Raw genomic sequence first — 47,291 nt, 5'->3', positions numbered from 1 at the left:
TAAACAGGACTTAAAAGATCGATTCTAAAAAGCCTTTTTGCACAACAACTTCTGCTTTTTTCAAGCAACAACTCTGGGGGTCAATTTAAAATTGGCGAAAGGGGGTCAAATTTATTGGTATATGCAATAAATGCCTTTCATGGAGATTCCGCAGCCTGCATCTACAAAGATGATGTCATTATCGCCGCGTCTGAAGAAGAACGATTCAGACGTATCAAACACTGGGCAGGTTTTCCTTCAATGTCGATTCAATTTTGCCTGGATGAGGCCAGAATTCGTATTGAGGAAGTAGATCATATTGCCATTTCCAGAGATCCTAAAGCAAACTTTAGTAAAAAAGTTTTCACAGCATTAAAAAACAGACTCAGTATTAAAAACATAGCCGATCGGCTGCGAAATCTTCAAAAAGCAAAAGACATTAATGAAGAATTTATCACTCACTTTGGCTTAAAACCTAATGCATTAAAAGCGAAAATACATAATGTAGAACACCACCGATCGCACTTGGCTAGTGCTTTCTTTGCATCACCATTCGATGATTCGGCAATTTTGAGTATTGACGGTTTTGGAGATTTCTCCAGTACAATGACGGCTGTTGGAAAAGATAATAAAATTACAGTGCTTGATGCTGTTCGTTATCCGCATTCACTTGGATTATTTTATACTGCCTTAACACAATTTTTAGGTTTCCCCCATTATGGAGATGAATATAAAGTGATGGGACTCGCACCTTATGGGAAAGCAATTTATGAAAATGAAATTCAGCAATTAATACAATTAAAATCAAACGGTCTATTCGAACTCGACCTTAAATATTTCAACCATACTAAAAAAGGAGTTCGAATGGTTTGGGCAGGTGGAATACCAGAGATGGAATCTGTATTTTCGGAAGAAGTTATTCGCTTATTGGGGCCTCAAAGAAAAATCGATGAGCCACTTACACAGAAACATAAAGATATTGCAGCAAGCGTGCAAAGCGTAACGGAGAAAGTCATTTTTCATGTGCTTCAGCATCTGCAAAAAACAACCGGCTTAAAAAATATATGTATTGCTGGCGGTGTTGCACAAAATTCTGTAGCTAATGGTAAGATTTTACAAGAAACAAATTTTGAGCGTATTTATATTCCACCTGCCGGACATGATGCCGGAACTTGCATAGGTGCCGCATTATGGGTTTATAACCAAATCTTGCAAAAACCCAGAACTTTGCCCATGTTACATGGCTACTTCGGAAGTCGATTTGATAATCATTACATAGAAAATCTATTAACTGATAAAAAAATAGAATACTTTAAGCTTAATCAGCTTGATTTCTATGAAAAAATAACAAGTTGTTTAACAAATGATGGTGTTATCGGATGGTTTCAAGGCAGAGCTGAATTTGGTCCGAGAGCACTTGGTCATCGGTCAATCCTGGCAGACCCTAGAAATGTAAATGCAAAAGAAATCATTAACGCCAAGATTAAACGCCGGGAATCATTCAGACCTTTTGCACCATCTATTCTCTCTGAATATGTAAATGATTATTTTGAGCAAGTTGATGATGTGCCATTTATGGAAAAAGTTTTCAAAATTAAATTTGAAAAAAGAGCTCTTATTCTGGCAGTAACTCATTTCGATGGTACGGGCAGATTACAAACCGTTCATAAGCAAACTAACGAGCGATATTACGAACTCATCTATTCGTTTTATAAAGCAACATCAATACCAATCCTTCTAAATACCTCATTTAATGAAAACGAACCTATCGTAAACACGCCAGAAGAAGCAATAGATTGTTTTTTACGGACCAAAATGGATATGTTGGTTATGGAAGATATCATCATCATAAAATAAACCGATCGCTAAATCCAATATAAAGCCAATGATTAATCGTTGGCTTTTTCATTTTAATTGAATTTAAGATTAGCGCCTGGTTGAAATAACTTACTGTGGTGGCTAGTATGCCATTCCCAAAAAACTGAAATTCGAAAAATTCTCTAACGGATTAATTCTACAAAATCAAAAAAAACATCATATTTGTCTATCTCCCTATATTAAATTATTTATTAATTATTTAAGGCTCATGAACTATAAATTCAGAGGGGGTGGTTATTCGTTTTTTTTGACTACTATCTTAGCTTACTTAACCAAGCTTATTCATTTGATGTTTAAAACTTGGCTCCCATGGCTAATTTTCACTAAACCCTATGTGAAACTGATATATAATTACCCAAGATGTAATGGCTTACTGCTGACATCCGCTTAAGTTTGTCAATACTCATTTCATCCTTATCAGTTAGCATTATCCCGGAGTAAAGCCATGTCAATTTTAAACTTTTTAGTTAGTATTACCTGCTTTTTTCTTTTTTTATTCTCTGTGCATTTATTTTTTGCCGAAAGCAAAAATAAAATACAGAACAGATTACTGTCGGTATTATTATTTACTCGCTCGGGCCACATTCTAGTATCTCTGTTAATGGGCTCAAATCAGCAAAAGCTTTCATTCATACTTTTTCAAAGCTTTACACCGCTATATTTTGCAGCACCAGCATTTTTCTATCTTTACATTACCGGATTTTTAAGTTACGAAAGACCATTAACAAAAGCGAATTGGCTTCATTTTATACCTGCACTGTTGGCCATCATTCATGTCATACCTTGGCCAGGTATTGGAAATCTCGATTGGCAGTTGCTTATCAGTCAGTTTAATAAATATGGTTATTTGTCTCTGAAAGCAAAAAGCGGGTTATTCCCACCATATTTCCATTATCTTTTCAGACCCTTACTAACCATAATTTATTTGGTGCTATCGTGGAGGGCAGTTATTAAATCTAAAATCTTAAAGCAATCTGACAATGATCATCCAAGAACAAACTGGATGTTATTTATATTGCGGGTTGCAACTTTTTTCCAGCTAATGGGTTTAACGAGAATCATTTTAAGCCTTTTTGATATTCCGCTTTACAATCCCATTTTTATTTTCCTGAATTGTACAGTATTACTTGGCGTTCTGCTTTATGCTTTACATAAGCCTCACATTTTTTACGGTTCTCTCCTGATTGCTATTGATTGGAAAAAAAAAGAATCTCCGACCGCTCAACCTGTAAGAGTGCAGTCTGAATTCCTGGAAAAGGATAAAAATAATCAGGCTGGTAATGTACGAAAAGAATCAAGGATGCTACCAATTCCTTTTAAAAGGATCAAGATTACTGACGGACAGCTCGAAGCCTACATCCTTTTAATGAAAAATGCTATGGAAGTAGAATGCCTATTTTTGAATCCCGATTTACAAATTGTTGATTTGGCCGGTAAAATTAATGTACCTGTACACCACTGCTCCTTTGTAATCAATAACCATTTAGGCAAAAATTTTCGCGACTGGATTAACGGGTATCGAGTTGGTTATTTTCTGAAGCAATACCCTTTGCTAGGCGCTAAAATGACGATTCTTGCGATTGCACAAGAAGCGGGTTTTAAAAATCAGGCTACTTTTTATAATGCCTTCAAAAAGGAAAAAGGAATAATGCCTACCTCCTATATTGCTCAGGAACTTAGTCCATATAGCTAATTACAGCTATAATTTCTCAAACGGTTGAATCGTTAGAGATGATAGGGTGTACAAATTAATTGTTTTTTTCTAGTCCTGAATAACTTTGAAGAGGTTTTTCTGCAATTAAGTGAGGCAATTAAAACTGTAAATCTTCATCTCCCTAATTTTTAATAATTGATGATAAATGTACCCGAAAGTCAACGTTATCTGCAACCGCTCATTAATTACCTTGAGCAACTCTATCCACTTTCACAAGAGTTCATTCAGCATTACGAGAAAGATTGCAGCCTAATTACCATAAAAAAAAATAAGTTTGTTCTTTCGCCTTTTGATACCAACAATTCTATGTTTTTTCTGTTAAAGGGGATTGTCCGTGGTTTTATAAAAGAAGAAAAAAGAGACATCAGCACTTGGTTTGGTTTTGAAAATCAATTTATTGAAGCTGTAAGAAATCCTGAAGAGCAATCAAATTATTCTGTCGAATATATTCAGGCAATTGAAGATTGCGAAATGATTAGGATCCCATACAAACTTACCAATTTTCTTTATACTGTTTATCCTGAGGCAAGCATTATAGCAATAAAGCTTCTTGCGATTCAATATTATGCTTCCACAGAGCGGTCGGCTCTAGCCAGAATTCCAACTGCACTTGGCCGTTATCTAAAATTAGAGCGAAGCGGGATAGACATTAGTAGGATACCACAACGTTACCTAGCAAGTTACCTAGGCATTCGATTTGAAACTTTAAGCAGGCTTAGGAATAGATCTTTGGAAAATAAAGTTCTTAAAACAGCTTAATTTCAGGCTCAAATGTTAAACTTTTCGACATTTGACAAACTCGCTTTATTTTTCCGTATATTGCTTATAACCAATTATAAAGATATGAGCGCGTTAAAAAAAATGCAGAATTGGGGTGATAGAAATCATCCTGTCTGGTTGGATTATTTAAGAATACTTTTAGGCGGTGTTTTAGTCTGGAAAGGCATTGCATTTTACCTTAACATCGGTGCATTCAGTACATTAATGCACCATGCACATCTTGGAACTGCGGTTGGCATCAGTATAATTGCCCACCTTATTATTATCTTACATGTTATCGGAGGTATAGCGATTGTGCTAGGAACCCATACCAGGGTCTTTTGCCTGGTTAATCTACCAATCCTTATCGGTGCGGTTTTCTTTATAAATTTCTCGTCTGGAATTTTCAGGCCTTATGCTGAAATCTGGCTATCAGTTTCCGTACTCATCGGACTAATTTGTTTCATTGTGGAAGGCAACGGAAGGCTTTCTGTTGATAACAATACTGATAACACCAAACTGAGCAAACAACAACACACCGCTTAAATTAAAATCATGGCATAGCAAAACCTCCCGAATATCTGAGTGATATCCGAGAGGTTTTTAATTTTCTTTAAGAGCCAAAAGACAGTTTTTGAACTAGCTGCCTATTTTAAGATTTGCCAAATTCCTATCCGCTAATAAAGAATAGCCTTTCATTTACACTGCTTTCAGTTTCAGATTAAAACATATTATTAAAAGACCTGTAGCGCTTTTCCTTAATTATTCGTTTAGACAAATAACCAATAAACTTAGACATGTTTCGCTTTGATGCTCATTCATTCCTGTCTTTCAGCAATGCTGGGAAACGATCTTTAATAAAACCCCTTTTTGTGATCATTATTTTTCTGGTACTGACCCTTGCCCTGCAGCTGGCAAATGCGCAAACCAGGATCGGCATAAAAGCCGGGGTCAATCTTTCCACGCTTTCCATTAGTAACACAGGTGCTGGCAATGAAGATACTAATTATCTGCTTGGGGCACAGTTTGGTTTAACGCTGAACAAACCGGTATTCGATCACTGGAGCTTACAACTAGGACTAATTTATAGAGAGATGGGCTTTTCTTCTGAACGTGGGGCTAACGGTTTTAATGCACGGGGTTTCAAAGTTCGGGCAGATTATTTTTCTTTGCCCTTTCATTTGCTTTATCATGTTAACTTTAGAAGCGCAAAGTTTTTCATTGGTTTAGGGCCTTATGTGGTCTATGGTGTAGGAGGCCGCTGGCGTTCCGATGATCCGGTTGCGATTGGTGATATCATTGTCGGCAAAACAGGCAGTGTCGGGTTTACAAATGATTCTAGCGAGGGTATTTTTGAATCCTATACTTATGGTCGACCGCTGGATTACGGGTTGACTAGCCTGGTTGGACTAGAAATTAAGGAACGACTATCTCTGCAGTTTAATGGTGATTTTGGCATGGCCAACCTGATGCCTAGATTTGCTAATTATCAGCCTCAGGGAAAACTTAAAAACAGTAGTTTCGGGCTGGCCTTGGGGTTTAAGTTCTAATTGGGCTGAAGGGCGTAGTGAATATTTCGGAGAAACTGGTTCTTACACAATTTTGGCGGCAATTTTCATGAAACACAAAAGTAAAATTTTTTTTCGCGCTGGTCATGACTTTGTCTCAAAAGCATCAGCCGGAATGGTTTTCACATATAGTCTCAAATGAGATAGTAACCCACGAAAAAACGCTCAATTCAAATGTTATTCCAAAAGCTATACATTTTTAAGCCAAATAGCCCTAAATTTATTACATCATATAAAAAGTATCAGATGTCAAGACATTTGGGATTTGTTCTTCTCCCAAAAGCTGCTTAAGGTTTATTTCGATGGTGTTACAAATAGAATTCATTGCAGTATCTGTAGGAAGGTCACTAAAAGGATTTTCCATGTGGCTAGCCGTTTTTTCCAAAAGGAAAAAAGCCGCAGAAATTATTAGTAGCAACGGAATCTCGAAATAACTTTCTATGTCCCTAAGGGAGATGGATAGCGTGATTATGAAAAGGTAGATGGCCAAGTGAAGGAAATATCTGTAAGTAACCGGAAAGACAGTAGACTTGATGCGTTCGGCCATACCCATGGAATTTGAAAAATTAACCATTGTATTATTTAGCTGAACATGACTGAAAACATTAAGTTTATCTTGCTCCTTTAACTCGGCAATATGCCTGGTGTTTAGCTGCAGAATGGCGAGGTGTTTGTTGTTATGTTTTTGAATTCCCAGTATTTCCTGCTCACTTAAATATTCCTCCAGATGTGCCGCGCCGTCTTTTTCACGAAGTGCTCTGCTTAGGCTATGGCACCAGGCAATGTGCCTGAATGAAATCGTCCTGATTTCATCTTCATTACCCGGATAAATAAACGACTGCAGTTGTAGCACAAATGTTCTACTATCGTTTACAATACTTCCCCATATCTTTCTTGCTTCCCACCAGCGGTCATACGACTGGTTGAGCTTAAAGGAAAGAATTACCGATATTGCAGTTCCCAGAAAAGCTGGTATACCCAATGGCATTTCTGGAATAAGGTTTCTGAATACTGAAGTAAGGTAATAAACGGCAAGGCCGATAACGAGTACATATAGCAGCTCAACCCTTACCTTTTTAAAGATGTAACTGAAAGGAATTTTCTTTTTTAATAGCATAAGTAAAATCTCAACAAAGAAATAATTAATTGATTTTTAAAACAAATTAAAATATAAAATTTTAAAATATTATATTCTAATTTTTATTTCAGCATGGTAATACTTTGCCAGAAATAATTCTTAGTATTTTTTTACTTGATCCTGCTACTCAAATTCGTAAATCAAAAATGCGAAAGAATCTTTAAGACCTTTTTGTTAAAGGCAGGAAAAATCTTACTCAAATCTGTTTTTCCTGGCCTTATTAAATCAATTATTAAATTTTAGAATCTTAAATTGAAATTTCTTTACAAATAGTCATGATTCAGATTGAAATTATATTCAAAGTGCCTTTTAAAACACTGAATATAATGAGTTTTAATCAATGGTATTGTTAATTCCATCCACCGCCAAGCGCATGGTATATGTTTACCACAGCATTCAGCTGTTGTTTCTTAGTTTCAATTAGCTCTAGTTTAGATTGCAATGCATCGCGCTGTGTCATCAGGACTTCAAAATAATCGGCTCTTGCTGCTTTAAATAAATCGTTAGAAATATCTATGGATTGGGTAAGCGCCAATACTTGTTTCGATTTTAAATCATAGCTTTTTTGAAGATTAGTAATATTCGACAATTGATTTGCAACCTCGATATAACCATTCAAAACAGTTTTTTCATAATTAAATACGGCTTGCAACTGCTTTGAATTTGCAGTTAAATATTCTGCTTTTATGGCATTCCGATTAATAAGTGGCCCTGCCAAGTCCGCTGCCAATGAATAGGCTAATGATTCAGGCGTTCTTAATAAATACGAGGGGTTAAACGCCTGATAACCGATGGTTGCAGAAATACCTAAAGATGGATAAAATTGTGCTTTCGCTACTTTAACATCTAATTTCGCCGCAGCTAAATCTAATTCGGCCTGTTTAATATCAGGTCGGTTTGCCAATAACTGTGCTGGTAAACCAGCCTGAACCGTTGGTGGAACAAGGTCGGTAAAACTACCTTTATCTCTTGGGATAGCTTGTGGATAACGACCTAATAAGAAATTAATTTTGTTTTCACTTTCGGTAATGTTCTGTTGAATATCGAATTCTAAGCTTTTAGAACTTAAAACCTCAGCCTCAAATTTCCTTACTGCAAGTTCGGTTACCCGTGTTGCTTGTTTTTGAATTTTCATCAATTCCAAAGCATTGCTCTGCAAAGCGATATTCTGCTTTACAATAGCCAGTTGATTATCAAGCGCCAGTAATTCATAGTAAGAATTGGCAACTTCAGCAACAAGATTTGTGATTACGAAATTACGACCTTCAACTGTAGACAGGTAACGGCTTACTGCTGCTTTTTTAGAATTTCTCAACTTATGCCAGATATCAGCTTCCCAATTGGCCTGTAAACCAAAGGCATAATCGGGCAGTACATCGGGCACTTCCTTGCCAGGCGTAATATCTGTTGAGGCGTCGCCCGCACCAGAGCTGGTGTAGCGACCAACTTTCTCTAAGCCTGCACCTACCCTATAACCAACAGAAGGAAGCAGTTCTCCTTTTCTTGCTTTAATTTCGTTTTTAGCAATTTCTATTTCTTGCAGGGTTACGTTCAATTCCTGATTGTTCTTTAATGCAGTATCAATCAATCTAACCAGATTTGGATCAGTAAAAAACTGGCGCCATTGAATTTTGCCCGTATTTAGCGTATCCTGCGAATCATTGAAATTCACAGGCACATTTTTATTTTCATTACGCTGGGCAAACTCTGGCACTTTGCAAGCTGAATATGTAGCACATATTAATGCAATGCCAAAGTATTTATAAATATCTTTTTTAAACATTATCTTCTATTTCTTCAGTTAACGGATGTTCTTCTTCAATTTTAATCAGCTTATGTCTTGCTGCTATTGTTCCAAATACATAATACAATCCAGGGATGATTATTACCCCGAAAATGGTTCCGAAAAGCATACCACCTGCTGCAGCTGAACCAATCGTTCTGTTACCAATTTTCCCAGGGCCGCTGGCAATCATTAGCGGTATTAAACCAGCGATAAAAGCAAATGAAGTCATTAAAATCGGGCGGAAACGTACACTTGCTCCGTCCATTGCAGCTTTAAGTATGGTTGCGCCTTGTGCCTGCCTTTGTGTTGCAAATTCGACAATCAGCACGGCGTTTTTACCAAGTAAACCTATCAGCATTACCATCGCAACCTGTGCATAAATATTATTTTCTAAACCTAAAAGCTTTAAGAAAAGAAAAGCACCAAAAATACCCACAGGTAGTGAAAGAATTACTGATAGTGGAAGGATAAAACTTTCGTATTGTGCAGCAAGTACGAGGTAAACGAAGCCCAAACAGATAAGGAATATATAAATTGCCTCATTGCCCCTTGATACTTCATCTTTAGATATACCTGCCCAATCGATACCAAAACCTCTAGGCAATGTTTTTTTGGCAACCTCACTAATTGCAGCAATGGCTTCTCCTGAACTGTATCCTGTTGCGGATTGACCGCTAATTTCGGCCGCATTATACATATTGTGCCTGGTAATTTCTGAAAGTCCATACACTTTTTCCATCTTCATAAAGGCCGAAAAAGGAACCATTTCATCCTTATCATTTTTAACTGATAACTTTAAAATATCCTCAGGCAAAGCTCTGTATTGTGGCAAGGCCTGAACCATTACTTTGTACTGGCGATCGTATTTGATAAAGCTGGTTTCGTAATTACTCCCGACAAAAGTAGAAAGCGTGTTCATTGCGTTATCAATCGTTACACCTTTTTGCTGTGCAATATCATTGTCTATCTTCAACATATACTGAGGAAAACTAGCACTGTAGAAAGTAAATACAGACGATAACTCTTTACGTTTATTAAGCGCTGCTACAAATTCATTGGCAACGGTTTCCATTTTTTTATAGTCGCCACTACCTGCTTTATCTAATAAACGAAGTTCGAAACCGCCCGCTGCTCCATAACCCGGTACTGCCGGTGGTTGGAAAAATTCTATGGTTGCGCCTGGGATTGACTTTGATTTCTCTTCAAGTTCTTTAATAATTTCCTGAGCAGAATTTTTACGTTCATCCCAATCTTTTAGGTTAATTAAACACGTTCCAGAGTTCGAGCCAGTACCCTCCGTTAAAATTTCATACCCTGCTAATGATGAAACTGATCGAACACCATCAATATCCTCACACATTTTCTGAAGCTTCTCTGCTATCTGGTCGGTTCGCTCTAAGGTAGATCCTGGTGGCGTTTGAATAATGGCATATACCATTCCCTGATCTTCGTTTGGTATGAAACCGGAAGGAACACTTCCACTTAAACCCCAAATGCCCAAACAAAATAAAATTAACACCCCAAAAGTTAATAACTTGCGACTAACAACCTTGGTTAAAACGATTTCATATTTGCCGGAGAGCCTGGCAAAGCCTTTATTAAAAGCATCTAAAAACTTATCAACTATGGTTTTCTTTTTCGCCTGCCCATGATTATTTTTCAACATAATGGCACACAAGGCTGGTGTAAGCGTTAATGCCACTATACCCGATAAGATAATTGCAGTAGCCATGGTGATGGAAAACTGACGGTAGAAAATACCCACCGGACCCGACATAAAGGTTACCGGAATAAATACAGATGCCATTAAAAAGGTAATTGCAATGATTGCTCCGCTAATTTCCTTCATCGCCTCTTGGGTAGCTCTAAGTACTGACATTTTCCTGTCGTGTTCCATTTTAGCGTGCACGGCCTCAATAACTACAATTGCATCATCCACTACTACACCAATGGCCAGTACCAAAGCAAACAATGTAATTAGATTGAGCGTTATACCAAAGAAGGACATAAATACAAAGGTTCCGATGAGGGAAACCGGAACTGCAATAGCTGGAATAACGGTTGAACGCCAATCGCCAAGGAAAAGAAATACAACCAATCCTACCAAAATAAAGGCTTCAACAAGGGTATGAATAACTTTCTCTATCGATGCATCAAGGAATTTTGACACATCATAACTCACCTCATAATCTAAACCTTTCGGAAATGAACTGGTTTTAATCTCAGCCATTTTGGCCTTAACATCTTTAATAACCTGCGTAGCATTACTTCCATAAGATTGTTTTAATACAATCGCTGCTGAAGCTTTTCCGTTTAAGGTAGAATATAAATTATAAGCTGAAGCACTAAAATCTACATCTGCAACATCTTTTAGGCGCAACATTTCGCCATTGGCGTTTGCCCTTAGCACAATATTTTCATAGCCTTCTTTTGTATTAAAGCGACCAGAATATTTCAGCACGTATTCAAAAGCTTGCGATCTTTTACCAGAACTTTCTCCTGTTTTACCTGGAGATGCTTCCAAACTTTGTTCATCAAGCGATTTCATCACTTCATCAACAGAAATTTTATAGGCCTGCATGCGATCGGGCTTAAGCCATATTCGCATGGCATAATCTCTATCGCCCAAAATATCAGCAAAACCAACCCCATCAATTCTTTTTAATTCAGAAAGCAAATTGATATCGGCAAAGTTGTATAAGAAGTTTTGGTTCATTTTAGGATCTTTACTATACAAGTTGATATACATCAACATGTTAGATTCCTCACGTGTGATTTTCACACCCTCACGAACAACAAGTGGCGGAAGTTTATTGGTTACTGCTGCAACCCGGTTTTGAACATTTAAAGAAGCCTGATTAGGGTCAGTACCGAGGTTAAACACAACCTGGATAGATGCTTCACCATCATTACCTGCATCAGATGCAATGTATTTCATTCCCGGCACACCATTCAAGGCTCGTTCGAGCGGAATTACGACAGATTTAATTAATAATTCGTTATTTGCCCCAGGGTATTCTGCTGTTATATTTACTTTAGGCGGGGAAATAGACGGGAATTGGGTTACAGGAAGATAGCTTATTGCCAACACCCCTAAAAACACAATTATAAGAGATATAACTATAGAAAGGACTGGCCTTTGTATGAATTTACTAAACATAAAATAAGTATTAGCGGGATTTAGATTATTCGGTTTTCAGTCTCAATTTTTGAATAACGTCTTGCGGCTTCTGGAATTTATAAGTGATTTTATCATCATCTTTAACTTTCTGCACACCTTCCAGCAATATCTTATCGCCCAATGATAAACCATCACTAATTACGTATAAATCAGGTAATTCACTGGCAATTGTAATCGCCCTCGAATGGACTTTATTCTTACCATCTAAAACAAAAACATAAGTTTTATCCTGAATATCGTAAGTGGCTTTTTGTGGAATTACAATTGCATTTTTTAAAGGCACAAGCATCTGAATTTTACCAGTTTCGCCATTTCTCAATAAGTTATCAGAATTTGTAAATCTTGCCCGGAACGCAATGTTACCGGTTTCATTATTAAACTCACTTTCTATAACTTCAACCCTGCCTTTAGATTTTAACAACTCGTTATTTGCAAGCAATAAGCCAACTTCTTGCTGTCCTTTTACTTTTGCTGCCGATTGATAGTTTAAATATTCAGGCTCCGAAACATTAAAGTAAGCAAATACCTGGCTGTTATCAGATAAACTGGTAAGCAATGCGCCTTCATCAACCATACTTCCCAATTTAAAAGGAATACGATCTATCGTTCCATCAAATGGTGCTTTAATTTCGGTAAAACCTAAATGCATTTTAGCCAGCGATGTTTCTGCATTTGCAGCCTGCAACTTTGCTTTCGCCATTGCCAGTTCATTTTTAGACACCACATTTTTATCCGTTAATAATTTTGTGTTTTCTAATTCGATTTCAGCCGATTTTGTTTCGGCCTGCGCTTTTAACAATTCTGCCTGAAGCATTTTTGGCATAATTCTAAACAAGACTTGTCCCGCATGAACATGCTGACCTTCATCAACATAAATATTTTGTAAATAACCTTTTTCTAAGGCTCTGATTTCGATATTTCTGACAGATTTAATCTGCGAAACGTACTCTTTTGTAAAAGAAGTATCAATTTTTAGCGGTGAGGTAACCGCATAAGTAACAACTTCTTCTTTTTCTTCTTTTTTCTCGGTACAACCTGTTACGTAGAGTAAAGCACACAGGCCAAGGAACATGACATTTCTCTTCATCTTTTTTACTGATAGTTTATCTGATTTAATTTTTGGTTAAATTAATTTTCAGATAGATAATCTATAAAGACTTTATCCGTAAAAGCAGATATGATGACTTTAGTGGATTAGGGCTATCTGTTGATTAATTATGGTACGAAATAACTACAGAATTATGAAGTTATAATGAAGTTGAATTCATGGTAGATGGTAGATAAGAATTTCTGAGTTTGTTCCCGTGATTTGTACAACTTTTGTTTTCAGGCTCAAAAAGCTAAATTGCACCCTAAACCTGCATGAATGAAATATATAACCGGCATTGATATTGGAACGGGAAGTACAAAGGCGGTTGCTTTGGATATGCTGTACAAACCCATCGCTTCCGTTCAATCCTTTTATGCTACCGAATCGCCTAAACCCGGCTACAGTGAACAAAATCCAGAAATCATCTGGAAAGCTTTTATCAAATGTATTAATGAATTAAAAGAAAAATTAGGATCAGAATTATTAACTATCGGACTAAGTTCGGCTATGCACAGTTTAATTATGGTTGATGACCAGGGTAATGCCTTAGCACCGATGATAACCTGGGCCGATAATCGCAGCACCGCTATTGCTGAAAAACTAAAAGAATCAGCAGCTGGCATAGAAATTTATAAAGCTACAGGAACACCGATTCATGCCATGTCGCCCCTCTGCAAAATCATTTGGCTTAACCAAAATGAGCCTGAACTTTTTGCAAAAACCTATAAATTTATCTCCATAAAAGAATACATCTGGTTTAAGTTGTTTGGAGAATTTAAAGTTGATTATTCAATTGCTTCTGCTACCGGATTATTTAATATCCATACCTTGAAATGGGACGAGCAGGCGCTTATTTCAGCCGGATTGAAACCCGAACAATTATCAGCGGCTGTACCGACGGATTATCATAAGCATGAATTGCAAGCATCAGCCAAAGTAATTTTCCCAAACCTGAAAACGAACTTTGTAATCGGTGCTTCTGATGGTTGCCTGGCAAATTTAGGCAGCGAAGCAATAACAAACGGTATTGCAGCTGTAACTATTGGTACAAGTGGTGCATTAAGATTAGCGAGTTCGAAGCCTGTTTATAACCCAACCGCAATGCCTTTTAGTTATATATTAGATGCTCAGACTTTTATTTGTGGCGGCCCGATTAATAACGGAGGAATTGCTTTACAATGGCTACTAAAGAACGTTTTTGGCAAAAAAGTTTTAAATGATGAAGATTATAATGCGCTGTTTGAAGCAATTGCCGGTATACCGGCAGGAAGCGAAGGCTTAACTTTCTTGCCCTATTTAGCCGGAGAGCGGGCACCAATATGGGATAGTAAAGCCTGCGGAACCTTTTTCGGCCTTACACTGCAACATGATCAAAACCATTTGGCAAGAGCGGTTATAGAAGGCATTTGCTATGCCCTGAACGATGTTATGAAAGCCGTTGAAGAAGAGACGAATCCAATTAAGCAAATTAATGTAAGCGGCGGTTTCGTACATTCAAAAGTTTGGATGCAAATACTGGCAGATATTACCGGAAAAAAACTCAAACTGGTTTTGCAGGAAGATGCATCGGCTGTTGGAGCCGCCTATTTGGCGGCAAAAGCAACTGGTTTATCAGAAGAGTATCCTTCATCTGCCCCTATTAATCCTAAAATTATCATGCCTGATAAATTAAATCATTTAAAGTATCAAAGAAATTTTCTCATATTTAAACAACTGTATGCAAACCTAAATCTAACCATGCATCAGCTTCATCACCTGAATCAATAATTATGTCGTTACTTATCGTCCTTGCCGGAATTCTCCTACTTTTTATATTGATTATTAAGAAGTTAAATCCGATGATAGCCTTGCTTTTTGTTGCTATTTTAACGGGGCTGTTTTTAGGGATGCCGGCAACAAAAGTGATGGGTTCGGTAAGCAATGGTATTGGTAGCACGCTGGGCAGTATGGTAATGGTGCTTGCTCTTGGCGCAATGATGGGAAAGCTGATTGAAGACAGTGGTTCTGCTAAAAAAATTGTATTCATTCTGATTAAATTATTCGGACAAAAAAATATACAATGGGCAGTTTTATTAACAGGCTTACTGGTAGGTATTCCTTTATTTTATAATGCTGGTTTTGTTGTACTGATTCCCCTGGTTTTTGCTATAGCATCAGCAACAGGCTTATCGAAATTATATATTGGTATACCAATGGCTGCTGCGCTATCCGTCACCCATGGTTTTTTACCTCCGCATCCTGGCCCTGTAGCATTAGCCGCTATATTCCATGCAGATTTAGGTAAAACCTTAATATTTGGTTTAGGCTTAAGCATTCCGATAGCAATTATTGCAGGTATTTATTTTCCGAGGTTAATAATTAAAAATGAGCATTCTGCCGTAACCGGCACTTTTGTTATTGTTGAAGAAGAAAATTTACCTTCGGGCATAAAAAGTTTTAGCACTGCACTGCTACCTGTGTTACTAATTGTCGCAGGCACAATAGGCATTACATTTACAGGTGATTATTTTATTAAACCAGTTTTTACTTTTTTAGCTGACCCAACCTCAGCATTGTTAATAGCGGTTATTATTACCGTTTTAGTGCAGGAAGTAGGTATTTCAAGAGCTATGGAATCTTGTGTGGAAGGTGTAAAAAGTATTGCTATGATTATTTTAATTATTGCTGCAGGTGGTGCTTTTAAACAAATATTAGTAGATAGTGGTGTTGGCGAAACTGTTAAAACACTTACTTCAGGATTAAATCTTTCTCCATTATTTTTAGCCTGGCTAATTACAGCATCGTTACGGATAACTTTAGGTTCTGCAACAGTTGCGGCTTTAACTGCCTCTGGAATTGTGCTACCGTTAATTGGTACAGGAGCATCTCCCGAATTAATGGTTTTAGCTGTAGGTGCAGGTAGCCTGATGTTTTCTCATGTAAATGATACGGGCTTTTGGATGTTCAAGGAATATTTTAACCTTACGCTAAAGCAAACATTTAAAACATGGACAATGATGGAAAGTATTGTTTCCGTATTGGGTTTATTAGGTGTGTTGCTTGTGAATCATTTTTTATAGCCACAAGATTTAAATAATAGTGCCTGTTAATTGAAAAAAGGAGCAAGCTCATTAATATCTCTAAAAGCACCAATATGCCTGGTTTTAAGCGGTTTGCTTACAAAACCCAAAACAATTTCATATTCTTTGGCCCTGCATTTATCTGCTTCATTTATAGAAGAAGTAACCATAATTGCATAAACCCTATTTTTTAAGGCACTTATATTAATCGCATCTAACAAATCCCAACCATTCATAACTGGCATATTAATATCCAGTAAAAGCAAAAAGTGGATATCTGCATCCTGGGTTACTTGCATATAATTCAATGCAGCTTCAGCATTATCGAAATATTCGCAGGCACAGTTAACTTCATCTTCAAGCTTGGCCTCATGTATTAAAAGAATGAGTGGGTCATCATCAATGGCTAATATTTTTCTCTCCATAGTATTATTGTTGTGAAGCGTCTGATTTGATAGTTATCGCTCGTATAATCGTATCGAGTTCTTTAGCTGAATTTTCTATATGCTGTATAATTTCATCTTTCGTTAATTTTTTCTGAATCGATGAGTTGTTAAGCATATCAATGAGTGCCATAATTCTTGCTAAAGGAGCCCTCACAGTATGGGATTGTATCCACGCAATTTCCTTTAACTTTTCGTTTTGTTTTTCTATCGTATTGATATAATCCAATCGCTCTGAAATATCGGTTGCCACAACAAGTTTTGCTTTCCTTCCACTAAAAACAATATGATTGGTTTTAATATCAACATAAATTAAATCACCTTTTTTAGTGCGATGCTTGTATGTACCTTTGTAAACTAAATTATGTTTTACATTATCTTTAAGAGTTTTTTCTAATACACCCAATTCTTCTTCAGGCCTGATATTGCGGATATTCATTTTTAAAAACTCATCACGACTGTAGCCATAATTATTTACTGCCGCACGGTTAACATCTAAAAAGTTTAATGATTCAAAATCGTAAACCCACATGGGCAAAGGGCTGAGGTGAAAAAGTTCATGGTAACGTTTTTCTGATTCTTCTAATTCTTTATTGGCTTCAGCAATATTGGCTTCCGCTACTTTTCTGGAATTAATATCTTGTATGCTGCCATAAGCCCTGATGAATTTCCCATCAATAATTTCTGTTTGACCAATTGATCTTATCCACTTCAATTTCCCACTGAAAGCCTTTATTTGAATTTCTTCATCCCAGTTTTCCAAATCTTCGAGCACAATTTTTCCTTTATTTAAATGATTGTTTTTTGAGCCAAAGAAACGAGAAATTAACAATAAATCAGGCTTAAAACCATCTTTTGCTTCAATAATTTCGCATGCAATTTCCGAACAATATATCTTTTGGGCTTCTGGGTCAATTTCCCAGCTTCCAATAATTGCAAGATTGTTTGATTTGAAAAGCAAGTCCTCAAGATTTTTGCGTTCGGTAATATCTTTTCCAACTATAAAGATCGAACTTTCTTCGGGTACATAGGTTGCGGTCCACGATAGCCAAATAGTTTTTCCGGATTTAGTTAGGCATCTATTTTCAAAATGCGAAATGTCCTCATCCATTGCAATTTTAATTGCCTCTAAAGTTTTTTCGCGATCATCAGGATGTACAAAATGAGTTGTTGGCTCACTAAGTAATTCATTATCCGAATAACCTAAAAGTTCGCAGGCTGCAAGATTTATCTTCCTGAAATAACCTTTAAAATTGAGTACTGCGATAATATCGGGCGCAAAATTGAAAATTTTATCTAGCTCGTTTTCAAGTTGCTTCCTTTTAATTTCAGCCCCTAAAATTCTAGCAAGTTCTTCACCAATTATATCGAAAGAAATGGAATCGGGCAGTACATTACCAATTAAAATTAATACGCCTATAAATGTACCATTATGATTTAGTGGCAATCCAATTGCGGTTTTTAATCCGGCTTTTTGTGCAGCATGCCTACGTGAAAAGTCGCCAAATTCTACAAAATCATCAAGAACTTGTAAATCCATTGTTTCCCATACTTTCCCAGCCAAACTTTCTCCTTTAGGAATTTTTACTATATTTTTAGTGTCATAATGAAATTGAATTGCTTTCTCATTTTCGGCAGTTTTAGCAAAAAGTTTCAGGTTTCGTTTATAGGTATCAGGCAACCAAATTTCAGAAGCATCAAAACCGGTATTCTTATTGATGATTTTCAAAACTAAAGTTAATACATCTCTAAGGCCGCTGTTTGAGTTAAAAACACCGGATATATCGTTAAACAATTTTTTGCGGTTTTCGCTAATCTTTTCCTTAGTTATATCTCGTTGGATGGAAATCCATATGTCAAACTCACCTTTTTCATTTTCTACAGGCGTTACAGAAAAGCTATTCCAAAATTCATCCCCATTTTTTTTGTAGTTTACCATATTGGTATCACAAGAATGACCTTCCAATAAACATCGAATAATTCTGTCAATTTCTAACTGATCAGTTTTTGGCCCTTCTAATATTCGTGGAGATTTACCTACAACATCTTCAGCAGAATAACCGGTCATTAAAGTAAAGGCATTGTTAACGTAGATAATTTTTGAGATCGGTTTGCTGCTGCTAGTATCAATTTGGGTAATAACAACTGAATCGGTAGTATTTAATACAACGGATTCTAAGAGGCGAATTCTTTGTTCCTCCACTTTCTTTGAAGTAACATCATGCATAGCGCCAACCATTCTTAATGCTTTACCTAGTTCATCTCTGATGAGGAAGCCTTTATCATGAACAATTGCATACTCGCCGTTTGCTTTTAAAAATCTATATTCAGCAGACCAAACGGTTTCCTCAGTTAGTATAACCTTATCTAGTTTTCGGCTAAACTGCTCAATATCTTCAGGATGAATTTTCTCTATCCAGGAATGTATATCAGAATTGAGATCTTGCTCATTATAGCCAAACAAGATTCGAAAATTTTCGCCCCAAATTAAGGTGCCTTTCTGAATATCCCAATCCCATATTGCATCACTTGTTGCTTTTACGGCATACTTGTAACGCTCATTACTTATTTCAGCTTTAATTCTATCGTACATACGCTCGGTTATATCGCGAGAATTTGCAACAAGGCCTTGAATATTAGGATCAGTTAATTTATTGCTTATTATAGTTTCCACCCATAAATATTCACCCTTTACATTTTTAAACCTGTAAGGTTTAAGTAACATTTTTTCTACATGTTGTGCTTTAGAAAATTGTTCTTTAATTCTAGGCACATCATCTGGATGGATAAACTCAAAGGCATTTGCAGAAAGAAAATTTTTTTGACTAAATCCTAAAATTCCCTTCACAGATGAACTTACCTTGAGGTAATTACCTTGGACATCAAGTACAGCAATCATTTCCAGTCCTTCCATTACCAAAGTATCCAAAACCTTTTCATGAACTAAACGAGAAGGGGTTAAAGCTATGGAGTGCAGGAAATATCGAATATTATGTTCATCAGCATCAATAAGGCGATGGGTTAGCTTATAATTGAGCCCGGTTTTAGAAGTTAGTTGTAAAGGAATCTGTTCTTCAGGATTCTTAATATCAATACTATCAATAAAGAAATCATCAAAAGATTCGAAATACTTATTGTAGATTTTGTTTAAATCTGAAATACCAAAACCTGAAAATTCTTTTTTTGTTAGGCCAAAAAAAATTAACCATGCATTATTGGCAGCAGCAAATTTAAAATTGCCAGAAGAAAAGCTAACCAAAATGGAAGGCATCTCGATAGCATTTATTAATTGAAGGCAACCGTTTTCGGAAATCATTGTTATTTTAACCTATCTTTTCTATAAAATTTTCAGTTCACTTTTTATGGGTCAGCTGCATTCAAAATTCAATTTATGAAAATAGATTGAATCAAAAAATTTTTAAATTTACGACACCTTCATTTATAGGAGAAATATTATTAAAATAATAAATAAAATTCCAAATATCATCAATTAACAAAGGCTAATATATTAATAGAAGGTATTTTTATCACTTTTATAAATTAAATGGATAAAATGAATATTAATTTTTGTTGCATTCGTTTTATTCGTTTTACAGATGTAAATAAGCTACCTTCCAGTTATTAAACTTTAATTTATTTTAGCAAAAAAGCTTTGATTATATACCTTATGAAAGCGGGATTGTTATTTCAAAGTTTGTTCCCCATCCCTCTTGCGATGTAATTTCCATTTTACCGTTTAAACTATTTACGTTTTCTGTAACCATGGGTAAACCCAAACCATATCCCCGCTCACCACTTGTTCCTTCGCTGGATTCTAATGTGCCGTTCAGAATTTTATCTACTGCTTCCTGACTAAGGCCGTTTCCATTATCAGACACATCAATCTTTAGTGTTTTTTCCTTATCTAAAACGGCTAAATCAAGCTTTACCGTTACTGTTCCATAATCAGAACTAAATTTTATAGCATTAGAAATTAAATTCCCTGCTATGGTTAACAATTTGTATTTAGAGAAATTAACGTTTTGGTTTGCATTTCCAACAATAACTTTAAAGAAAATATTTTTAGCTTTAGCTTGTGGGGCATAAAGTTTTTCCAATCTATCTTTAAATATTATAATGTTAAAATCATCGCTTTTTAATGTTTTTTCTTGATTTAGTATTTCTTCAGTTAGGGCTAAAACACCTTTCGTACTATTTTCAATCATTTTCATGTAATCCAATACATCCGGAATTTGATTATTAATATCACGTTTACGAATTATTTCTATAATCCCTGTTACACCAGATAGCGGACCCCGAATATCATGAGCCGCCTTACGCTGATTTTTTTTGGATTCATCAAGCTCATTTTTTAGGTTTTGCGTAATTTTTAAATTTATGAGCTTATCAACAACCTCTTTTGCAAGCAACTTTAATAAATCTATTTTATCTTTAGTTAGTGTTTTAGCGGTATTATCCATAACGCATAATGCGCCAATATTATAGCCACCAGGTGTTTTTAAAGGCACGCCAAAATAATGACGTAAATTGAGCGGGCTTTTTACATAGAAAAAATCTTTCGAACGTTCATCTGTGGAGAGGTCAGTGATTTCGAGGTACTCATCACCTGCAATTGTGTATTGACAGATGGACTCTTCGCGGGGCATTTGCTCTATAGTTAATCCATAATTAGAAACAGACCATTGTGTAAAAGAATCGATAAGATTAACCAAAGAAATATTACTATCAGAAATTCTTGCAGCAAGCGCTGTAAGGTTCTCAAAGTTACTTTGCAAATCAGTATAATCTGGGTCAAAATCGGCGAGTACTTTTAATCGCTCAACTTCATTTGCTGATATCGGAGGGGTGTTTTCGCTGCTTAATTCCATAGTTTTATTTTAAATTCGAGCGCTGTACAAAGTATGACATTTAAAGCTTATTTTAAAATAAATTTTGCTGAATAAATATAAATTAGCAATTTTTTAAAAACAATTTTTTTTTTAGATTTTACAAAAAATAAATTAAGATAATATGCAACAACTTAATTTTTAAAAGAATAACAGCAAATTAAAACAACTTAATATAAAAAAATCAAAATAAAATAGGTAAATAACTAAAATAAAATATATTATTTTAATGATTTTACAAAATACACTAATAATTTAATCGATAAATCGGTAAATTATTTTAATATTTGCTATAACAACCGGCAAAACAATTGAAATCAATATCGAGAAGAGATTTTTTGAATAAAAGTGGTCTTTTAGCGTCTGCAACATACCCAGCTATGCTTGCACTTGGCTTATTAAAATCAGCTCCGGCACATGCTTTTAATCTTGAAGGCAAAGGAAAGGGAAAAAAAATAATCATACTTGGAGCCGGTTTGGCAGGTATGGCTTCTGCGTATGAATTAACTAAACTAGGCTATGATTGTACCATCCTCGAAGCACGAGAAAGAACAGGTGGCAGATGCTGGAGTATTAAAAATGGTAGCCGGCATAATGAAGTAAATAAGCAGACCGTTACAGCAAATTTTGACGAAGGATTATATTTTAATGCCGGTCCTTCTCGTATTCCCCACAATCACGAACTTACCCTTCATTATTGTAAAGAATTAGGTGTTCCAATTCAGGTTTATAATAACGTAAATGAAAGTACTTATTATTTTGCTGAGGGGAAGGGTTCTTTATCCAACAAAAAAATAAGAGCACGTGAAATCCATAACGATGTTCGTGGCTATATGACGGAAATGCTGGCTAAAACTATGGATAACGGCGAATTAGATAGTCCTTTGACCAAAGAAGACAGTCAAAAAATTGTTGAATATTTAATGGCAGAGGGTGGTTTAGATGCTGATAAATTGTATAAGGCATCTGCCAGACGTGGTTATATAGAAGCGCCGGGTGCAGGCGATAAACCAGGAAAACTTTCAGACCCATTAAAGCTTGCAGAAATTATACAATCGGGTTTGTTAGACCCTGACTTTTATAATGTAGCCGAATATACATACGAATTACAGATGACTATGTTTCAAGCAGTAGGCGGAATGGATAAAATTGCACAAGCATTTGAGAAGAAGCTAACCCCAATGCTGAAATTAAATGCAGAAGTAAGTAACATTCAAAACACTGCTGATGGTGTAAAAATTACTTATAAAGATAAAGTAGGAACCCATGAATTGAGTGGCGATTTCTGTATATGCACCATACCTTTACCGGTTTTAAGCAATATCAAAAATAACTTTTCTTCTAATGTAAGTCGTGCTGTTGATTATATAAATTATAATGAAACAGGAAAAATAGGTCTTCAGTTTAATCGCCGCTTTTGGGAAGAAGATGAACATATTTACGGAGGCATTACCCACACCAACAATGAGCTTACGCAAATATTTTACCCATCTTATGACTACTTAAGTAAGAAAGGAATACTGATTGGGTATTATAATTTTAATGAAAAGGCAAAACAAGTTGGAGAGCTAAGTTATGCCGAACGCGAGCAGCTGGCTTTATATAAAGGAAAACTGATTCATCCTCAATATGATAAAACTTTTGAAAAATCACTTTCCGTTAGCTGGCATAAAACAAAATATAGCATGGGCGGATGGGCAGTTTACACATCCGAAACCCGAAAAAATGCATATCCTGCGTTATTAAAACCCGATGGAAATATTTACTTCGCAGGTGAACACTTAACTTACCTAAATGCCTGGATGGCAGGCGCATTTGAATCTGCAAGAAGTGTGGTTGCCGATTTACATAGCAGAAATACAGAAAGCAGGCAAACTTACCCAACACAAACAACTAAAGGATAAACTTAAAATTTTAACCATGGCCAATCAACTTAATCGCCGCAGCTGGATAAAATCTACTGCATTGCTGGCAGGAGCAGCAACTTTCTTATCCGGAACACTTGAAAAACTGGCAGCAATGCCAAGAAATATTCAGCAGAATTTTATGAGTGATCGAATGGCCGATCAATACAGTATTTTACGGGCAGATGAAGCCAGGCCAGTTATTAAAGCCAGGTTATCTGCAAATGAAAACCCTTTCGGCCCATCTGCAGGTGCTAAAAAGGCGATGAAAAAAGCATTAAAAAGCAGCTATCAATATCCGTTTATGCACATGCGTGAACTAACCGAACAAATTGCGCAACATGAAGGCATTAAACAAAATAACATTATGATGGATGCAGGTTCATCACCAATGTTGCTTGGTGCCGCTTTATTTTATGCAAAGAATGGTGGCGAAATTATTTCTGCCGATCCATCATATAACGATTTGCCATCAGATGCTGAAAGACATGGCGCTAAGTGGACTAAAGTTCCCTTAACATCGGAATATAAAATTGATTTGGATGAAATGGAAGCAAAAATCACAGATAAAACGGCACTTATATACATCTGTAACCCAAATAATCCAACCGCAACAATTCTCGATACTGTAAAGCTTAAAGATTTTTGCGAACGTGTAAGCAAAAAAGTTCCTGTATTTGTTGATGAAGCTTATATAGACTATTTACCTGATCCGCAGGCTGCCAGCATGATTGATTGTGTTAAAAAAGGACAAAATATTATTGTCGCCCGTACTTTTTCTAAACTTTATGGGTTCGCAGGTTTACGGTGCGGTTACATCATTGCTCAACCAGAAACCATAAAAAATCTATCAAAATATTCTACAGGCTCTATGAGCCTTTCAGCACCTACACTTGCCGCAGCAATTGTTGCTTACGGGGAAAAAGATTTTTTAACGGATGCATTAAAGAAAACAATGGCCTCGAAAGAATATTTATATTCGGTTTTAAAAGCAGAAGGTTATGAATACATCCCTTCCTCAGCAAATTTTGTAATGTTTCCGTTAAAGATGGACAGTATGCGTTTTTCTCAGGAGATGAGCAAAAGAGGTGTAAGCATCCGCACCTGGCGTTTCAGCGGAAAAGAATGGTGCAGGGTAAGTATTGGTAGAATGGATGAAATGAAAGCATTTGCAGATGCCTTTAAACAATTATCATAATCAAAAAAATATCATGCGTAAAATTACGATAGTCTTGTTATTAATTGTTGCAACATCTTTTGCAAGAGCGCAACAAAAAGTTGTTAATCCTCGTCCTTTAACCATGGCAGAATACGATAAAGCCCAAGGTTATACTGTTGCAGATTTAGACAAGGATACTTATGTAAAATTCAACAATACCTACATTTTGGATCGTTATGAATCCAGAAAACCATACTTTATAACGGGAGATGATGGACTAAAAAAACGAATCGACCTTTATAAACTTATTGCCAAAGAAGGCATGCAGGAAATTGGCTTGATGGTATTTTACACCAACGAAACCGGTAAGTTATTTAAAGCTTTGGTACCTGATTTTACGGCTGAAGGTAAGGTTTGGGAAAAGTATTTTCAGGATATAGATAACATTAATAAGGAAGAAAAAAACTTTGTACTTAAACTATCTTACATTTTATCTAAAGAATTAGCCTATCAGCAGTATAAAGCACTTAATGCTGGTAAAAACTTATCAGAAGAAGCTGGCACTTACGGTAGTGATATTTGTTTCCCTGGTGATGAAGTTGTAACGATGGCAAACGGTGGAGAAAAACTTTTGAAAGATATTAAACCGGGCGACGAAGTAATTACTATTGATCCGAAAAGCAAATTACGCTCTGCAGTGAAAGTTAAGGAACTGACTATTCATGAAGCGAAAAATTACGCCATTACTTCTGTGGTATTAATTGCCGGTAAAAGCATTAATACTTTTTCAGGAACGGAAATAAGCCTAAGCGCCAAAATATTAAAGGCCACTCCCAACCATCCAATGACTACCGTAAAAGGTAAAATGAAAATTGGTGAGGTAAAAGAAGGCGAAGAGATACTATGCCTAAACGAAAAAACCGGAAAATATGAAACTTATCTGGTGTGGAAAAAAGAAGAGAGCGCCGGTGGCAAGCAAAATGTATATAATATTATAGCTGATGCAGGAAGCACATTTATCATGAATGGTGTGATGGTGATGCAAAAATAACGTCTAAGAGGCTTATCATAAATCAATTATATTTAACCTTGGCACGTTGAGCCTGTCGAAACGCTCTAAAAGGCAGTTTTTAAAAGTCCTTCGACGAGGCTCAGTATTATATTTCGTATTTATGATACGGCCGCTTAATTTCTACTCTATAAATTAATTTCATAAAAATTTCAGCGTTAGGATAATCATAAAACTCCCCGCTTAAACTTACTCTTATTTAAATGGCTTAAAAATTGTTCATTGAGCTGATATTCGATTGATGTTATGCTGAAAACTACTGCAATAATACTGAATATGCTATTAAATATTTAAGTATGTTGTGTTCTTTAAAGTATTTGCTTTTAAAAAAATAGTATTTCTATCAGCACTGATTACCACATTAAAGCGTTTCAGCAAGTCAGAGCCAATAATACTCATTTTTTGTCGCCCTAATGCACCCTGAAAGAAACCCGAAGGAACATTATTTAGTTTGTTTTTGCCAATGATAAAGGAGGTTACTATGGCTTTTTTGGTCTTAAGTAAGTTGCCGAAAGAATCTTTCAAGCTTTTTTCACCAGTTATTTTAAGCTTTTCATTTAGCTGGTTATCTGTGGTGAATTGATCATCAAAAAGTATAGCACCCGAATAACCTGAATGGATAAGGAATTGGTTTTTCAGCAAATCATTTCCAATTTTACATTCGGCTTCAACAAACATCATTTCATCTTTATAAATTAAATTTAATTTATTGTAAGACTTAATATCTGAAGGCAAATTCTGACTAACAGTGATTGTTTTTTTATCAAAATTTAACTCAAGCACTTTGTTATTAAATAATTCCAATCCAAATTTACCGCCACTTCCGGGCCCTGAATTTAGGTTTTCCCAAAGCGGAATGTTCTCCCAATTATGATTGCCTATTTGAAGCATATTGCTTTTACTGTAACGTGAAGAGTTTTCTGCACCGCCCCAGCTTTTAACCGTATCTGTTCTTTCGAATTGAAGGCTATTCATTTTTCCAATCGCATCTTTAGTTAGGGTAAGCGCACTTGCCGCAGTGTGAAACATGAGCGATACAGTATCCTGGTTGTTCAAAGTGGCTTTTATGATGATGTTATTTTGGCTAGTAAGGGTAAAGGGAATTTTATAATCTGACGTTGATTGTGCCAGTAAAAATTGCTGAGCAATCGCTATCATCGAAAAGGTGGCGAGCAGGCTTTTTATTATTTGTCGAACTGATTTCATTTAACCAAGATAGGCGTTTTTTTTTACAGCTAATCCGGAGCGGTTATAAAAAAATCAGGACATAAAAAAAGCGAGTTGCCCCGCTTTGAATGTTTTCACAACGGAATAATCCTTATTGTGATTTGCTTTCGAAAACAAATATAGAATTTAATTTAATATCAAGGATACGGGAAACCGTAATGAATTAAAAATAAATGAATTTAAGTTTGAGTATTCAAGGTAAATATTGAGAATGGTTCTGTGTTGGGTAAGAATTAAAAATTAAATCGGATATTGTTAAATATTTAAATAACTGCTCATGAAAAAAATATTAGGACTTGACTTAGGAACAAATAGTATTGGTTGGGCATTGATAGAAGTTGATGAGCTTAATGGGCCTTTTCAAATTCTTGCAATGGGATCAAGAATAATTCCATTGGATGCAGATGCCAGAGACCAATTTCAAAAAGGGCAAGCTATTTCTAAAAATAAAGATAGAACTACTGCTAGAACCCAAAGAAAAGGCTATGATAGAAAACAGCTAAAAAAATCTGATGATTTCAAATACAGTCTAAAAAAGATTTTGGAAAAACTCAATATCTTCCCAACAGATGAATTATTGAACTTACCAAGTTTAGATTTATGGAAGCTAAGAAGCAATGCCGTTTCTAATAATGAAGAAATATCTCCAAAACAATTGGGAAGAATACTATATCTACTCAATCAAAAAAGAGGATATAAATCGTCAAGAAGTGAAGCTAATGCAGACAAAAAAGATACCGATTATGTTGTCGAAGTAAAAGGAAGATATAAATTATTGAAAGAAAAAAACCAAACTTTAGGGCAATACTTTTATGATGAATTATCTTCAGCAAACCAAAACAATACTTATTTTAGAGTTAAAGAAAAAGTCTATCCTAGGGAGGCTTATATCGAAGAATTTGATGCCATAATTAATACCCAAAAATCTAAACATTCATTTTTAACTGATGATGTTATCCATTCATTAAGAAATGAAATCATCTATTACCAACGTAAGCTAAAATCACAAAAGGGTTTGGTAAGCATCTGTGAATTTGAAGGTTTTGAAACTTCTTATTTTGATAAGAAAACCCAACAAGATAAAACCATATTTACAGGGCCCAAAGTTGCACCTAGAACATCTCCATTATTTCAGCTTTGTAAAATCTGGGAAGTAGTTAACAATATCTCTATAAAAATTAAAAACCCTGAAGGAAGCAAGTACAAATGGGATGATAGAATACCTACTATTGAAGAAAAGCAAACGATAGTAAATCATCTTTTAGAAAATGAAAACCTAAGTTTTGCAGAATTACTTAAAATATTAGAGCTCAAAAAAGAACAGGTTTATGCTAATAAACAAATTTTAAAAGGTATTCAAGGCAATACAACCTATTCAGCTATTCATAAAATTACAGGCAATAGTGAACATGTAAAATTTGATACTCATACAATCCCATCAAAACATTTTGCTGTTCTAATTGATAAAAAAACCGGTGAAATTTTAGACGAACGAGATAGTGTCGAATTAAATTCAGCTTTAGAGCAAGAACCTTTTTATCAATTATGGCATACCATTTATTCTATAAAAGAATTAGATGAATGTAAAAATGCCTTAATGAAACGCTTTAATTTCGAAGAAGAAATTGCAGAAAAACTTTCCAAAATTGATTTTAACAAGCAAGCATTTGGCAATAAATCTAATAAAGCAATGCGAAAAATGTTGCCTTATTTAATGCTAGGTTACAACCAAGCAGATGCTGAAAGCTTTGCAGGTTATAATCGCAGATTAACTAAAGAAGAAAAATCAAAGAATGTTTCAGATGAGCCCTTGCAGTTACTAGCTAAAAATAGCTTGCGACAACCAGTTGTAGAAAAAATTCTCAACCAAATGATAAATGTAGTAAATGCAATTATTGAGAAATATGGAAAACCTGAGGAAATTAGAGTAGAGCTTGCCAGAGAATTAAAACAAAGTAAAGATGAGCGTGAAGATACTGATAAGCAAAATGGATTTAATAAAAAACTTAATGAATTGGTAGTAACTAAACTTAGTGAACTTGGATTACCTACTACCAAACGTTATATTCAAAAGTACAAATTTATTTTCCCTGCCAAAGATAAAAATTGGAAAGAAGCACAAGTTGCAAATCAATGTATTTATTGTGGCGAAACATTTAATCTAACAGAGGCATTAAGTGGTGATAACTTCGATGTTGACCACATAGTACCAAAAGCCTTATTGTTCGATGACTCACAGACTAACAAGGTATTAGTCCATAGAAATTGTAACTCTACTAAAACTAACAATACAGCTTACGATTATATCTCAAAAAAAGGTGGCAACGCCCTAGGCGAATATATATTAAGAGTAGATGAATGGTTTAAAAGAGGAATAATTTCTTACGGGAAAATGCAACGTTTAAAAGTTTCATTTGAAGAATATCAAGAACGTAAAAAAGTTGGCAAAGAAACCGAAGCAGATAAAAGAATATGGGAAAACTTTATTGATAGGCAATTACGTGAAACCGCATACATTGCCAGAAAAGCAAAAGAAATTTTAGGAAAGGTTTGCCATAATGTTACCAGTACTGAAGGAAATGTTACTGCTAAACTCCGTGGACTTTGGGGATGGGATGATGTATTAATGAACTTACAATTGCCTAAATATAAGGAAATAGGACAAACGCAAATAAAAGAGTGGACAAGTGATCACGGAAATCGTAAACACCAAAAAGAAGAAATAGCAAATTGGACTAAACGGGATGACCATCGCCATCATGCAATAGACGCACTCGTAATAGCTTGTACCCAGCAAGGCTTTATTCAGAGAATAAACACATTAAGTTCGAGCGAAACGAAAGATGAAATGCAAAGAGAAATCGATTTCGCGAAGAAAAAATATGGCAACAACTACGATGAAAAAATATTAAATGAAAATAATGAAATAGTTAAGGGGCAAAAAGAAAAAAACAATCAACTAAATTCATATCTGATTTCACAGAGGCCAGAAAATTTCACAACAAAATACATTGAGCAAGAAGCTGATAAAATTTTAGTATCCTTTAAAGCAGGGAAAAAAGTAGCAACTATAAGTAAGTTTAAAGCTACCGGAAAGAATAAAGAAACTGGTGTTATTGTTCCAAGAGGAGCATTACATGAACAGTTTGTTTACGGTAAAATTAAAACTATTGCCAAAGATTTCAAAACAGGGTTATTAATCAAATATCCAATAAAATACTTGTTCGAAAACCCAGATTTAATTGCTGAACCAATAGTTAAAACTAAAGTTGAAGAAAGGTTAAATGATTTTGGGCGAGATATTAAAAAGTGTATTGAATCCTTAAAAAAGTTTCCTATTTATCTTGATCTTGCTAAGTCTATTGTACTTATATCTTCTTATTGCTATAAGGATGAATTTGTGATTAAATATAAAATTACAGATTTAAAAAATGATGATGTTAAGTATATTATTGATGAAAAAGTAATGCACCTGGTTCAAGAGAGGTTAGATGCACACAATGGCAAGGAAAAAGAAGCATTTAAAGACATACTTTGGTTTAATGAAAATAAAAGAATACCCATACTAACTGTTAGGTGTTTCACAGGCCTTTCAGCTGTTCAAGCTATTAAAAAAGATGAGAATGGTAAAGAAATTGGATTTGCAAAAACAGGTAACAATCATCATATAGCTTTATATAAAGATAATACTGGAAAGCATATACAACATTTATGCACCTTTTGGCATGCAGTAGAGCGCAAGAAATTCAAAATCCCTTATATCATCAATAATACAAATACTCTTTGGAATGATTTGATAAATAAAGAGTTACCTCAATCCTTTTTGGATAAACTTCCTACTGATAATTTGGACTTACAACTTAGTATGCAACAAAATGAAATGTTTGTATTAGGATTATCGCAAGAAGAATTTGATGAAGCCATACAACAAAATAATAAGGCATTATTGAGTAAAAATATCTATTTAGTTTGGAGTATTGGGGATAATCAGTATTGGTTTAGACATCATTTAGAGACTAAAAACTCAGAATTGAAAGTAACAATTGGTGCAAAAGAAAGCCGAAGGTTCTACTTATTTAAAAGTATTGGAGCATTTCTATCTAAAAACCCAATTAAAGTACGTTTGAACCATTTAGGAGAAATTACTAAAGTAGGCGAAGGCCACACGAAAGAGCAAAGATACATAAGCTCAGAAGTCAATTTATTATTACTAAATGAACCTACAGCTATTTATCAAACTCAAAACCGTTTAAAAATTTTCAATTCATTTGAAGAAGCCAAACAAGACGAAATAGACTTTATCATTAAACAATCTCCAATTGATAGGATAAAACATACAGTAGATTTAATTTTAAAGGCTTACGGTTTTAATGAGGAAGACTTAAGAATTAGAAAACAAAATAACACAATAAGAATAATCAAAGCAGAATGAACCTATTTATAGAAAAACATCAAGAGCTAATCAATAAACTATTGTTACATAAAGTTGATTTTATAGTGATAGGCGGATATGCTGTTATATTTCATGGCTATGCTAGAACAACCGGAGACATTGACATTTGGTTAAGTCCAACTAATGACAACAAAGTTAAGTTATTAGAAGTATTTAAGACGATGGACTTCTTTGAAGCAGACCTGCAGCCAATTATTGATATGGATTTTACTGGTTATTTCGTTTTTTCTCTATGGGAAGAACCCGAAAAAGTTGATTTTATTACCAAAATTAACCTTGTAGAATTTGAAGAGGCGAGTAAAAGAAAAATAATAGTAGAAGTTGACGGATTAAAAATCCCCTTTCTACACCTAGATGATTTAGTTTTATCCAAATTTAATACAGGACGATTAAAAGACAAAGCAGATATAGAAGAATTACAGCATATTCAAAGAAATAAGAAGTTTTAAATAATATCGCTCTCATGATTAAAAGAACGCTCCACTTCTCTAATCCAGCTTATTTAAGTTTGCAACAAAATCAACTCGCTATTGACTTACCCCATTTAAAATCATTAGGAGAGAAAGAATCTAAGAAAACGATTCCGATAGAAGATATTGGAATTATTATATTGGATAATCAGCAAATCACCATTACCCATGGTTGCATTGCTGCACTATTAGAAAATAATGCGGCCATAATTACCTGCAACCAGAGCCGGCACCCTACAGGCATGATGCTCCCGATTGACGGGCATAATACGCAAAGCGAACGTTTTCGTTATCAAATTGATGCATCGCAACCCCTAAAAAAGCAACTTTGGCAACAAACAGCACAAGCAAAAATTCTAAACCAGGCTGCTGTGCTTTTTAACCGAAATATTCCTTGCGAAAATATGGTTCATTGGGCAAAATCAGTTCGCTCGGGCGACCCGGATAATTACGAAGGAAGAGCTGCCGCTTATTATTGGAAAAATGTTTTCCCTAAAAAAATAGATTTCTTTAGAGGCCGGGAAGGCGACCCCCCAAATAATTTACTCAATTATGGCTATGCGATTTTAAGGGCTATTGTGGCTCGTGGTTTAGTTTGTTCTGGTCTGCTTCCAACATTAGGCATCCATCATCGAAATAAATACAACGCTTATTGTTTAGCGGATGATATTATGGAACCTTATCGCCCCTATGTAGATGAAATTGTGTTGGGGATAATTGACAGAGGTGAAAATTTTTTAGAACTGGGTACTTCCATTAAAACACAACTTTTGGGTATTGCTACTGTTGATGTACAATTTGAAAAAAGTAAAAGCCCGTTAATGGTCGGCTTGCAAAGCACAACATCATCCCTGGCCAAATGTTATGAGGGTACCATAAGAAGAATCAACTACCCAATTATGAAAAATTTTGATGCAAAGAGGCCACCAAAATTTAGCCTGGAAGATGATTTAATTCCGATTACAACCCGTGAAATTCCTGAACCAGATAATGATATGCAAAGAGGCGAGTTACCATTTTAATTAATGCGTTTAAATGAATATCGAATTTTGTGGGTATTAGTTTTTTTCGATTTACCTACTGAAACTAAAAAAGAACGAAGCATTGCTTCAAAATTTCGTAAGGAAATTTTACGGGATGGCTTTGCTATGTTTCAGTTTTCAATTTATTTAAGGCATTGCAGCAGCCGCGAAAATGCCGATGTACATATTAACCGGGTTAAAAGATTATTGCCGGAAAAAGGACATATCGGTATTATGACAGTTACCGATAAACAATTTGGGATGATGGAATTATTTTATGGTAAAAAGGAAAAAGAACTACCAGATACGCCACAACAATTAGAACTGTTTTAGTATTTCTCCGTCTTCTATGTCTACAGATACATTAAGATAATGTCATTCTTAACCTGATTGGGAATCTTAAAGCTAAATAAGAGAATTATAAACTAATATCAGCTGTTCTTTAATCATTACTTTGCAATTACAATTAAATAAACATTAGAATAAAAATCTGGCCGCAAAAGCGACCAGATTTTTTTAATTCTAATTTTTGAGATAAATCAATGATATACAGATAAATAAACCACGGTATGTTGTTGTAAATATCAGTATCTCAAAGAATGAAAGCAAATCACAACCCGAAGCCTGCGGATATGTTACTTAATTTAGTTGTTGTAAATATCAGTATCTCAAAGAATGAAAGCAAATCACAACAGTGCAGAATTAATTTTAATAGTTGATGATGTTGTTGTAAATATCAGTATCTCAAAGAATGAAAGCAAATCACAACTTAAAAACAGACGTAATGAATTAGAAGCTGGTTGTTGTAAATATCAGTATCTCAAAGAATGAAAGCAAATCACAACCCCATCAGCAACCAAGTATTAGTGGCTTTTGTTGTTGTAAATATCAGTATCTCAAAGAATGAAAGCAAATCACAACAGCATAGCACCCATCTACTATAATGATTTGTTGTTGTAAATATCAGTATCTCAAAGAATGAAAGCAAATCACAACAGTGGTGCTGCAACTTTAGCTGGAAATATTGTTGTTGTAAATATCAGTATCTCAAAGAATGAAAGCAAATCACAACAAAGAAGCTGCAAGTAAAGCTAAAGCTGCTGTTGTTGTAAATATCAGTATCTCAAAGAATGAAAGCAAATCACAACAGTATGACCAGTAGCTGAAAATTTTGCATCGTTGTTGTAAATATCAGTATCTCAAAGAATGAAAGCAAATCACAACGGAGTTTTATATACATGTGATGCTGATTGCGTTGTTGTAAATATCAGTATCTCAAAGAATGAAAGCAAATCACAACCTGCGGTTGTGATTTGCTTTCATTCTTTTTTTGCTCCTACGGCAGTTGGAAACTGCATAAGCGTCTACAGCAAGGGCTTCAAAACCACCCAAACATTATCGGCTAAAATTTTATCACCTTCAGCTGTTGGATGAATGCCATCTGGCTGGTTTAGTTTTGGAATGCCTCCAACTCTATCAAGCAAGAATGGGATTAAACTCATATTATTTTTCTTTGCCAATTCAGGAAATATATTTTTAAAATCCGCCGCGTACTTCGTACCCATACTTGGTGGCATTTGCATGCCTGCCATCACCAATTTTACATCAGGATATTTCGTTTTAACCCTATCAATGATATTTTGTAAATTCTTAGTGGTTTCGGCTACAGGTACACCGCGTAAACCATCATTAGAACCAAGTTCCAATACAAAAACATCTACTTTCTGTTTCAAAAGCCAATCTATCCTGCCCTTCCCTCCTGCCGATGTTTCGCCGCTCAAACCTCCATTTATAACCTTATAAGGCATTTTTAGTGAATCAATCCTATTTTGAATTAAGGCAGGGTAAGCCTCCGTTGGGTCAAGACCTAAACCAGCCGTTAAACTTGTTCCGAAAAACAAGATATTTTTAACAGGTTGTGAAACCTCTTTCACCATATTTTTTGCTACATCTGTACCATCAGATTTATCTTTATTCCCTGAATTTGAGCAGGCTTGTAATATTCCTGTCAAAACAATTAGTGCTATTAAGCGTTTTCGTAACATATCTATTTTTTCTGTCTCTTAAAATCAAAAAGCCATTACCTTTAACGGAAAAAGGCGCATTATGTTTTGATGCGTTCCAAACCAAAATTTAAAATTTTCAGCCATTGGAAAGCATATTGAACATCCGAAATGTAAGTAAAATTTATCAAAGCGCAGGGCGTGAACTTACTGTTTTAAACAACATTAATTTTTCAATTGATACAGGTTCTACTGTTGCAATAACAGGGCCTTCGGGAAGTGGAAAAACAACATTACTTGGTCTTTGTGCAGGTTTAGACAGAGCCAGTTCGGGTAGTGTTGAACTGAGCGGTGTGGTTTTAGATAAGCTAACTGAAGATGAAAGAGCAGCAGTTCGCAATCAGTATGTGGGTTTTATATTTCAAAATTTCCAGTTGTTGCCAACCTTAACAGCTTTAGAAAATGTAATGGTTCCACTTGAGTTAAGAGGTGCTAAAAATATAAAATCGCATGCTTTAGAATTACTGGATAAGGTAGGGCTTGCAGATAGAGGTCACCATTATCCCGTACAATTATCAGGCGGTGAACAACAGCGGGTTTCTCTAGCCCGGGCATTTTCAAATAGGCCTGCACTGCTTTTTGCTGATGAACCTACGGGAAATCTTGATGCAGAAACGAGTGAAAAAATTATAAAACTCTTGTTTGATTTGAATAAAGATGCAGGAACCACACTTGTGATTGTAACGCACGACCCTGATTTAGCAGCAAGAACAAACCGAGTGATTAAAATGAAAGGTGGCTTAATTATAGCCGACGAAAACCCGAATTATGTCTAACAACCCAATTCCAAAACAAAACGTTCCAATTTCCTGGTTATTTAAAATGGCCTGGAGGGATAGTCGCAAAAACCGTTCGCGTTTATTTCTCTTTATATCTTCCATAATTTTAGGTATTGCTGCTTTAGTGGCTGTTTATTCTTTTAAAGATAACCTTCAAAATGATATCGACAGGCAGGCAAAAGAATTAACAGGTGCTGATTTAATTGTAGAAAGCCGTAAAGCTGTAAGTAAGCAAACCCAGCAAATGCTTAAAACTATGGGCGATGATCGGGCAGCAGAAAGCACTTTTGCATCGATGGTTTATTTTGTAAAAGGTGGTGGAAGCAGGTTGGTACAAATGAAGGCTTTAGAGGGGAACTATCCTTTCTATGGCTCAATAGAAACTACACCAGCAAGTGCAGCTAAAAGTTTTTTTAGTGGTAGAGATGCTCTTGTTGACAAAACTTTAATGCTCCAGTTTAATGCAAAAACAGGCGATTCGATTAATGTAGGCGATTTGAGTTTTAAAATTGCAGGTGTTTTGGATAAAGCTCCTGGGCAAACAGGTATTTCATCAAGCGTAGCGCCTATCGTTTATATTCCACTTAAATACCTCGATAAAACAGGTCTAGTTAAAACCGGGAGTCGAATTAATTACAAATATTATTACAAATTTAACAGTTCGAATGAACTGACTTCGATAATAAAACAGCTCCAGCCAAAACTAGAGAAAGAAAGCTTAGATTTAGATACCGTTGCCGAAAGAAAAGAGCAAACCGGAAGAAGCTTTGGAGATTTAAATCGCTTTTTAGCATTAACCGGATTTATTGCTTTATTACTTGGATGCGTTGGTGTAGGAAGTGCCATTCATGTATATATTCAGGAAAAATTATCAGCCATTGCAACCTTAAGATGTATGGGCTTAAAAGCCTGGGATGCTTTCTTGATTTATCTCATCCAGGTTTCTTTCATTGGTATCATTGCTGCTATAATCGGATCGGTTCTAGGCACCTTAATACAGTTTTTATTACCCATTGTACTAAAAGATTTTCTTCCTGTAGAAATTACCATGCAGGTTTCCTGGTCGGCAATTGGCCAGGGCTTATTGCTTGGTTTAGTTATTTCTGTTTTATTTGCTTTGCCTTCACTTTTATCCGTAAGAAGAATTTCTCCCCTTAACGCAATTAGGGCAACTTTCGAAAACAGTACATCGAAAAAAAGAGATTTATTAAAGGGTTTTGTTTATTTGTTAATGATGGCCTTCATTGTGGGTTTCACCTATTTGCAAATGAAAACCTGGCTGCAAACCATCGCATTTACTGCGGGAATTTTAATTGCTTTCCTTTTATTAATGGCCTTTTCTGGCATTTTGATGTTTTTGGTGAAGAAACTTTTGCCTGCGTCTTTAAGTTATTTATGGCGACAAGGCTTTGCAAATTTATATCGACCAAACAATCAAACGTTAATGCTCACTATGTCTATCGGATTATCAACAGCCTTTATTTGTACGCTTTATTTCGTACAAGGTATTTTGATAAACAGAGTTACCCTTTCTTCGGGCGCTTCGCAACCTAATATGGTTTTATTCGATATTCAGAACACCCAAAAAATAGCTGTTACTGATTTGGCAAAATCTTACAAATTACCTTTAATGAACCAGGTTCCGGTAATTACCATGAGAATTGAAGAAATTAATGGCAAAAAGGCGGGTGCTGACAGTACAAATAAAAGGGCTTTCAGAAATGAAATCCGTGCCACTTATCAGGATACTTTAACTGCTGCAGAAAAAATTATTGATGGAAAATGGATTGCACAAGTTAATAGCCCAAAAGATGTTGTTTACATTTCTTTGGATCAAAATTTTGCCCGAAGTATTAAAGTCAAACTAAATGATAAAATTGTTTTCAATGTTCAGGGTATGCTATTGCCAACGGTTGTAGGCAGTTTAAGAGAAGTTAACTGGAGCAGGATGCAAACCAATTTTCGTGTTGTATTTCCGTCGGGAGTTTTAGAGCAGGCGCCACAATTTCATGTATTAATGACCAGGGTGCCAAACAGCGAAACATCAGCAAGTTTTCAGGGTGCCGTAGTTCGTAAGTTTCCAAACATCTCTGTGATTGATTTGGGTTTAGTTTTGAAACTGCTGGATGAACTGCTTGGCAAAATAAGTTTTGTTATTCAGTTTATGGCAGGTTTTAGCATGATAACAGGATGGATTGTTTTAATATCAGCTGTGTTAACGAGTAAAAACCAACGCATAAAAGAAAGCATTCTGCTCAGAACCATGGGTGCAAGCAGAAAACAAATTCTTGCTATAAACGCTATAGAATATTTTTTCTTAGGTTTATTTGCCGCAGCCGCAGGATTAATTCTTGCATTAAGTGGCAGCTGGGCATTGGCAAAGTTTAGTTTCGATGCTTCATTTATTCCCCCTTTATTACCAACTTTTTTACTCTTCAGCAGTGTGATTTTACTGGTAGTAATAACGGGTGTATTAAGCAGCAGAAGTATATTAAATAAACCACCGCTGCAAATTTTACGAAATGAAGGAAATTAATGTAATTGTTTATTAGCGATGAACTCTGATTGGATTATAAGCGATAATAAATTCGGAATCTGAATGTTGAGCACCAAAAGTATTAATTGGATCTTTAGCAAAAATAGGTGTTTGATTCAACTCAATTTTAACCAGCTCTGATAACTTTTGCAAAGATTCTGAAGTGATTTGAGTTGAAACTGTAGGATAATATTTTTGCTCAATTTCTAACTTCTCAGCTGCATTCGCTAAATTAAGTTTCCAACCTTCATCTTTTTTAAAACCATATTCTTTTGTAGCGCTGTTTATTGCATAAGCGTACATTTTTGCCTGAAATTCTATTTCTTTATTTTCCATATTTTTAATTAATCACCAGCATTTGTTTGGAGCAGGTGCACTTGTTTAATCCTTATGTTTAAAGAAAATCCGGTATTGAAAAGTGATTATTAACCGCTTTAGCAGATTTTATTTCTCAGTCGGGAGAACCCAACCATCTATTGATTTTTCCAAATTTACTTAAAATAAACGGGAGCAGGATTTTAATTGAGCATTAATAATAAAACTATGTTTTTAGGGCATTCAGAATGAAGGTAATTTTATACCTTGCAACATAAAACCAACCAACCTTTTACCTTGCAGAATACCGCCAAACAAAATACAATTGCTAAACCATTTCTAAAATGGGCAGGTGGTAAAACACAGTTAATTCCTGTAATTGAGCAGTATTTACCTAAAGAAATTGAAAAGATAAATGATTTAACTTATATCGAGCCATTTATTGGTAGTGGTGCTATTTTCTTTTGGTTTATTCAGAAATTTAATATCAAAAAAGCTGTAATAAACGATATCAATACCGATTTGATAAATGTTTACAAAACAATAAAAGCCAAGCCAGAAGAACTAATCACGATTTTGAATGCAATTGAATCAGATTATTATGGCTTAAATTTTGAAGAAGAAAAAAGGAATTTCTTTCTAAACATCAGAACTAAATTTAACTTTAAAACTGATGATATAACTGAAAATTCGGCCTTTTTCATTTTCCTAAACCGAACTTGCTTTAATGGCTTATATCGCGTAAACAGTAAAAATTTATTTAATGTTCCATTTGGAAAATATGCCAGACCGAAAATCTCCGACCCATTAAATATTTTGGCAATCAGTAAGCTTTTGCAAGATATTACTATACTAAACGGCGATTATACTGAAACAGTAAAATACATTGGAAAAAAAAGCTTTTTCTATTTCGATCCACCATACAAACCCATTAGTAAAACTTCTTCCTTTAATGCTTATGCCAAAGGAGAATTTGGTGATGAACAACAAAACAGACTTGCTGATTTTACAGAATTACTAACAAAAAAAAAGCATTTGTGGCTTTTAAGTAATTCTGACCCAAAAAATTTAAATCCTGCAGATTTATTTTTTGATGATCTTTATGATAAACCATCAAATACAATTTTAAGGGTTAAAGCCAAGCGAATGATAAACTCCAATGCGCAGAAAAGAGGTGAAATAAATGAGATTTTGATTATGAATTACCAATTAACATAATTAAAACCCTTGTTCTTTCATAACCATATCCAACTCTTGCCACTTTTTTCCTTTCGAAAAATTTGCTGCATATTCTGGGTTTAAATTTTCAATTAATACCTGATACATACCTAGTCTTTTGATTCTTTTTTTCAAAATTGCGTATTCCTTATTTTCTTCAGCAATCATGCCTGCATAAATTACGGTAAACCAAATATTAATTTCTTCTGTGTGTTCTGCGTAATCTTCTGCAATTAAATCGATAATCTTTAAAACATCGGGGTTGATGGTTTTATCCGTAAACAGATAGACTTTTAAGAAATCGTTATATACTTTTTGATTTGAATATTGTTTGCCTATTTCCTGAATACGCCCAAAATATTCTGTATCCAAAGGTGCGTACCTTTTGAGCCCATTTTTTGTTACATAAACGCACCAATTATCAAAGCTCCCTTTATCAAATTCGATAATAATATGATTATTTATTGTTTTAATACATGTGGACATTCCATTTAAATTGAAGTAAATAAAAAGGGACGTACCATAAATTTAAGGATTTTTTTTGAGATTGATAGTATTATTAACCACCACCACCCCCCGCCCCCTCATAAATTAGGAGCGAAGTAGTTAATGCGATGGCAAAATCTGTTTTAATTTTTGGATTGAATGATTTTAGGCATTTCGCTTAATAAGCTTTATAGTATTGTCCAGCTACCCCCTTTTTTCAGGGAGGGATTAGTTAATGAGTCAACAAAAAAATTGTTGATTTTTTAGAGTAAGTCGATTTGTAAAATTGAACTGTTTTGGGGTGGTTGATATATTACTGCCCTCTGCTAAGGAGGATACAAAGTGCAGATAGCGGGTTTGCAAAGCAAAATGAAATACTAAATACCTCTGGTTGGCGGTAATTTACCTCCCCAATCCTTCCGAAGGATGATATAAAGATAGCAAGGCAGAAACAGTAAAATTATAAATAGAAATACCTTTTTGAGCCATACAATATAGGTCATATATCTCCACTCGCACATGAATTAAAGGTGTGGTGGGCAATAGTACCAATTTCAAGAAGGGCAACTACTCTTCTCCTACCAATAGAGCGTTTAAGAAAAAAAAGAGTTATCGCGAAACTTTGTAATTAATTATATAAAACATTTCTGAAATGATATAAAGTAAGCGTAACATATCATCCTAATTTTACATCATTAAATTGAAATACCCTTTAAATCATGAAGTTAAAACTAACACTATTAAGTATAATTATTTTTGCTGCAACGTATAAATCCAACGCTCAACATGAAATGCATATGCCTGCTAAGAAAAATTCTGTTGTTAAAAGCATGGATTCGACAATGAAGGGTATGAACCACGATATGCATAACATGAACATGACTACACCAATGAGCCATTCCTATTCTTTAAATCTTCCGATGAGCAGAAATGGTTCTGGTACCTCATGGCTACCAGATGCATCACCAATGTATGGGTTGATGATTCACTCAAAGAAATGGATGTATATGTTACACGGAAACATAGCTCTGCGCTACACTAAGCAGGATGTTGGAGATAAAGGAAATCGTGGAGATGATAAATTTGATGCGCCAAACTGGTTTATGGCTATGGGACAACGAAAAATTGGCGAAAAAGGTTTAGTTCATTTTGGCGCAATGTTATCACTTGACAGATTAACAGAAGGCGGCAATGGTTACCCATTATTGTTTCAAACCGGCGAAAGCTGGAAAGGAAATCCTTTGGTAGACCGGCAACACCCGCATGATTTATTTTCTGAATTATCAGTTGCCTATACCTATGCTTTTTCAAAAAAATCAGATCTTAGCTTATACCTGGGTTATCCGGGAGAGCCGGCGCTTGGTTCTGTTGCCTTTATGCATCGCCCGTCGGCATTGTCAAATCCAGATGCACCAATTTCTCACCATTGGAATGACGGTACACACATCACTTTCGGTGTAGCAACAATTGGTTACCGATATGATAAATTTAAAGTTGAAGCATCTTCTTTCACTGGAAGAGAGCCTGATGAAAATCGTTTTGATTTTGATAAACCCAGGTTCGATTCGTATAGTGCCAGACTTTCTTTCAACCCAAATAAAAATTGGGCTTTACAAGTATCTCATGGCTGGATAAAAAGTCCTGAAAGTTTGCATGCTAACGAAGATGTAAACAGAACTATTGCATCAGCCATTTATGCATTGCCATTAGGCGATGAGAAAAGCTTAAATGCTACAGCATTGTGGGGCTTAAACAAAACAAAAGGCCATGAGGGTGAAAATGCAGTATTATTAGAAACAGCTTATCGGGTAAAAAAACTTTCACTTTATAGCAGATACGAATGGGTACAAAAATCAACAGAAGAATTAAACCTTAATGAATCCTTTTATGGAGAAAATCTTTATGGTGTACATGCTTTAAGTGCTGGCATTAATTATGACGTTTTAAATCTGAAAAAATTCAGAGGCGCAATTGGTACACAAATCTCATTTTACAATACAAACAACGCATTGAATAACTTATATGGGAAAAATCCAATCGGCGCACAGGTTTTTATAAGGATCTATCCTGCATTAATGAAAATTTAAATTACTTTAACTATTAGCAGATGTGTAGTTATAATGAGTGTTCCTCAATAGTGACTACCAAATTTCGCTTCAAAGTATACACTGCTATTTAATTTTGGAAGATTAGCTTTCTCTTAAGCCAAAGTAAAATGGTTTTTCAGATTTTTGACACAAAACATCAAATTATTTTTCCTCAATTACCGCTTCCTTACAAGATAATCATTAGTCTACTTAAGTACGACGAGCGCCTTTAATAATTATAATTCTCAAGAATCGATAATTTTTAATCATTTTTCAATTACACTTGAAAATGTATTTCATGAAATATGGAAATGCCTGCCCAATTTAAAATCAGGCAGGCATTTTTTTATTTTACCGCTGCAGCACCAGCCTCGGCAACCGCATGATCATCATCAACCGTACTACCCGAAACGCCAATAGCTCCAATAATTTCTCCAGATGAGTCTTTAAGAATTACACCACCCGGAAAAGTGATTAAACCGCCATTAGAGTGTTCAATATTAAATAATGGTTGTCCCGGACCAACCAAAGGCGTAAGTGATTTCGTATCCATTTGAAACCAGGCCGCAGTTTTGGCTTTTTTAATAGATATATCTACCGAACCAATCCAGCCACCGTCCATGTGTACAAAGGCAATAAGATTACTGCCCGAATCAACAACAGCGATATTCATTTTTGTATTTATTTCTGATGCTTTGTTTTTTGCAGCCGCAATTACAGCTTCTGCCTGCTCTAATTTGATATTCATTTTTTATATGGATTAATTTAAAAGACAACAAGTTAATATATATAAAGTTTACAGATTACTTATTTTATAGCTTTTATAACTGAAATGATATCATCTTCTCCGTATTTCTCTTCTGCTGCTTTAAAGGTTTCAAAAGCTGCATTTGCCAATGGCGAAGATAGTCCTTCTGCTTTAGCTAACCTTAAATCTTTTGCAATGTGTTTTAGTGCAAATGCTGCTTTATAGTTATCTGTAATTATTGCATCACCTTTAATTTTAGTGAAGATATTTCCTATCGCAGCATTGTTAATAAGGTTGAGTAAATCTTCAGTCTTAATCCCTTTTTGATTTGCAAAAACAACTGTTTCCGCTAAGCCTTCTGCATAAAGCGCCAGCAAAGAATTTATAGCAAGTTTTGAATTATTACCCGCTCCGTTATCGCCAATATGCATAACCAGCTTACCTAATTTTTCAAGAACATGCCTAGCGGTATCAAAAGTTTCTGCATCGCCTCCAACCATTATAACTAACGTACCAGTTTCTGCTTGCTTAACACTTCCAGATACTGGAGCATCTAAATATGCATTTCCTTTTGCTTTACATAATGCAGCCATTGATTTGCTAATACCTGGCGAAACTGTGCTCATGTTAATAATTATTTTTCCACTAGAATCATCATGAAGCAAACCATCTTCATTTTTAAAAATCTGCTCTATTGCTTCATCATCAGAAACCATAATAATTACAATATCCGAACTGTTTAATAATTCTTTTGGTGATGATGAAACTGAAACACCCAATTTTTTAAACGCATCTTCTTTATCTTTACTTCTGTTGTAAACCTGTATTGGATATTCTGCTTTTATCAATTGCTCTGCCATAGGGGTACCCATATTACCCAAGCCTATCCATCCTATTTTTTTCTGCTCCATAAAACAAATATCAAACAATAAGATTTAAATGAGAAACATAATCCTTTTAATATAAACAAGCATGTAGGTTATTGCTTTAAGCCCAAATCTAATAAAAACCCGATTTTAATAGCTGACTTTGATAACTACCTGGCGTTATACCTTCTAATTTTTTAAAAACCCTAATGAAATAATTAGCATCACTGAAACCCAGTTCGTAGCTTATAGAAGTAATTTTTACCGAAGGATTTGCCAGTAAATCTTTGGCCTTAATTATCTTTTCTGTCAGAATAAAATCATTCGGACTTATACCCAGCTCCCGTTTAAACAATCTATAAAAAGTTGCACGGCTCATACATGCCCAACTTACTTTAGATGCGATGGAAGGCAGTGCTGCAAGCTTCTTTTTAGAATCTGTGTGGGTTTTATCAATTCGAGATTATTTACTAAAAAAGAACTCAGGAATTTGGAATCTTTAATTCCGCTGGAGAATTAGTTTGCACAAAACTTAACAACTGCTTCATCTAAAAAGGAAATCTGTTTTTCATTAATTAATTTAACAGCTTCATCATATTCAAACCAACCTGCATTATCAATCTCTGGGAAATTTTTCTTAATACCTGAGCGTGGAGGCCATTCTATTTCAAAAGTGTTGCTAATTATTTTCGAAGCATCCAAATCAAATTCAATTGCCCAACAAAGCACTTTTTTTCCACCTTTTTGAACAATAGAATTTAATCCGACAAAATCTCCTGATGGCTTAAAACCAGTTTCTTCTTCAAACTCACGAATTGCAGCAATTAATGGTTCCTCGTTTTTTAAAAGTTCACCTTTTGGAATAGTCCACCAACCTGCATCTTTTTTGGCAAAGAATGGTCCACCTGGATGAACCAGAAAGAACTCTAGGTGATGATTTGTTTTTCGAAAAAGCAATAATCCTGCACTGATTTTCATTATTGCATTTACATTTTAAGATAAACGTTCGGGATTATAAGCACAGAAATATACTGGCGATAGCATGATTTTTTTATTGATGAGCTTTAAATCTGCATCCGACTGTGCTTCCTGATACTTAACTTTAATAAATTCATTAAAATCAAATAAATCATTAGGCATAACCTCTACAAAAACAAAGGGGAAATAATTGTTTGTAATAGTCTTTTTCTCTGTAGCGTTAGCTAAACTAAATCTCCAATCCGTTGCAGCAAAGCCATATTCGTTCGCGGTATTATTCAATTCATACAGGTAGTTTTTCGCCTGCAATTCTAAACTTTTACTTGCCATTTTTAATTTTTTATAAAAAATAAGATCAAAATGAAAGGCGAAATACCTATTAATTACAAGGTATTTTCTTAAAGATAAGCATTAATAACAGCTATAAGAGCCTGTTTGAAATTTATCTAATAATTTGTTTATACTGCTTTTCGGCTGCAACATTGTTAAATATTTCGAGATCGGCTAGCTATCTCTGCAACATTTGCTTTGTTTCGCTCAAAAAATAAGCGATAACATTTTCATAATATAAATTTAAACAGGCTCTAAGATTAAATCATTTTAGATGCAAGCACTACTTAAATTTGTTAACTAACCACGACCATCTTGGAAAGGAAAATGATTTAGAAAAAACTTGGAGAAAGAAATAAAACTGAGTTGCGTTTATGGATACGAAATGTAGCGCTACGGTGATGGCAATAAAAAATTAACGGAGAATAATTACCTCTAAAGTCCTTATTCCCCGTAAGAAATTAAGATTTTTTAAAACTATAACAAGCCATAAAGTCCGTGAGCATATTTTCTTAGAGAAGCAGAAACAGCTTGCATTTTATCTGGAGAGGGTCTCTTTACTTTGTAAGCTTCTGGATGCATTTCTAAATGCAGGTTATTTTCATTTTCTTGTGAAGTTCTGTTGAGGGTGTCATTTTGGATTTCGTCTGTTTTTAAAGGGGCCATGATGTATTGTTTTTATAGAAAAATAACATGACTGTTTGAGAAATGTTTTTTAAAATACGAAGGAAAAATCTATTTGACGGTAAATTAACAATTCTAACGGTCAAGATATAAAATCAACTTTTATTTTATGAATTTTTATAGGCCGTAAAATGCTGTGAGTATTTTGATTTGAAGACTAGATAATTAGAATTACTTAATTATATATTAAAATTAAATCAAGATATGTTTGAGTACAGCATGAAAGTTTGGTCATAAAAAAAGTCCCGAGGGAAAATCGGGACTTTTAGTTTTTCAGATTAATGAAGTTATTTTATAGCTACAGGAACAGAAATTTTATCCCAATCCATTGTAAAACCAGCCTTATTAACTTTATAAACTAATGTTTCCTGAGTTGCTTTTAATGGTTTCACTTTAACATCAACACGTAAAGCATCCTTAGCTTCTTCATATTTATATGCACCCCATTGTTTAGGTTCTTTATTAAAAATTGCTGTCCAGGTGCCACTTTCTTTAGGGATTAAAAAGAAACTGTATTTACCTGCTGGCAAGGCTTTACCCTGAACCATAATATCTTTATCGGTTTCAAAAGTTGTCGCATCATTTGCACCGGCACGCCAAACTTTATCATAAGCCTCTAAACCACCCCAAATTTTGCGCCCTTTTACTGATGGGCTGCTATAAGCAATGGTAATTGTTGCTTCTTTAACTTTACCTGTTGCCGTTGCTGCCGGACTTGCAGGTTTTTTTGCTTCCTGAGCGAATGCACTTACTGAAATTGTTATTGCCGTTAAAAGCAAGGTAACAGATTTAATCATCGTTTTCATAGTATTATTTTTATCTGGGTTGTTGTTTTTATTTTACGAATTTACTGCTTTAGGCTGATAAAACAATAAGCCAAAAGCCGAAAATATGATTACCGCAGCAGCTCCTATAACATTAAGCCAAAGAAATGATACGATGTCGAATTTATAAACGGCAATAACTGCAATTTCTGATAGTATTGCAGAAATAAATACGATTGGTCCATTTATTTTTTTGTAGTAGAAAGCCACCAGGAAAATCCCTAAAATGGGACCATAAAAAAGTGAACCCAAAACATTTACAGCTTCAATTAAAGAACCCATTTGCGTAGCAAACATAGCAACCCCAATAGAAAAAATCCCCCAGGCTAAAGTGTGTAATCTGCTGTATCTTAATTCTGTTTTATCATCCGGCAAATTTTTGTTAAATATTAGGTGAACATCTTTTAGTGAGCAGGCGGCTAATGAATTTAATGCAGCTGAGATAGAACCCCAACTTGCCAGAAAAATCACTGCGAAAAGCAAACCAATCATCCCAACAGGCAATGTATTTTTCACAAAATAAAGGAAGATGTAATTCGTATCGGTTTTCTCGGCGTTATAATTTGAACTATTAATCGCTTCTTCTACCCTG

37 protein-coding genes and 1 CRISPR repeat array (1 of these 38 cut by a window edge) are annotated in these 47,291 nt (G+C 35.0%); of the genes, 18 read left to right on the top strand and 19 right to left on the bottom strand.

From position 1 onward, the window contains the following. Window positions 1–114: 114 nt before the first annotated feature. The 5 genes from IEV50_RS13565 to IEV50_RS13545 all read left to right on the top strand — a co-directional run bounded on the left by IEV50_RS13565 (window position 115) and on the right by IEV50_RS13545 (window position 5,880). The gene (locus tag IEV50_RS13565) at window positions 115–1,836 is read left to right on the top strand and encodes a carbamoyltransferase family protein (protein WP_229746733.1); all 1,722 of its coding nucleotides are present in this window, start codon (window positions 115–117) and stop codon (window positions 1,834–1,836) included. Window positions 1,837–2,458: 622 nt separating this feature from the next. Further along, window positions 2,459–3,550: a helix-turn-helix domain-containing protein gene (locus IEV50_RS13560; RefSeq protein WP_188415204.1), complete on the top strand. Its 1,092-nt coding sequence runs from the start codon at window positions 2,459–2,461 to the stop codon at window positions 3,548–3,550. A gap of 156 nt (window positions 3,551–3,706) precedes the next feature. Then, window positions 3,707–4,330 (top strand): Crp/Fnr family transcriptional regulator, encoded by a 624-nt coding sequence (locus IEV50_RS13555; protein ID WP_188415202.1) that lies wholly within the window; start codon window positions 3,707–3,709, stop codon window positions 4,328–4,330. Between the two features lie 84 nt (window positions 4,331–4,414). Beyond that, entirely contained in the window at window positions 4,415–4,876 is a 462-nt protein-coding gene (locus IEV50_RS13550) for a DoxX family protein (RefSeq protein WP_188415200.1), read from the top strand. Window positions 4,877–5,127: 251 nt separating this feature from the next. Beyond that, window positions 5,128–5,880: a porin family protein gene (locus IEV50_RS13545; RefSeq protein ID WP_188415198.1), complete on the top strand. Its 753-nt coding sequence runs from the start codon at window positions 5,128–5,130 to the stop codon at window positions 5,878–5,880. A 241-nt stretch (window positions 5,881–6,121) separates the two neighbouring features. Here IEV50_RS13545 and IEV50_RS13540 read toward each other — a convergent pair whose 3' ends face one another. From IEV50_RS13540 to IEV50_RS13525, 4 genes are all read right to left on the bottom strand, one after another. Further along, a complete protein-coding gene (locus tag IEV50_RS13540; RefSeq protein WP_188415196.1) occupies window positions 6,122–7,015 on the bottom strand; it encodes a bestrophin family protein in 894 nt (297 codons plus the stop codon). A 370-nt stretch (window positions 7,016–7,385) separates the two neighbouring features. Beyond that, the gene (locus tag IEV50_RS13535) at window positions 7,386–8,819 is read right to left on the bottom strand and encodes a TolC family protein (protein ID WP_188415194.1); all 1,434 of its coding nucleotides are present in this window, start codon (window positions 8,817–8,819) and stop codon (window positions 7,386–7,388) included. Further along, window positions 8,812–11,982: an efflux RND transporter permease subunit gene (locus IEV50_RS13530; protein ID WP_188415192.1), complete on the bottom strand. Its 3,171-nt coding sequence runs from the start codon at window positions 11,980–11,982 to the stop codon at window positions 8,812–8,814. Before IEV50_RS13530 ends, IEV50_RS13535 begins: the two co-directional genes overlap by 8 nt. A 25-nt stretch (window positions 11,983–12,007) precedes the next feature. Further along, window positions 12,008–13,090 carry an efflux RND transporter periplasmic adaptor subunit gene (locus tag IEV50_RS13525; protein ID WP_188415189.1) on the bottom strand — a complete coding sequence of 361 codons (1,083 nt, stop codon included), beginning with the start codon at window positions 13,088–13,090 and terminating at the stop codon, window positions 12,008–12,010. Between the two features lie 279 nt (window positions 13,091–13,369). Here IEV50_RS13525 and IEV50_RS13520 point away from each other — a divergent pair, with 279 nt between their 5' ends. Next, on the top strand, window positions 13,370–14,860 hold the full coding sequence (locus tag IEV50_RS13520) for a gluconokinase (protein WP_188415188.1): 1,491 nt from the start codon (window positions 13,370–13,372) through the stop codon (window positions 14,858–14,860). A 2-nt stretch (window positions 14,861–14,862) separates the two neighbouring features. Then, the gene (locus tag IEV50_RS13515) at window positions 14,863–16,152 is read left to right on the top strand and encodes a gluconate:H+ symporter (protein WP_188415186.1); all 1,290 of its coding nucleotides are present in this window, start codon (window positions 14,863–14,865) and stop codon (window positions 16,150–16,152) included. Between the two features lie 26 nt (window positions 16,153–16,178). Here IEV50_RS13515 and IEV50_RS13510 read toward each other — a convergent pair whose 3' ends face one another. The 3 genes from IEV50_RS13510 to IEV50_RS13500 all read right to left on the bottom strand — a co-directional run bounded on the left by IEV50_RS13510 (window position 16,179) and on the right by IEV50_RS13500 (window position 21,463). Next, the gene (locus tag IEV50_RS13510; protein ID WP_188415184.1) at window positions 16,179–16,577 is read right to left on the bottom strand and encodes a response regulator; all 399 of its coding nucleotides are present in this window, start codon (window positions 16,575–16,577) and stop codon (window positions 16,179–16,181) included. 4 nt (window positions 16,578–16,581) lie between these two features. Further along, window positions 16,582–19,911 (bottom strand): PAS domain S-box protein, encoded by a 3,330-nt coding sequence (locus tag IEV50_RS13505; protein WP_188415182.1) that lies wholly within the window; start codon window positions 19,909–19,911, stop codon window positions 16,582–16,584. 349 nt (window positions 19,912–20,260) lie between these two features. Further along, on the bottom strand, window positions 20,261–21,463 hold the full coding sequence (locus IEV50_RS13500) for a GAF domain-containing sensor histidine kinase (RefSeq protein ID WP_188415180.1): 1,203 nt from the start codon (window positions 21,461–21,463) through the stop codon (window positions 20,261–20,263). 329 nt (window positions 21,464–21,792) lie between these two features. Here IEV50_RS13500 and IEV50_RS13495 point away from each other — a divergent pair, with 329 nt between their 5' ends. Genes IEV50_RS13495 through IEV50_RS13485 form a run of 3 tightly spaced genes read left to right on the top strand, consistent with a single transcriptional unit; the run spans window position 21,793 to window position 25,595 of the window. Further along, window positions 21,793–23,385: a flavin monoamine oxidase family protein gene (locus tag IEV50_RS13495; RefSeq protein ID WP_229746732.1), complete on the top strand. Its 1,593-nt coding sequence runs from the start codon at window positions 21,793–21,795 to the stop codon at window positions 23,383–23,385. Continuing rightward, window positions 23,276–24,583 carry a pyridoxal phosphate-dependent aminotransferase gene (locus IEV50_RS13490; RefSeq protein WP_229746731.1) on the top strand — a complete coding sequence of 436 codons (1,308 nt, stop codon included), beginning with the start codon at window positions 23,276–23,278 and terminating at the stop codon, window positions 24,581–24,583. Before IEV50_RS13495 ends, IEV50_RS13490 begins: the two co-directional genes overlap by 110 nt. A gap of 13 nt (window positions 24,584–24,596) precedes the next feature. Beyond that, window positions 24,597–25,595, top strand: a complete 999-nt coding sequence (locus tag IEV50_RS13485; protein WP_188415176.1) for a Hint domain-containing protein — start codon at window positions 24,597–24,599, stop codon at window positions 25,593–25,595. Between the two features lie 300 nt (window positions 25,596–25,895). Here the strand turns inward: IEV50_RS13485 and IEV50_RS13480 are convergent, their stop codons facing one another. Next, window positions 25,896–26,819: an aspartyl protease family protein gene (locus IEV50_RS13480; RefSeq protein WP_188415174.1), complete on the bottom strand. Its 924-nt coding sequence runs from the start codon at window positions 26,817–26,819 to the stop codon at window positions 25,896–25,898. Window positions 26,820–27,117: 298 nt separating this feature from the next. Between IEV50_RS13480 and cas9 the strand changes: the two genes are divergently transcribed. Genes cas9 through cas2 form a run of 4 tightly spaced genes read left to right on the top strand, consistent with a single transcriptional unit; the run spans window position 27,118 to window position 33,118 of the window. Beyond that, complete coding sequence (gene cas9, locus IEV50_RS13475; protein WP_188415172.1) at window positions 27,118–31,272, top strand: type II CRISPR RNA-guided endonuclease Cas9; 4,155 nt, start codon at window positions 27,118–27,120, stop codon at window positions 31,270–31,272. Beyond that, entirely contained in the window at window positions 31,269–31,742 is a 474-nt protein-coding gene (locus IEV50_RS13470) for a nucleotidyltransferase (protein ID WP_188415170.1), read from the top strand. The genes cas9 and IEV50_RS13470 overlap by 4 nt, the downstream gene beginning before the upstream one ends. A gap of 14 nt (window positions 31,743–31,756) precedes the next feature. Continuing rightward, entirely contained in the window at window positions 31,757–32,785 is a 1,029-nt protein-coding gene (gene cas1, locus IEV50_RS13465) for a type II CRISPR-associated endonuclease Cas1 (protein WP_188415168.1), read from the top strand. Window positions 32,786–32,788: 3 nt separating this feature from the next. Next, a complete protein-coding gene (cas2, locus tag IEV50_RS13460) occupies window positions 32,789–33,118 on the top strand; it encodes a CRISPR-associated endonuclease Cas2 (RefSeq protein ID WP_188415166.1) in 330 nt (109 codons plus the stop codon). A gap of 238 nt (window positions 33,119–33,356) precedes the next feature. Beyond that, a CRISPR array of direct repeats spans window positions 33,357–34,085; the repeat unit is 46 nt; unit sequence GTTGTTGTAAATATCAGTATCTCAAAGAATGAAAGCAAATCACAAC. A gap of 64 nt (window positions 34,086–34,149) precedes the next feature. Here cas2 and IEV50_RS13455 read toward each other — a convergent pair. Beyond that, the gene (locus IEV50_RS13455; RefSeq protein WP_188415164.1) at window positions 34,150–34,830 is read right to left on the bottom strand and encodes an arylesterase; all 681 of its coding nucleotides are present in this window, start codon (window positions 34,828–34,830) and stop codon (window positions 34,150–34,152) included. 104 nt (window positions 34,831–34,934) lie between these two features. Between IEV50_RS13455 and IEV50_RS13450 the strand changes: the two genes are divergently transcribed. Next, complete coding sequence (locus IEV50_RS13450; RefSeq protein WP_188415162.1) at window positions 34,935–35,624, top strand: ABC transporter ATP-binding protein; 690 nt, start codon at window positions 34,935–34,937, stop codon at window positions 35,622–35,624. Further along, complete coding sequence (locus tag IEV50_RS13445) at window positions 35,617–38,163, top strand: ABC transporter permease (RefSeq protein ID WP_229746730.1); 2,547 nt, start codon at window positions 35,617–35,619, stop codon at window positions 38,161–38,163. Before IEV50_RS13450 ends, IEV50_RS13445 begins: the two co-directional genes overlap by 8 nt. A 12-nt stretch (window positions 38,164–38,175) precedes the next feature. Here IEV50_RS13445 and IEV50_RS13440 read toward each other — a convergent pair whose 3' ends face one another. After that, entirely contained in the window at window positions 38,176–38,499 is a 324-nt protein-coding gene (locus IEV50_RS13440) for a hypothetical protein (RefSeq protein ID WP_188415160.1), read from the bottom strand. Window positions 38,500–38,745: 246 nt separating this feature from the next. Here IEV50_RS13440 and IEV50_RS13435 point away from each other — a divergent pair, with 246 nt between their 5' ends. Continuing rightward, complete coding sequence (locus tag IEV50_RS13435; protein WP_229746729.1) at window positions 38,746–39,696, top strand: DNA adenine methylase; 951 nt, start codon at window positions 38,746–38,748, stop codon at window positions 39,694–39,696. On the opposite strand, the gene IEV50_RS13430 is transcribed toward IEV50_RS13435, so the two are convergent. Next, on the bottom strand, window positions 39,697–40,182 hold the full coding sequence (locus IEV50_RS13430) for a DUF7004 family protein (RefSeq protein ID WP_188415157.1): 486 nt from the start codon (window positions 40,180–40,182) through the stop codon (window positions 39,697–39,699). A 719-nt stretch (window positions 40,183–40,901) separates the two neighbouring features. On the opposite strand from IEV50_RS13430, the gene IEV50_RS13425 reads away from it, so the two are divergent. After that, on the top strand, window positions 40,902–42,269 hold the full coding sequence (locus IEV50_RS13425) for a hypothetical protein (RefSeq protein ID WP_188415156.1): 1,368 nt from the start codon (window positions 40,902–40,904) through the stop codon (window positions 42,267–42,269). Between the two features lie 346 nt (window positions 42,270–42,615). On the opposite strand, the gene IEV50_RS13420 is transcribed toward IEV50_RS13425, so the two are convergent. From IEV50_RS13420 to IEV50_RS13385, 8 genes are all read right to left on the bottom strand, one after another. Continuing rightward, window positions 42,616–43,017, bottom strand: a complete 402-nt coding sequence (locus IEV50_RS13420) for a GlcG/HbpS family heme-binding protein (protein WP_188415154.1) — start codon at window positions 43,015–43,017, stop codon at window positions 42,616–42,618. A 59-nt stretch (window positions 43,018–43,076) separates the two neighbouring features. Then, window positions 43,077–43,928 carry an NAD(P)-dependent oxidoreductase gene (locus IEV50_RS13415; protein WP_188415152.1) on the bottom strand — a complete coding sequence of 284 codons (852 nt, stop codon included), beginning with the start codon at window positions 43,926–43,928 and terminating at the stop codon, window positions 43,077–43,079. An 88-nt stretch (window positions 43,929–44,016) separates the two neighbouring features. Next, window positions 44,017–44,262 (bottom strand): helix-turn-helix domain-containing protein, encoded by a 246-nt coding sequence (locus IEV50_RS13410; RefSeq protein ID WP_188415150.1) that lies wholly within the window; start codon window positions 44,260–44,262, stop codon window positions 44,017–44,019. Window positions 44,263–44,399: 137 nt separating this feature from the next. Then, window positions 44,400–44,861 (bottom strand): NUDIX hydrolase, encoded by a 462-nt coding sequence (locus IEV50_RS13405; RefSeq protein WP_188415148.1) that lies wholly within the window; start codon window positions 44,859–44,861, stop codon window positions 44,400–44,402. A gap of 15 nt (window positions 44,862–44,876) precedes the next feature. Then, window positions 44,877–45,191, bottom strand: a complete 315-nt coding sequence (locus IEV50_RS13400; RefSeq protein ID WP_188415146.1) for a hypothetical protein — start codon at window positions 45,189–45,191, stop codon at window positions 44,877–44,879. A gap of 477 nt (window positions 45,192–45,668) precedes the next feature. Beyond that, complete coding sequence (locus tag IEV50_RS13395; RefSeq protein ID WP_188415144.1) at window positions 45,669–45,857, bottom strand: hypothetical protein; 189 nt, start codon at window positions 45,855–45,857, stop codon at window positions 45,669–45,671. A 305-nt stretch (window positions 45,858–46,162) separates the two neighbouring features. Next, entirely contained in the window at window positions 46,163–46,681 is a 519-nt protein-coding gene (locus tag IEV50_RS13390) for a DUF2911 domain-containing protein (RefSeq protein WP_188415142.1), read from the bottom strand. Between the two features lie 33 nt (window positions 46,682–46,714). Further along, window positions 46,715–47,291, bottom strand: partial view of a sodium:solute symporter family protein gene (locus IEV50_RS13385; RefSeq protein ID WP_188415140.1) — the 3' end only. The gene runs 1,115 nt beyond the window's last position; 577 of the gene's 1,692 nt are visible here — the last part of the coding sequence; its start codon lies beyond the right edge, outside the window — the gene reads right to left on this strand; it ends in the stop codon at window positions 46,715–46,717.

The organism is Pedobacter mendelii, from assembly GCF_014635725.1.
Taxonomy (GTDB): Bacteria; Bacteroidota; Bacteroidia; order Sphingobacteriales; family Sphingobacteriaceae; genus Pedobacter; species Pedobacter mendelii.
This window is presented reverse-complemented; position numbering and strand designations above follow the sequence as displayed.

Bases quoted from the DNA above. Each gene is read 5' to 3' on its own strand.
- IEV50_RS13395 (WP_188415144.1), bottom strand. From the start codon at position 45,857: ATGGCCCCTTTAAAAACAGACGAAATCCAAAATGACACCCTCAACAGA.
- IEV50_RS13425 (WP_188415156.1), top strand. From the start codon at position 40,902: ATGAAGTTAAAACTAACACTATTAAGTATAATTATTTTTGCTGCAACG.
- IEV50_RS13530 (WP_188415192.1), bottom strand. From the start codon at position 11,982: ATGTTTAGTAAATTCATACAAAGGCCAGTCCTTTCTATAGTTATATCT.
- cas1 (WP_188415168.1), top strand. From the start codon at position 31,757: ATGATTAAAAGAACGCTCCACTTCTCTAATCCAGCTTATTTAAGTTTG.
- IEV50_RS13485 (WP_188415176.1), top strand. From the start codon at position 24,597: ATGCGTAAAATTACGATAGTCTTGTTATTAATTGTTGCAACATCTTTT.
- IEV50_RS13455 (WP_188415164.1), bottom strand. From the start codon at position 34,830: ATGTTACGAAAACGCTTAATAGCACTAATTGTTTTGACAGGAATATTA.
- IEV50_RS13390 (WP_188415142.1), bottom strand. From the start codon at position 46,681: ATGAAAACGATGATTAAATCTGTTACCTTGCTTTTAACGGCAATAACA.
- IEV50_RS13560 (WP_188415204.1), top strand. From the start codon at position 2,459: ATGGGCTCAAATCAGCAAAAGCTTTCATTCATACTTTTTCAAAGCTTT.
- cas2 (WP_188415166.1), top strand. From the start codon at position 32,789: ATGCGTTTAAATGAATATCGAATTTTGTGGGTATTAGTTTTTTTCGAT.
- IEV50_RS13440 (WP_188415160.1), bottom strand. From the start codon at position 38,499: ATGGAAAATAAAGAAATAGAATTTCAGGCAAAAATGTACGCTTATGCA.
- IEV50_RS13430 (WP_188415157.1), bottom strand. From the start codon at position 40,182: ATGTCCACATGTATTAAAACAATAAATAATCATATTATTATCGAATTT.
- IEV50_RS13525 (WP_188415189.1), bottom strand. From the start codon at position 13,090: ATGAAGAGAAATGTCATGTTCCTTGGCCTGTGTGCTTTACTCTACGTA.
- IEV50_RS13445 (WP_229746730.1), top strand. From the start codon at position 35,617: ATGTCTAACAACCCAATTCCAAAACAAAACGTTCCAATTTCCTGGTTA.
- IEV50_RS13480 (WP_188415174.1), bottom strand. From the start codon at position 26,819: ATGAAATCAGTTCGACAAATAATAAAAAGCCTGCTCGCCACCTTTTCG.
- IEV50_RS13490 (WP_229746731.1), top strand. From the start codon at position 23,276: ATGCCTGGATGGCAGGCGCATTTGAATCTGCAAGAAGTGTGGTTGCCG.
- IEV50_RS13545 (WP_188415198.1), top strand. From the start codon at position 5,128: ATGTTTCGCTTTGATGCTCATTCATTCCTGTCTTTCAGCAATGCTGGG.
- IEV50_RS13415 (WP_188415152.1), bottom strand. From the start codon at position 43,928: ATGGAGCAGAAAAAAATAGGATGGATAGGCTTGGGTAATATGGGTACC.
- IEV50_RS13550 (WP_188415200.1), top strand. From the start codon at position 4,415: ATGAGCGCGTTAAAAAAAATGCAGAATTGGGGTGATAGAAATCATCCT.
- IEV50_RS13405 (WP_188415148.1), bottom strand. From the start codon at position 44,861: ATGAAAATCAGTGCAGGATTATTGCTTTTTCGAAAAACAAATCATCAC.
- IEV50_RS13510 (WP_188415184.1), bottom strand. From the start codon at position 16,577: ATGGAGAGAAAAATATTAGCCATTGATGATGACCCACTCATTCTTTTA.
- IEV50_RS13500 (WP_188415180.1), bottom strand. From the start codon at position 21,463: ATGGAATTAAGCAGCGAAAACACCCCTCCGATATCAGCAAATGAAGTT.
- IEV50_RS13535 (WP_188415194.1), bottom strand. From the start codon at position 8,819: ATGTTTAAAAAAGATATTTATAAATACTTTGGCATTGCATTAATATGT.
- IEV50_RS13540 (WP_188415196.1), bottom strand. From the start codon at position 7,015: ATGCTATTAAAAAAGAAAATTCCTTTCAGTTACATCTTTAAAAAGGTA.
- IEV50_RS13515 (WP_188415186.1), top strand. From the start codon at position 14,863: ATGTCGTTACTTATCGTCCTTGCCGGAATTCTCCTACTTTTTATATTG.
- IEV50_RS13400 (WP_188415146.1), bottom strand. From the start codon at position 45,191: ATGGCAAGTAAAAGTTTAGAATTGCAGGCGAAAAACTACCTGTATGAA.
- IEV50_RS13420 (WP_188415154.1), bottom strand. From the start codon at position 43,017: ATGAATATCAAATTAGAGCAGGCAGAAGCTGTAATTGCGGCTGCAAAA.
- IEV50_RS13410 (WP_188415150.1), bottom strand. From the start codon at position 44,262: ATGAGCCGTGCAACTTTTTATAGATTGTTTAAACGGGAGCTGGGTATA.
- cas9 (WP_188415172.1), top strand. From the start codon at position 27,118: ATGAAAAAAATATTAGGACTTGACTTAGGAACAAATAGTATTGGTTGG.
- IEV50_RS13520 (WP_188415188.1), top strand. From the start codon at position 13,370: ATGAAATATATAACCGGCATTGATATTGGAACGGGAAGTACAAAGGCG.
- IEV50_RS13505 (WP_188415182.1), bottom strand. From the start codon at position 19,911: ATGATTTCCGAAAACGGTTGCCTTCAATTAATAAATGCTATCGAGATG.
- IEV50_RS13470 (WP_188415170.1), top strand. From the start codon at position 31,269: ATGAACCTATTTATAGAAAAACATCAAGAGCTAATCAATAAACTATTG.